This window comes from Nocardioides luteus, assembly GCF_000960475.2.
GTDB lineage: Bacteria > Actinomycetota > Actinomycetes > Propionibacteriales > Nocardioidaceae > Nocardioides > Nocardioides luteus_A.
In genome coordinates this window covers 55,479-110,168 of record NZ_JZDQ02000008.1, presented here as the reverse complement: position 1 = coordinate 110,168, position 54,690 = coordinate 55,479, and the positions used below count along the sequence as shown (strand labels likewise).

Below are 54,690 nucleotides of genomic sequence, written 5' to 3'. Positions count from 1 at the left end.
ACCCCTTGCCCATGACGACGAGGTAGGCGACGAGCGCCACCACCAGCAGCCAGATCTCCCCGCCGGGCGGTTCGGAGCTGCGTACGTCCAGCATCGTCGGGATCGCCGCCAGGGCCGCGAGCGCGACCACGGTGAGCAGGAACGCGAGGTCCTTCCACCAGCCCGCAGCCTGGTCGACGGGGTTCCACCAGCGCGTCATGCGCAGGACCCACGCGTTGAGGCAGACCCACAGCGTGCAGGTCACGTAGAGCCACAGCATCGCCTCGGCATCGTCGTCCGGCAGGACCTGATGCAGGAAGAGCGTCGCCAGGACCCCGGCGACGAGGGCGTCGAGGCGGAAGAGCAGGCGCCACCAGAACCGCGTACGGCCAGGCCGCCTCGGCAGCAGGTGCAGCATCACCAGCGCCATCATCGCCACCACGGCGACACCGCCCGGACCGACGCGAGGGCCCGACGGATACAGCGTCCACCGCGCCCAGCCGCCGTTGGCGAACCACGTGCCCAGCGCCAGGCCGGCGCCGAAGAAGAGGATGCTGAGCATCAGCCGCCAGATGCTCGGGACGAGCTGCTGGGCGAAGAAGGACAGGGACTCGTGGGACCGCGGGAAGAGCTTCTCCTGGGTCGGCGGGAACGTCGTCTCCACCCGCGGGTCCGGCTCCGCCGTCCTGATCGGGTGGGTCGCGTGGGTGTAGGCACCGCCGCCACCGGTGACGATGTGCCACAGGCCGCGCCGGGCGCCGGTCTGCGTGTCGGTCGGTGGTTCGTAGAGCTGGAAGTTGTGGGTGTCGCCCCCGATCGTCGCCACGAACCCCTGCGCCGGGTCGGCCACGACGCGGTAGACCGGGTCGGGCACCGTTCCCTGCTCGCCGGGGACGGAGCATGTGCGCACTCCCCCGTTGACCACCAGCGGCTTGCCGGTCATCAGGATCTTCGGCTTGCCCTCACCCAGCGACGTCAGCCAGTCCATCTGGGCCTGGTCGATCGAGCCGTCGATGCCGGTGTCGATGCACACCAGGCGTACGTGCTCGGTCTCGATGACGAAGTATGGCGCCGGCTGCAGCTGGGCCTCCGGTGCCGGGTCACCATCGGGCTCCGGCTCGCCCCAACGCGCCGGGGCGTTGGTGTCGTCCGGTTCGCTGGGTGTGCGCCACATGATCCGGCCGAAGCGGTCCCGGATCCGCGGCCCCAGCCCCAGCCCGTCGTCGAACGACGGCGCCAGGAGCACGCCGGGCCAGGTCGGCGGCTGCTCCGCCGCGTACAGGAACTGGTGGGCGAAGCCGTAGAGCCCGTCGTACCAGTCGTGGTTGCCCGGCACCGCGTAGACCGGGACGTTCTCGGGCAGCGCGAACTCGTCCCGCACCTCGGCCGGCGCCTGGAGGCCCTCCACCCGGTTGGACCGGTACGGCTTGTAGAACCCGTCCACGTAGTCGTTGACGTTGCCGGACGGGTAGATCACGTCGCTCAGGACGAGCACGAAGCCGGCCTGGTCCCGGTCCGAGCGCCCACGCGCGGCTCGCGCCAGGGCGGGCGCGACGACGTACTGGGACGGGTCCTGCTCGCCGGTGTCGCCGATGACCAGGAACCTCGAGACCCCGGCGGCGGGGATCGTCAGAGGCACGTCCTTCTTGGTCCAGTACGTCCGCAGGTCCTCCACCAGCCCCTGCGTGCCCTTCCCCAAGACGTCGTTGACCGAGTCGACGAGGGTCCGTGCGGTGATCCAGGAGAGGCTGTTCCACTTGGTCGGGTCGCTGTGCAGATAGGCCTTGGTGCGAGCCCAGTCCACGCTGCCGGTCCGGGCGTCGTCGCCCTGAGCCATGGACATCCCCTCCAGAGGACCGGAACTGGTCGGCTTGGACCCGTGCAACCGCATGAAACAGGTCTAGACAGCGTCCCACGCGGCGCGTCGGTAGCACATGGGACTCCCCCAGATTGGCGTATGACAACCCCTCGACGCCGGACTGATGATGAAAAGGCAAACCCTCACGACATCTCGGCCTTCCTGGCCACACGTCTGGTTGAGCGGAACGCCAACCGCAGCTTCGGTGCCACGGCAGGTCAGGTCAGGGGCATCGAAAGACGGAAGGAACAGAGGTCATGAAGCTTTGGATCGGAAGCTGTGCCATCGCGGCGGGGCTCGTGCTGGCGGGAGCCGGCGCCGCGAGCGCTGCGGAGGTGAACGGCAACGGCAGCGACATCCCCGCACCCGAGCACGCCTCCTCGGAGTGCGTGTTCTCCGGCCAGGACACCGCGGACTCCATCGAGAACAACCCGCCAGGTTTCGACGACGACGCACTAGCCGCACGAGGCAACCAGAGCCCCGCCGGCGTCGACCGCTACAACGGGGTGCAGAGCTACGGCATCTTCGTACGGGCCGGGCTCAAGGAGTTCGTGCCGTCGCCCGGCGAGGCCTGCCGGGGCAACTGACGGCTCGGCTCAGTCGGGCGGCGAGTTCCGGAACTGGAACTGGACGCGTACGTCGTCGTCCAGCCGGACCAGGATGGTCGTGCCACCGGCGCTCCAGGTGTCGGGCACGAGGAACATCCGGTCGTCGCCCTGGATCAGCAGCCTCAGCCGCCAGTAGCGGAAGCGGTAGTCGTCCTCCTCGGCATCCGGGCGTACGACCTCCTGGACCCCTGCGGTGGCCGGGATGTGCATGCGCTCCCGGGTGTCGAGGACGACGCTCGGGAGGCTGCGCAGGTTGCGGGCCTGCTCCATCGCCAGGCCCCGGCCGGTCCACTGCGCGGTCGTGGCCGTCGCCCAGATCACGCACGCGGCGACCCCCACCCAGAGCAGCACGATCCGCGGTTCGAGGTTGCCGCGGAGCCTGAGGGCGTACGCCACGAGCGCCGCGCCACCGCCGAGCAGCACCGGCGTCACCAGGGAGTAGTAGGCCCAGCCGCCGACGACGGTGAACGCCGCCAGCAGCGCCGTGCCGACCGCCAGCAGGACCAGCCCGGCGCCGAGGACGGCCGTGACCAGCCGGCGGAACCACCCGTCCGTGGCATGTCCGCGGACCCAGTGGTCGAAGGCCACCACCGCGACACCACCGAGCACCAGGATCAGCATCGGGGTCAGCAGCGGCTGCGGGCTGCGCATGACGTAGTCACGGGTGCTGAGGCCGATCACGTCGACGTCGAGGCCGAAGTAGTCGTACTGGGCGCGGGCGGCGACGTACCCGAAGTAGAAGAGGACGGCGCTGATCAACGTCACCGGCGCGACGAAGCTCGTCGCCAGGCTCACCCAGCGATCGATCCCCGTCGGCGGCGTCTCGGACATGGCTCAGCCGGTCTCTGTCGACTCGGACGGCTCGGTGTCGACCTCCGGCGCCTCCAGCGTCACCTCGGTGTCGCCGCCCTCGACGTTCTCGAGCTCGCAGGGCTCGACCGAGCAGGTCATCTCGCCGGCGAGCCGGAGCACGGCGTCCTCCCCCTGCTGCTCATCGGTCCAGGGCACCAGGGAGCGCAAGGCGACCTGGCAGGCGGTCGAGCCCGAGGTGAAGACGAACCCGTCCAGGCAGGACGCGCCCTCGCACGACGCCTCCGGCGCCGGCTCGAAGACCTCCGGCTCGACGTCGTAGTCGGTGACCCGGACCGAGACACCTTCGGGGACCGAGGGGTTGTTGCCATCGGGCCAGAGCCAGCTGACGTCGGCGCAGACCACACCGGGACTGCCGTCGAGCGGGAACGACCCACCGCCGATCGGGAGCGTCGGCACAGGCACAGCCACCGGCTCGTCGGTATCCGTCGGATCGTCGGGATCGGGGTCCACGTTGCCGGTCGCCGCCGAGCTCGCATCCGTGATCTCCACCTCCGACCCTCCCGACCCGTCGTCGGTCGAGCCGCAGGCGGCAAGGAGAAGCAGTGTGCTGGCAATGCCAGCGAGGAGTGAACGACTCATCCACATGATCAACACCTCCTGGTAACAAGGAGGTACGACTGCGGGCGGCTGATACCCGCTCGTCGAGAGGCAGCTCGGCCGTGGTCTCAGTGCACGTCGTCGACGATGGCCACAGCGCGCGTCCAGCCGCCGGAGGCGGCCTCCACCTTGACGGGGAAGCAGCTCACCTGGAACCCGGTCGAGGGGACGGACTCGAGGTTGTGCAGCTTCTCCAGGTGGCAGTAGCCGATGTCCCGCCCCACCCGGTGGCCCTCCCAGATGATCGCCGGGTCGTGCGAGTGCGCGAACCGGGCCGCGGTGTGCGCGAACGGCGCGTCCCAGCTCCAGGCGTCGGTGCCCGTGAGACGAACCCCTCGCTCGAGCAGGTAGAGCGTCGCCTCGCGGCCCATCCCGCACCCTGAGGTCACGTAGTCGTCTTCTCCGTAGCGCGCACCGGCGGAGGTGTTGACGACGACGATGTCAAGCGGCTCGAGCTCGTGACCGATGCGCTCGAGCTCGGCCTCGACGTCGGCTGCGGTTGCGACGTACCCGTCGGGGAGGTGACGGAAGTCGAGCTTGACCGCGGGCCTCAGGCACCAGTCCAGCGGGACCTGATCGATCGTCATCGCCTTCTGGTCGCCGTTCATCACCGCGGAGTAGTGGTAGGGCGCGTCGAGGTGGGTGCCGTTGTGCGTGGTCGCCCGCACCCACTCGAAGGACCACCCCTCGCCGTCCGGCAGGTCGTCCACGGTGACCCCGGGAAACATGCTGAGCAGCATGGGCACGGTGTCGGCGTGGTCGTGGTACTCGATGTCAGGCCCCAGTCCCGGCGGATCAGACGCGATCCCGGTCTGCAGGGGCACGGAGATGTCGATGAGTCGGCGCATCCGACTTCCTTTCTGTGAAGCGTGGGGGCTCAGCAACCGGAGGACAGGGGCAGGACGTCGACCCCGGGACGTACGACCTGCCGCGTCTCGCCGAGCCCTCGGCCGGCGAGGCTGACGACGTCGCCCGGCTTCAGCCATCGGTCGAAGTCCGCCATGTCCGGGGTGTCGACGTGCTCGAGGAGGCAGCCGCCCGGCACCGTGCCGGATCCGATCACGTCACCGGGGTGGAGGTCGACGCCGCGGGAGACGAAGGCGATCAGCTCGCCCAGGCTCCAGTCCGTACGGTCCAGGCTGCCGTGGGTGATCTCCTCGCCGTTCACGCTCGCGGACAGCTCCAGTGCCAGCCGTCCGTCGCGGCGGTAGGGCTCGAGCTCGTCGACGGTGACCAGTGCGGGACCGAGCGTGATCGCGCTGTCCTTGCTCTTGCCCATGCCGATGCCGAGCGCCAGATCGCGGACCTGGTGGTCGCGGGCGGTCCAGTCGTTGAACAGCGTGAAGCCGACGATGTGCGACTCGGCGTCCCGGGGATCGAGGTCGCGGCCGCCACGGCCGAGAACCATCCCCACCTCGAGCTCGAGGTCGAACATCCGGCTGCCCGGGGCGACCGGGACGTCGTCGTACGGCCCGACCACCGCGGCCGCGTTGGAGAAGTAGAACGCCGGGACCTGTGACCATGCCGAGTCCAGGTCCTCATTGCGCCCGAGCGCGCGATAGCAGCCGCGAAGGTGGTCGAGGAAGCAGAGACCGTCCCGGATGGACGGCGGCCGGGGCAGCGGCGACAGCAACCGTACGTCCGCGGTCGCGCGCACCTCCTCCGGCTTCCGTCGAGCGGCGTCACCTGCCTCGCCGAGGGTGCCGGCATCACCCTCGAGGAGGGACAGGAGCGTCACGCCAGGGGCCAGGCCGAAGATCTCCTCGCCGTCCAGGATGCCTGTCCGAGGTCCGGCTCCCGCGTCGTAGGTCACCCACCTCATGCGGTGACCCGGGCGTTCTCGACCGCCTTGCGGGCCTCGGCGTAGAAGGCCTGGGTGACGGGGTCGATCGCCGCCCAGGCACCTGGAGGCGTGCCCGGCAGGTCGCGCCCCGCCTGCCGGAGCCGCCCGAGGATCTGGTCCGAGGCGGCGTCGACCTCCGCGGCGAGACGATGCCGGTCGATGCCGGCCAGCTCGCCGTCGCGCTTGACCACCTTCCCGTCGACCAGGACGGTGCGTACGTCTGCAGCCGAGGTCTGGAAGACGAGGGTGGCGTACGGGTCGACGACCGGGTGCTGCTCGACGGCCGAGCCGCCGACGAGCAGCACATCGGCGCGCTTCCCGGGCGTGAGCGAGCCGATGCGGTCGCTCATCCCCATCGCCTCGGCCGCGTTGACCGTGCTCCAGGTGAGCGCCTCGCGCGCGGTGGTGCTGACCTTCTCGGGCATCTGGTCTGCGAAGTTGAAGCGGTCTGCGGCGTCGGCGCGGGCGACCGAGAGCCCGAAGCGCAGCTCGTGCCACAGGTCTCCGCTGTTGAGCGACACGACGTCCACGGACAGGGTCGGCCTGACCCCGTGTCGCGCACAGCGCTGGAAGACCGGGCGGCCGAACCCCATGTTCATCTCGGTCTGGACGGAGATCGACACCTTGCCGCCGCTCCGGGCGACGGCCTCCCACTCCTCGTCACCGAAGGAGCAGCAGTGCACGTGCACCATGTCCGGACCCAGCAGCCCGAGCGCGTCCATCTCGACGATGCCGTTGGCCAGGGGGCTGCCGAAGACGCACCCGGCATGGTTGACGAGCAGCGCCTCACGCTCCCGGGCAGCGGCCAGCTCCGCGACCGTGTCGGCCCAGGGCAGGCCGAACAGCTCCGAGAGCGAGACGCCGAGGGTGACCAGGCCGTCGGAGGCGAAGTAGGTGTCGGCGATGCGGTGGAAGTCCGCGATCCGGGCGGCATGGTCTCCGAACCTGCTCCCCTCGGGGGAGCTCTCGAAGAAGCCGTAGCAGAACGCGGCGCGGTTGCCGGCCTCCAGGTGGCCCTGCACGGCGGCGTCGGAGTGGTCGGGCGTGTTGTTGCAGTGCGAGAAGTCGAGCAACGTCGTGACCCCGGCGTTCAGGGCATCGAGCGCCCCGAACCTGTTGCCGAGACGTACGTCCTCGGGGGTGAACTCCGGTGAGACACCGAGCCGGATCCCGAAGTAGTAGTCGGCCAGCGTCCAGTTGGCGCAGATCCCGCGCACCAGGGACTGCCAGGTGTGGCGGTGGGTGTCGATCAGCCCCGGCATCACGATGTGGCCGGTGGCGTCGATGATCTCGGCGTCCTCGACCGGGAGCGAAGGAGCGACCGCCACGATGGCGCCGTCCTCGATCAGAACGTCGCCCGAGGGCAGGTCCCCGACCGTGGGGTCCATGGACACGACGTGGCCGTTGCGGATCAGGGTGCGATGTGTTGTCACTGTGACCTCCGACACTTCGATGTGGTTGTCGAGAAGCATGCGGGGATCGAGCCGGCCGGGCATGTGCCAAATCGGTTGCGCCAGGCGCTGGCGCCGGCCCAGCGGTCCAGGTATCAAGGAGAGAGCCGAGAACACCGCCGTTCGAGTGGACCGCCATGGACATTCAATCGCTTCGCTACGCGCTCACCCTTGCCGAAGAGCTCAACTTCAGCCGGGCCGCCGGCGTGCACTACATCGCCGCCCAGCCGTTCGGCCGCCGGATCCAGCGGCTCGAGCGAGAGCTCGGTGTCCGCCTCTTCGACCGCTCGAGCCACCACGTCTCTCTCACCCCCGCCGGAGAGCGGTTCCTGCCCCGGGCGCAGCGTGTCCTCGCCGACCTCGAGGCGTTGATGCGGCTGGCCGAGGACGACAGCCCGGAACGTTCTCTACGCGTCGGAGTGCTCGGCTTCGGGCTCGCCGACCGCTGGCCCGCGATCCGAGGTCTCCTCGGCCGCCATCACCGGGACCTCGTGCTCTCCTACGTCGAGCTCAACTGGGAGAACCAGTACGACGCCGTGCGCACCGGCGAGGTGGACGTCGCGGTGGTCCACGACGTCGGCGGTGCCGACGACCTTCTCGTCGAGCGCGTCATGGACACCCAGCGCTACGCGGTCGTCCCGGCCGAGTCCGATCTCGCGCACGCGCCCTCCCTCACCGTGCGCGACGTCGGCGACCGACCATGGGTCCTCCCGGCAGGCCAGCCCGGCCTGGCCGCTTGGGTGGGCGAAGGTGTCCAGGTCGGCGTCGAGGTACGCTCCCCCGCCGCCACCCCGGCTGCGGTCGTCACGACCGGCTTCATCGGCATGCACGGCGAGCCGGCCATCCGCTTCCTGCCGCACCCGGGCGTCCGATACGTGCCCCTCCAGGGTTCCCCCGCCGCCGTCGCCGTCGCCACCGGCGCACACGACCGACGCGACGCCGTGGTGGCCTTCCGGAGTGCGGTCCGGGCCAGCGCTGCCCTGGACGGCTTGGTCCCAGCCACCCTGGATGAAACCGCCTAGCTGCCCCAGACCTGCGCAGCGACCTCAGACGATGCCGAGCACGGAAACGTCCAGCTCGGGCAGGAGGGACATCTCCTCGGCGACCTCAGATGCGCGCTCGCGAACCGCTTCCGAAGCCATCGTCTCGGCGATGAGCTCCTGCAATCTTTCCACCTCACCGCCCTGAGGAATGTGGAAGGCGGAGCCTCCGGAGTTGGGCAGGGCGGTCCCGACACCTGCCTCCACAACGGCGGCGGCGTTCGCGCCCTGATCTGCGAAGAGGGGCACGATCACCTGCGGGATGCCCGCAGCAAGCGCGTCGAGGACAGTTCCCGATCCGCCGTGATGGAGGATCACCGCCGCCCGGGAGAGAACGTCGGCGTGGTCGGCCCAGGTCTCGATCCGTACGTTCGGGGCAGCAGCGATCTGTGCAGGGTCGAGGTCGTGGCCCACGGTGAACACGGCGCTGACCGGAAGAGCGCCCAGAACCTTGGCGACGATCTCGAACCACGGTCGCATCGGGGGCATCGTGGGCGCGACGGTGCCGAGGGTCGCATACACGGAGCGTGGACTGACGTCGCGCGCGAGGGGCTCACCGACCCGGTAGCGCACCACAGCCAAGAACGGCGAGGGGTCGAGGCTTGCGGGGAACCTGGTCAGGATCGGCGACTCGACGATCTCGCGGTGCAGCCCTGGTCTCCAGTCCTCGAGCACCGGCGCCGCCGTGCTCTCGAAGAACGCGATCTCCGCGGAGAGGCTGACACCGAGCCGCGCGTGGGGAACTCCCGCTTCGGCAGCGGCCAGTGCAGATGCGTACTCGGCGGGGTCCCGCAGCACCAGGTCGGGCCGCAGGTCATCGATCGCGGCACGAACTGCCGGGATCATCGCCCCGGAGTTGAGCCGCCCGAAGAGGTCCCGCAGCACCAGCTCCCGCGACACCTCCATCGTCGATTCGGCCACCCGCTGCCAGATCGCCGCCACCGACTCTGGGTCTGGCGCGGCCCCGGCCCGGAAGTCGAACCCGCCGGCGGCCGCCGCCAACCCGGGCGGCCCCACCACCGTGACGTCGTGCCCTTGCTCGGCGAGGCGTTTCAACCAGGGCTTCATCGGGTTGAAATGACCGGCGCCTGCGGTTGATACGCCCAGGATGCGCATGCTGTGCACTGTGCCCGGAACCGACAAGGTCCGGCAAGCTTCTTTGTCCTCCTCGCTGGAACGCAGATCCTCCATCTGGGCGATGCCGACGAACGCCCCCGCTGACACGCTGGCGAACGAGCAACGGTAGAGGGCGATCGGAGGCCGACCCATGCGGCACATCTTCTACACCGGTAACGGCACCGCGCCTCCGGGCGTCGCGCGTCCTCATGTCGGCCGCTTCTTCACGGTCGAGGACGACGGTGCTCTGCGCTACTTCCGGTACGACGGATTCGGCGAGCAGGACCCGACGGGCGCGAACGGCTTTGTCGGGAACAACTCCGGCAACCAGATCGGCCGGGGCTTCGGCCACTTCCGCCATGTCATGGGCGGCGGCAACGGCATCATCCTCGCCGTCGCGCCGAACGGGGACCTCACCTGGTTCAGATACACCGGGGCGGGCGAGCACGACCCCACCGGGACCAACGGCTTCGTGGAGAACAACCCCGGCAACGTGATCGGCAACGGCTTCCAGAACTTCCGCCACCTGTTCGTCTCACCCCGCGAGGGGCAGACCACGGCGACCACCATCTTCGCCGTCGCCGAGAACGGTGACCTGCTCTGGTTCCAGTACGAGGGCCACGGCGAGCACGACCCCACCGGCGTACGCGGCTTCCCCGGACCCAACCAGGGCAACCAGATCGGCAACGGCTTCCTCGGCTTCAGCCGCATCGTGGGTGTGGGCGACGGCGCGTTCCTGGCGATCCGGGACAACGGCGACATGCTCTGGTTCCGCTACACCGGCAACGGCGAGCTCGATCCGTCCGGAACCAACGGGTTCGTGGAGAACAACTCGGGCAACCAGATCGGCAACGGCTTCGACACGGTGCGGCACCTGTTCGGCGGCATGACCGACCGCCCCGGCCTCGAGGGACAGCCGGCGCCTGCGCGCATCTTCTACTTCGTCGATGCGAACGGTGACCTGCGCTGGCTCCGCTACGGCGGCAACGGCGAGCAGGACCCGACCGGGTCGTCGGGATTCGACGGCCCCAACCAAGGCAACCAGATCGGCAACGGCTTCTCGGCCAGCACGATGGACACGAGCAACATCCCGCGAGACCCGGTCGAGCGCCTGGGATCGGCCATCGAGTCCGCCAACCAGGAATGGAAGGCGTTGCCGGAGGAGGAACGGCAACAGCCCGAGTCGCTCCCTGCGCCGGAGCCGTTGGCAGTCCTGTGCGCGCAGTACAAGGAGTCGGCGGCCCTCATGCACGCCGAGGCCCGCAGCGCCAGCCAGGCCGGTTTCGTTCAGCTCGCGAAGGTCGCCACCGAGCTCGCCGACGAGTACGACGAGTTCGTCCGCATCGCCTGTCCCCCACCCGTGGAGTGAGCCGAGCCGACCACGGGTGTGGGCACTAGCCGGACCGGCGCAGTGCCTGCACGGCTCTCGTCTTCGCGTTGAACGCCGCCTTGAGCCCCTTGTCGACCACGGATCCGTCAGGCGGCAGCAGACCGACCTGCCGCGCAAACGCCATCTGGTCGAAGACGACGGTGTTCGTCCGTACCTTGCCATCGTCCAGCACGAAGTGGTCGCAACCGTCGAGCTCGATGGTTCTGCCGGTGGCGCCGACGCCCAGCAACGTGCCGGTGTGGCGACCTGTCAGCCGCCAGTGCGCCAGGACGTCGTCGCCGGCGTCCGCGATCGCAACGGGGTCGAGACGGAAGCCGTCGATGGCAGCGAACTTGTCCGAGAAGTACGCCGCGATCTCATCGACGCCGCGACAGGTGGCGTCCGGGAAGTACTCCACCGTGTCTTCGGTCCAGAAGGAATGCAGGCTGGCCAGGTCCTGCGCGTTGAGACGATCGAACGCCCAACGTACGAGCTCGGCGTTCGTGACGCCGTCGGGTGGCCTTTGAGCTGCCATAGAGCCACCATGGCACTGCGCCGGAGCCGTGACAATGGCTCACTCCGCCGGGGCGGGGCGGGTCTCCGACTCAGAGAGGTCCGGCCAGCGCAGCCAGCTGGGCGAGACCGGGCTTGGTGTGCTTCGCCAACCGCTCCCGCGCATCGCCCAGGGCCGCGGATGCGGGATACCCGGGTGGGACCCGGGCCGGGTTCAGCGCGACCCGGTCGGACCATTCCTTGATGTCCGGCTCGGAGGAGAACGACATGGCGGCCTGGGTGCCCAGGACGTTCATCCTCGCCCAGCTCGCCATCGTGTCGGGGAAAGGGCTCGGCGGGCAGACCCTGTTCTTCTCCGCGTCGGAGTCTCGGGTCGCCTCGACGTAGCCGATGACCGCGGCACCGAAGCAGGGGAAGCCGGCCCGGATCGGCTGGAGCGTGATCGCCTCGGGGCCCCAGACCGGGACCAGCGGCGGATACTTCAGGCCGTCCGCGGCGCAGTGGACCACGAGGGCGTCGGAAGCGACGGCGACGGTGCCGTCATCTAGGGTGAGGGAACCGCGGCCGACGTGCCGGAGGTGGCCGCGGCGTACGACGTTCTCGAGCGTACGCAGCTTCTCCAGCTCCCACGCCGCCAGCGTCGGCGCCTTGGCCATCGTCGGCATGACGGTGCGGTCGATGCGGAGCATGATGCCGGCGTCCTCGAGCCGGAGGAAGAAGTCCTCGAGGGTGGTCGACTGCTCGGCGGCCTGCATCGTGTCGGCGGCCATGCCGAGGAAGATCGCCGGATCCGGCTGGACGACGGCCCGGTTGAACATCCACGGGTCGCGCGGCCGTACCCAGCAGATCGCGTCGGGGTCGACGCCGCGCGAGAGCAGCCAGATGCAGGCGTCGGTCGCGGTCTTGCCGGAGCCGACGACGACGTACTGGCTCGGTGTCTCCTCCAGCCGCGCGAGCTCGTTGACCGGCAGCACCCGGGCGTCGTCGGCGACGTCGAACGGCGGCGGCTTCTCGGCGGGGATGCTGGGGGCCAGGTAGCGGGCGTCGACGACCCGGGCGCCCGGCATCTCGAACCGCTCCCCCGAGATGTGCGAGACGACGGTGTTGTCGCCGACGTACTCGCTGTTCGGGAAGAACTCGACCTTGCCCGACTCCACCATCCGGTCGAGGATCCGGGCGTAGTAGGCACAGATCTCCGCCTGGGTGGCCCGCTCCTGCAGCCCCTTCTCGGGTCCGCGCTCCTGAAGCTGCCCGCCGCCGAGCAGGGTCGAGGCGACGCCGTAGAAGGCGGAGGCCTGGTGCAGGCGTACGAACGGGTACGCCTCCAGCCAGTGCCCGCTCACGCCGTGGCGGCGGTCGACCAGCGCCACCCGTACGTCGGCATGCTCCGTCAGGGCGTCCGTGAACGCCATCCCCATGGCGCCGGCCCCCACCACCAGGTAGTCGACATCGACCGTGCGAGTCATGGATCCACCAAAGCACGGCGTCGGCCTTCGGGGTCAATAGGCAGGTGGAGCTATACCCGGTCTCGGGCACATCCGATGAGCGATCCGAGGTCGAGCCCGTAGGTGGGACCGCCACCCCGTCCGTACGCCTCCAGCCGCCGCGCCGCCCGCTCGATGAGCCGGGAGGCGCCGACGGCGTTGCCGCGCTCGTGGTGGGTCAGGCCGACGCAGAGCTGCGCCAGGCCCTGCCACAGCTCGCGCTCCTCCTCCGGGCACGACTTCCACCGGACCTCGAGCGCCTCGTGGGCGGCGAACGGGCGGCCGGCGTCGAGGAGCTCGCGGGCGTACGCCAGGGTCTCCTCCGGAGGGAGCGGCTCCTCGGAGATCGGCTCGACGCCGACCTCGCCATAGGGCAGCGGGCGTCCGAGCGCGTCGCGCGGTCGGGCCTGTTGCGCCCGGCCTTGCTCGTTCCGATCGCGATCGATCACGTCAGCCTCCTTTCCTCTCACCCTACGGAACCGCCGAGATAACCGATTGCGCAGGAGGCCGAGGCCCGTGACCCTCAGGCCATGGAGTTCTTCTGCTACCACCGCGACCGCCCGGGATCGACGCCGTTGCGAACCGAGATGGTGGAGCAGCACTGGACCTACATGGACGCCTTCGCGGAGACGATGATCGCCCGAGGCCCGACCTTCACCGACGACGACACTCTGACGGGCAGCGTGCACATCCTCGACCTCCCGGATGCCTCCGCTGCGCGCGCGTTCGCCTTCGACGAGCCCGGCTACCAGGCGGGCGCCTATCGCGACGTGATGTTGCGGCGGTGGAGCAACTCGCTCGGCCGGACCATGTGGGACTTCGACGGTCGCCCCGACGGCGACCGCTACCTAGTCCTCGGGTTCACGGAGCCGACGACCGACCCGATCGAGCTGCCGCGCGGCGATGCGCTGATCGCGGCCGGGCCGCTGCTCTCCGACGACGGGACCATGATCGTCGGCGCGGCGGTGCTGCTGGAGGCGGCCCCCGAACGAGCCGCGCAGCACGTCCTCTCCCCCGACACGTACGTCGGGATCGAGGTCCATCGGTGGGAGTTCGGCGGGCGGCGGACGTGAGAGCGCATCAGCCGGTAACGTGACCGGCATGACCGGCACTCCAGGAATCGACGTCGCTGTTCCGCCTTCCGGCACCGGATGCGCCGAGTGCCTCGCGAGCGACTCCGGATGGTGGTTCCACCTACGGCGGTGCGCAGAGTGCGGGCACGTGGGCTGTTGCGACAGCTCCCCGGCCCAGCACGCCAGCCACCACTTCCGCGAGACCGGCCACCGCTACATGCAGAGCTTCGAGCCGGGCGAGTCGTGGTTCTGGGACTTCGAGAACCAGGAGGCTCTCGAGGGCCCGGCGTTGGCCGAGCCGACGAGCCGTCCCGAGGAGCAGTCCGCGCCCGCACCCGCAGATCGCGTCCCGCAGGACTGGCAGTCGCACCTGCACTGACCGGGCCGGCCTCGAGGCGTAACGCACGAAGGGCCCCGACCGCAGCAGCGATCGGGGCCCTTCGTGGTGAATCAGGAGACGCGGACGTTCTCGGCCTGCGGGCCCTTGGGGCCGGCGGTGACGTCGAACTCGACCTTCTGGTTCTCGTCGAGCGACTTGTAGCCGTTGGTCTGGATGGCGGAGAAGTGGACGAACACGTCCTCGCCGCCACCGTCCTGCGCGATGAAGCCGAAGCCCTTGTCAGCGTTGAACCACTTGACGGTGCCCTGAGCCATGATGATTTCCTTTGTTCGGTGCCGGGACACTGTGTCCCGAGCCGCTGAAGACATCCATCTGTGCTGATGTCCAGCGAACCGAAAACCAGGAGTAAGAGATACAAGCCGCGACATCGTGTGCGGCCAGGACGGCTTGCAGAGCCGTCCCTTCAACATGACTCAGGCTACGTCATCATGCGCCGGTTCGTGGTTTCCACGAGGGCCCGGCGGGTCAGACCCGCGCCGGCTCCTCGACCGGCCGCTCGGCGCCGAGCAGCCGGACCGCCTCGTCGAACTCGGCCTCGATCTCCGGGTTCGCCTTGTAGGTGGCCAGGCTGACCACCACGGCGACGATCGTGTTGAGCGCGAAGCCCGGCACGATCTCGTACATCTGCGAGCTGAGCGCCTCGACGTTGCCCCACACGACGACGGTCACCGCACCGACGACCAGACCGGCCAGCGCGCCGGGCGCGGTGAGCTTCCGCCACCACAGCGCCAGCAGGATGATCGGGCCGAAGGAGGCACCGAAACCCGCCCAGGCGTAGGCGACCAGGTCGAGCACGGTGCCGGTCTTCGGCCAGGCCAGCACGGCGGCCACGACGGCGATCCCGAGCACGGCCAGCCGGCCGAACAGGACCAGCTGACGGTCGGAGGCGTCGTTCTTGAAGACCGCCTTGTAGAGGTCCTCGACCAGGGCCGAGGAGGTCACCAGGAGCTGGGAGGAGATCGTGCTCATGATCGCCGCGAGCACGGCGGCCAGCATGATCCCGGCGACCAGCGGGTGGAAGAAGATCTGGCCCAGCACGATGAAGACGGCCTCGGGGTCGTCGAGCTTCGCGTCGGGGTTCTGCTGATAGTAGGCGATGCCGACCAGCGCGGTGCCGACGGCGCCGAAGAGGCTCAGCAGCATCCAGCCGACGCCGATCCGCCGCGCGGAGGCGGCCTCCCCTGCCGTACGCAGGGCCATGAAGCGGACGATGATGTGCGGCTGGCCGAAGTAGCCCAGGCCCCAGGCCGCCGCGGAGATCACACCAAGGGTGGTCGCGCCTTCGAGCATGCTCAGCCGCGAGGGGTCGACGGCGCGGATGCTGTCGATGGTCTCGGCGGGACCGCCGGTCACGAAGACGCCGACGACGGGCACCAGCACCAGGGCGAGCAGCATGATCGTGCCCTGCACGAAGTCGGTGTAGGAGACCGCGAGGAAGCCGCCGAAGAGCGTGTACGCCACCACGACCGCAGCCACCACCAGCATGCCGGTGTGGAAGTCCGTGCCGAACGAGCTCTCGAAGAAGACGCCGCCGGCGACCATGCCCGAGGACACGTAGAAGGTGAAGAACACCAGGATGACGGCCCCGGAGGCCATCCGCAGCAGCCGCGAGGAGTCCTTGAGCCGGTTCTCCAGGAAGCTCGGGACGGTGATCGAGTCGCCCGAGACCTCGGTGTAGGTCCTCAGCCGCGGCGCCACGACCTTCCAGTTGAGCCAGGCGCCGACGGTCAGACCGACGGCGATCCAGCCCTCCATCAGCCCGGTCGCGTAGATCGCGCCAGGCAGGCCCATGAGCAACCACCCGGACATGTCCGAGGCACCCGCGCTCAACGCACTCACCATCGGGCCGAGGTCACGGCCGCCCAGCATGTAGTCGTCGAGGTTCGAGGTGCGCCGGTAGGCCCAGGCGCCGATGCCGAGCATCGCGACCATGTAGGCCACGAGCGCGAGCATTTGGTAGGTCAGGTCGGACATCAAAACTCCATGATCGGGGGAAACGCCGCCGCAGAACCTAACCCGTAGACCTCGTTTGGCTGTGATCGACGCCGCGCGGTCGCGCTGGACCGCGTCTGAGGTCGGTTGACACCGGCTCGGACGATCTCGCCGTACGCCTCCGCGGCGGCCTCAGATGCCCTACGGTCTTCCGCTGTGAGTACCACTGTCATCGTTGCGGCGATGGGTCTCCTCGCCACCCTCCTCGGCGCCTGGCTGGGCGCGTACTGGCAGCACCGGAACACCCGCAACCTGCAGCTGCTGGAGGCCAGGATCCGCGTGTACGGCGAGTGCGCGGCGAGCCTGTACGAGTTCGAGCGCGTCACCTACAGCCGCGTCAAGGCACGACTCGAGGCCCTCCCCGACGCCGAGCGCGAGCCCCTGCGACAGGAGGCCTACCGCATCAGATCGGCCGTCCGCGCCGCCATCGGTCAGCTGAGCGTCCTCAGTGCCGGCAGTGAGATCCCCAAGCGGTTCGAAGCCGTACGCCAGGCCATCGGCGATCTCAACGCCGTCGAGAGTCACGACGACCTCAAGCAACGCCACAACGAGATCTACGTCGACCTCGACCGAGTACTCGAGCAGGCCCGCACCGACCTCACCCGCTAGCTCGGCGGTTCTCCCCTGCCACCTCGCGCCCGGACCCACTCGTCGTACGCCACCGGCTCGGCGTCGTTCTCCGCCTGGCCGACGATGCTCTCGGTGAACCAGGTACGCAGCGACACCATCTCCGGGGTGGAGCGCAGGGTGAGCAGGTGGTGGGTCTCGCCGATCTCGTCGGCCAGGTTGTCCGCGGCCAGCAGCTCGGGAAGCAGGGCCGACATCTCACGGGGAAGAGTCATCTCGATGTCGACGTGCTCCAGCCCCGCCGCGGCTGCCTCCAGGGCGATTCGGCGGCCCATGTGACGCGCGAACGCCGGCCGGGTCACCAGCCGCTCGATGAGCTCACCGAGCTCGCGCGGCGGGGTCGGGCCGTCCTCGGAGTCGATGAGCTGGAGCTCACGGACCAGGTCGTCGAGGCGCTGGTCGATCTGGAGCCCGAGATACACCGGGCACCGGGGCAGCCGGACGGTCACCCAGTCCGCGGGCAGGGCGACCGGCTCCGGCATCCCCTGCTCGCCGTACGCCACGATCGGAGGTCGTACGTCGTACTCGACGCCGTCGCCGACGAGGTCTGCCCAGATGCGCCGGCCGTCGACGCGCTCCTCGATCCCCCACGACTTCGCCAGCACCGACACGATCGCCAGCCCGCGCCCGGTGGTGCCCTGGCTCGCGACGGGAGGCGGCGCGACCGCCGGGAGCGGGATCAGCGCACCGTCGTCCTCGACGCTGAGGCGTACGCCGGGCTCGAGGTCACTCATCCGGACCTGCATGTAGGGGCTGCCGCTGTGCAGGGCGGAGTTCGCCGCCATCTCGGTGATGCACAGCGCCGCGTCGTCGACGAGATGCGAGCGGCCCCACTCCAGGAGCCCGTCGGTGACGAACCTGCGCGCACCGGGGACGCTGGCGGTCTCGGCGGCGAGGCGCACCCGCAGCTCAGGTCGGCCTCTGTCGGACACAGAGATCATGGGGCCAGTCTGCCCCGCGTCTCCCCCGCCCGTCACCGAACTCGACAGGCCGATCAGTGGGAGGTGATGGAGCGTCGGGCGCGGTGCCGGCGTACGGCAGCCCGGTTGGCGCAGCGGACCGAGCAGTAGCGCTGACGTCCGTTGCGGGTGACGTCCACGACCACCGCGGTGCACGGGTCCCCCTCGACCTGCCCCGCAGCGCACCGGCTCAGGCGGTGGATGCCCCGCGTGGTCAGGTGCAGGGCCGTGCCCACGCTGATCACCGCCCGCAGCACGTCGGGCAGCGAGTCGTTGGTGTCGTCGCGGAAGTGGAGATGCCACCCTTCCTGGTCATGGTCGGTCAGCCTCGGATACGCGGTCGCCTGCGCCATCAGGTCGTTGAGCAGCCGCGCCCGATCAGCCGGCCCCGGCGCATCGACCACCCGAAGCCACTCGTCGATCACCTGCCGGGTGCGGCGATGGTCGTCCGGAGACTCGGAGAAGTCCATCGTCATCCCGAACTCCCGCGTTCGGGCCTCGATCCCGGCGCGGTCCTCGGGCCAGTCGTCGGCGAGCGAGCCGGCCAGCAGCACGGCGTACTCACCGTAAGGGTTGAGATGCATAAGACCATTACAGCAAAGTGCTGACCATGACCGACAGCGCCATCGAACAGTCCCAGCGCCACGATGCCCTCCACGAGCACGGCTGGCTCACCGAGTCCAGCCACCAGACCTCGGAGGGTCGCGTCATCTACGTCCGCTGCGCCGAGTGCGGCGTACGTCGCGTCGACCTCCAGCCCCACCCGCTCCTGCCGCCGCAGTCACTGAGCCGCGAGCAGGGATGATCAAGAGGCAGCGCATTCAGTGACGAAAACATCAGGACTGGTGATCGTTGCTACAATGAATCCTCGGTTCATGAAGAACGAGGGAGTGCTGAGCATGCCAGACGCGGTAAGGCCGTCAGAGGAACGATCGACTCGCACCGAGCGGCGCAAGGCTCGCACTCGTGCGAGCCTGGTTCGCGCCGGTCAGCAGCTGATCGCACAAGGGCGCACGAGCGTCGCGATCCTCGAGATCACCCAGCTCGCCGACGTCGGCATGGGCTCGTTCTACAACCATTTCGAGAGCAAGGAAGAGCTCTTCGACGCTGCGGTGGACGATGCGCTGGAGCGCCATGGCGCCCTCATGGACGAGCTGACCGCAGACCTCGACGATGCCGCCGAAGCCTTCGCGCAGAGTTTTCGCCTCACGGGGCGCCTCCATCGCGCCTACCCCGAGCTCAGCAAGGTGCTGATCTCCACGGGCGCCCGTCTTGTCACCTCGAAGCGGGGTCTGACTCCGCGAGCGCTGCGAGATATCGCCCGCGGAGTCGAGACGGGGCGGTTCACCATGGTCGACCCCGAGATCGCTCTCGTACTGGCAGGAGGGTCCGCACTCGCACTGGGTCAGCTGCTGCACGATCACCCGGAGCGCGACGACGCCAAGACCACCGACGAGACGACCGAAGCACTGCTTCGGACGTTCGGCCTGGCTGCCGAGGAAGCTGCCGAGATCTGCAGCCGACCGCTGCCTGAAGTCACCGTGTCCCTGGACGGCTCGGCCGCCTGAGCCCCGAGGCCCAGGCGGCCGAGAGCCGCGGTCAGGCGGGGATCTCGTCGATGCTGACCGGCTCGTGCTCGGTCACACCGTTGTAGTCGTGGCGGAACGTGCTCGAGTGTGGATAGGCGCTACGGCGAGACCGCATGACCGACCCGAGCGGCCGGTGCGCGGCCAGTGCATGCCACGGGTTGAACGAGAGGAGGTCGTCGGCGTAGCGGCGCCTCGCGTCGCTGTAGGGGTCTTGGGCCGGCAGGTGCACGGTGGCCACGACTTCGTGCGGCGACAGCTCCTCGGGCCAGAGCACCGAGGCGTCCTCGATCGGCATCCGCTCGACGTCCACGCACAGCTGGGCCCGCAGGTCGTACTCGGCGCCCAGCTCGGCGAAGAAGTCTCCGACGAGCTCGCGCAGCGCGGACTCACCGAGCTTGGGGTCGACCGGTTGCCCGGTCAGGTTCTTGACGTTGGTCGAGCGCGGTGCGACCGACAGCTTCGCCACGTGGTCGCCGTAGCGCACCGCCGCCATCGAGTGGAAGGTCTCGCCGAGGATGTGGTTGTTCCGGGCTGCGAGGGTCTCCACGGCCGGCGGGATCGGTCGATGCAGCCGGGTCAGGACGGCATCGGCGACCCGCGCCCCCGCGCCGAGGACCTTGAGCTGTTGATCGCTCTGTCGGGGCTGGCTCTCGAGGAGGTTCTGCAGCTTGGCGTACTCCCCGATCGTGCCGAACGGGAGGGTGGGGTGGTTGACCAGGAGGAAGTCCTGGGTGCTGAAGCCGTCCTCGACCGCCCGGTCCCCGGACACGCCCAGGACCTTCATGGCGAACCCCCGCTGGACCGGCACCTGATCCGAACGGAGATCCCCGGGGGCGGTCGAGAGGCGCACCACGATCGGGAACGTCGCCGGTGCCTCGAACAGGCCCTGTGCGAGGTGCGGGGGTAGGCCCGCGTGGACGCGCAGCTCGCCCACGAGCACACCGTGGCTCTTGGCATGCGCATCGCGCAGGCCGTGCCGATGCTTCGCGGCCACCTGCTTGTTGGCCTCGAGCATGGCTGCTACGACCTGTCGGGTCAGCTCCTCCTCGTCCGGGAAGGGCTGCTCGAGGTCGTCGCGGTATCGGACGTAGCCGACGGGTTCGGTCATGATCGTCTCCGGTTCAGGCCGTTGGTTCCTGGCTCAGCCAGGCGATGGCGGACAGGCTGGGCATGAAGAGGTACTCCCCGCCCAGCAGCGTGTTGAAGCTCTGGATGCCCTGGACGCGGCGCGGAGGTGTGCCCGGCACCGTGAAGTACGCCCCCTTGTCCTGGTTGGAGATGAGCGGGTCCTTCTCCTTGTCGAGGCCGGCGAAGTTGCCCGAGTTGACCCACTCGCTCTGCAGGAACTCGACGGTGTCGATCGCCCGTGCGCTGAGCGCGATGAAGTCCAGGCCGCGACTGCTCCCGTCGTCGCGCACCTCGCTGTCGGGGACGGCGTCGCCGTAGGACGTGCTGCGACGGATGAGCCGTCGGATCCTGAGGTCGCTGAGGATCTCGAGCTTCGAGTCGCGCGGGTTCATGCGCCGGATGTGCGATCCCAGCGGCGTACGCAGCCCGCGAGGGTCCTCGGCGTACTTGAAGTGGTTCTGCCGTCTCGGATCTTCGCCGAGCGCAGGGTCGTCGCGGTCCGGCGAGAGCGCGAGCGGGGCGCCGCTGCGCCAGCGCCCCACGAGCTTCGCCGCGAGCAGCTCTCGCTCCTCGGCGGTGTCGGCGTTGCCGTGCAGGAACCGGTTGAACGCCGCGACGTGGGAGTGGTACTTCCGGAAGACCACGTACGTGCCGTTGCGCCCCAGGACGCTCGGGCTCGGCATCGGCAACGGTCGGCCCGTCTCGCTGGGATAGCCGAGGACGAACTCGCCCGGCTTGATCGGCCGACCGTCGCCGGGCATCGTCTCCGCACCGCTTCCTTCGACCGCCGGCTGCGTGAAGCCGTCGCGGTAGCCGAACACGTTGAACCCGGTGGCCCCGAAGTCCTGGTGCGACAAGAGGTCGACCCCTGCCACCTGGGCCAGCTCTCGCTGGTAGCCGTCGACGGCCTCCTGCCAGGCCTCCTTGCTCTCGGCGTAGACGCTGACAGCGAGATGAGCACGGCCGGTGCCGAAGGGGAACTCCCAGTGGTGCGGAGCGTTGGGCCCGGTGTCGCGAAGCCTCTCGGCGCGGGCCGCCATCCCGGCGCGGAAGTTGGCGGGGAACGAGGCCAGACTCTCCTCGGAGACCCCCAGCGCCTCCAGCCCCGGGTAGCTGATCGCGACGACGGTCCACGCCGGGACGGGCTCGTCCCAGCGGGCCGCGGAGGTGATCCGCGGCGCGAGACGCCGCAGCAGCTCCCTGCCGGCCGCGGCATCGGTGATCTCCAGGATCGCGTGGGTGCCGAAGTACGGCTCGGGCCGCGCTCGCAGGACTGCCGCCTGGATGTCGTCCAGTTCGAGCGTCGGCTGTTTGGTCAGGCGGCGGAACAGGTCCATGGCCGCGAAGGGTCAGTTCAGCTCGGTGAGGAAGTTCTGCACCGTGCGGTCGAGGCGCTTCAGACGGTTGGCGCCCGCGACCGTGAGGGTGGGATGGGCGACGAACCAGGCCTCGGCCGGGAGCTGGTACTGGACGATGAAGTCCTTCACGTCCGGCGACTGGATCCCGGGCCAGCCCTCGACGTTGCCGAACAGGTAGTCCATGAACTCGGGGATCTTGGTCGCGAAGTCGTCGATGTAGGGATCCCACTCGCCGTCGTAGGCGGTGGCGAAGAGCAGCTTGGTGTCGTCGTCGAGGAACACGAAACGCATGTTGTGCAGCGTGCCGACCTGGCCCGCGCCCGCCAGGTTTCCCCCGACGAGGCCGAAGAACTTGCGCAGCTTCTCGGCGCCACCCGGCTTCAGCGGCATGATCGCCGTCAGCTCCGACACCTCCCCGCTCTTGGCGCCGACCCGGCCGGCAGAGGTGACCGCGTGCTCGGCCATCTCCTCCTTGTCGGCCAGCAGCTCGGCCACCCGCAGCTTCAGCGCGATCTTGGCGTCGTCGATGACGGCGTCGATCTTCTCGCGGACGGTGGTCGGCAGACCCTGGAATCGGTTCTCGAGATCGCGGTCACTCATGGTTCCCCCTTGCTTGATGGATGGCGCCCCGGAACTGAGGCGTCGCTCTGACGGTACTCCAAACTGACGAATTTGTCAGTCCTGCTGGTTTCGACAAACACTCGACTTCGCCGGCTTCCGGAAACACGCGGACCGGTTTCGACTCAAGGATGACGATTTCGTCAGCGATGTCTTGACTGAGGATATGCTCGTAAGTGACGATTGTCTCAGTTGAGATGAAGGGAGTGGATGATGGCTGGCCATCACGGCACGCACAACGACCTCCACAGTGAGCAGGGCGCCGTGCGCGGCGAGCACCCGGGCCGGGCGACCGATCCGGTGATCAAGGTGCGCGACCTCGCCTGGCTGGAGTTCCAGAAGCCCGACCTCGCGGCCTCGGAGCGCTTTGCCCACGCGTTCGGGTTCAGCACGCTGACCCGCACCGCGGACGAGCTCCTGCTCCGCGGCACCGAGGCCGGCGGCCCCTGCGTCATCGTGCGCAAGGGACCCTCGAAGTATCTGGGCGCGGCGTTCCAGGCAGCGGATGCCTCCGACGTCCTGCGGCTCGCGGGGGCGGTGGGCGCGAGCGCCGCACAGCTTCCCGAGAATCTCGGGGGCCTCGGCGTCGACCTGGTCGACCCGAGCGGTGCGCGGGTGCGCGTGGTGGCCGACCTGTACGAGCATCCGGCGCTGGCCGCTCAGCCGGCGCAGACGCTCAACGTCGGCCGGCAGACCCCGCGGGTGAACCGGACCCAGCGCCCCGCGCGCGAGCCCGCACGCGTCGAGCGGTTGGGCCACGTCGTACTCCAGACCACCACGTATCTCGAGACGCTCGACTGGTATCTGGAGCACCTCGGGCTGATCGTGAGCGACTTCAAGTACTTCGAGGGGCAGCGGGAGCGCGGCCCCACGATGAGCTTCATCCGCTGCGACCGCGGTTCGGAGCCGGCCGACCATCACACGCTGGCGATGACGCTGGGACCTCGCAACCGCTACGTGCACTCGGCCTACCAGGTCGCCGATCTCGATGCGCTCGCGGCGGGCGGGGAGCACCTGCTCGCGCTGGGCTACTTCCGGTCGTGGGGCATCGGCCGTCACATCGAGGGCAGCCAGATCTTCGACTACTGGCGCGATCCCGACGGGTTTCTCGTCGAGCACTTCACCGACGGTGATCTCTTCGACAACACCCTCGAGCCCGGCTGGTCCCCGATGACCGCCTCCGGTCTGGCCCAGTGGGGCCCGCCGGCATCCGCCGACTTCATGGGCGTCTCCCCCCGACGCGCCGACACCTTCCGCGAGCTCGGTTCGATGCTCACCTCGCTGCGCGGTGACAACGAGTTCGACCTCTCCCGCCTCCGCGGCCTCCTGAAAGTTGCCTCCTCATGACCATCTCCGTGCTCCGTACCGCCGACGCCTGGTGGGTGCAGAAGGCCGACGGCGCCACCCGCGTCGAGACCGCAGCGCTCACCACCGCCGATCTGCTGGCCGACCGGCCCGCCGTGATGGCGGCGCTGTCACAGCCGGCCACGACCCCGGTGAAAGACCTCGACCTGGTCTCGCCGGTGACGGCACCGTGCCGCGTCGTGGCGCAGATGACAAACTACGCCTCCCACGTCAAGGACGCGGGCATGAACCCGGCGAGCATCCCGCTCACCTTCTTCCGCAAGACCTCAGGATCGATCAGCGGCCCCTACGACGACGTCGTACGTCCACCGCACGTCCGGTTGCTCGACTACGAGGCCGAGATCGGCATCGTGATCGGACGCTCGATGCCGGTCGGCACCACGATCACCGAGGACACCCTCGGAGACTTCGTCGCCGGCCTCGTGATCACCAACGACGTCTCCGCGCGCGACCTGCAGCTGCCGAAGACCCAGTTCTTCGAGGCCAAGTCCTACCCGACATTCACCCCGACCGGCCCGGCGCTCCTGCTGCTGGAAGCCGACGACCTCAAGCGGTTCACCGATCTCCGGCTGCGGCTGTGGGTCAACGGCGAGCCACGCCAGGACATGACCGTCGCGGACATGATCTACAGCCCCCTCGAGGCGCTCCAGGCGCTGTCCCTCTTCCAGCGCCTCGACCCCGGTGACCTCCTGCTCACCGGCACGCCCGTCGGCACGGCGCTCAGCGCACCCCCGAAGGCCATCGAGATCATCGGCTCCTTGTTGCCGGCCGCGACCAAGTGGCGGATGTTCTTCAAGGCCCAGGGCAAGAACCCGAAGTACCTCGCGGAGGGCGATGTCATCGAGATCGCCATCGCGACCGACGACGGCGCCCTGGACCTGGGCCGGCAGCGCACCGAGGTGAGGCACGGATGAACAGCATGCTCTGGCCGACCTACGACGCGCCCGGCGACCTGACCGCGATCGAGGCGGTCCCTCTCACCGACCGCGGGCTGCCGGAATCCACCTACTCCCTCCTGAGCCGGGCGGCCTCGCTGTGGCCCGACCGGGTGGCGGTCTCCGTCCTCCCCGACGCCGCACGGTGGGAGCAGCCCGCCGAGCGGACCTTCCGGGAGCTTCTCGCGGATGTGCATCGGGTCGCCAACCTGCTGCACGGCCTCGGCGTCGACCGAGGCGATGCCGTCGCGCTGCTGTCCCCGAACTGCGACGAGCTCGTCACGGCGACGCTCGCTGCGCAGCTGGCGGGCATCGCGGCCCCGATCAACCCAGGTCTTTCGCCCGACCACATCACCCAGCTCCTGAACAGGTCCGGTGCACGCGTGCTCGTCGCCGCCGGCCCCGAGCTCGACCCGGGTGTGTGGCAGACCGCTCGCGAGATCGCATCCCGGGGTGAGGTGGACGCCCTGCTGGTGCTGCGACCCACCGCCGGCGACGGAGCGGCCGAGCCGCTTGCGGCGATCGGGGACGTACGTCTGGGCTACCTGTCCGCGATGGCGCAGGACGAACCTGCCTTCGGTTTCGCGGGAGTCGAGCCCACCGGCAGCGACCTGGCCGCCGTCTTCCACACGGGCGGAACCACCGGCACTCCGAAGCTGGCCGCGCACACGCATGCCAACGAGGTCTCGGACGCCTGGATGATCGCGGCCAACGGCCTGCTCGACGAGGCCAGCACCGTGTTCGCCGCGCTCCCGCTGTTCCACGTCAACGCCTTGGTCGTGACCGTGCTGTCGCCGTTGTTCAAGGGGCAGCGCGTCGTCTGGGCCGGACCGCAGGGTTACCGCGACGCGGATCTCTACGGGTGCTTCTGGCGGCTGGTCGAGCGCTACCGGATCGCTGCCATGAGCTCGGTGCCCACCGTCTACGCCCTCCTGGCCGGATGCCCGGTCGACGCCGACATCACCTCGCTGCGGTTCGCGCTCGTGGGTGCCTCGCCCCTGCCGCAGGCCGTACGCGAGAGCTTCGAGACCCACACGGGAGTCGCGTTGGTGGAGGGATACGGGCTCACCGAGGCCACCTGCGCCAGCGCCCGCAGCTTCCCGTACGCCCCTCGTCCGGGAGCGGTCGGACAGCGACTGCCCTACCAGCAGGTCAAGACCGTCGAGATCTCCGCGAGCGGCGAGTGGGTCGACCTGCCGCACGGCGCTGTCGGCATCCTCGCGATCAAGGGGCCGACGGTCTTCCCCGGCTACGTCACCGGTCGCAGCAGCGAGGGACGCCTCCTGCTCGACGGCCTCGGCAAGCTCCGCGACGGGTGGCTGGACACCGGCGACCTGGCCCGGATCGACGCCGACGGCTTCGTCCACCTGGCCGGTCGCGCCAAGGACCTGATCATCCGCGGCGGCCACAACATCGACCCCGCCCTCATCGAGGACGCCCTGCTGTCCCACCCGGACGTCACCGCTGCCCAGGCGGTCGGCAGGCCGGATCCGCACGCCGGCGAGGTGCCGGTCGCGTTCGTCACGGTGGCGCCCGGTGCCACGGCGACCGCGGCCGAGCTACGCGACTGGGCGCGCGCCAACGTGGCGGAGCAGGCCGCCGCACCGAAGTCCGTCACCGTCCTCGAGGCCATGCCGGTCACCGACGTGGGCAAGCCCTACAAACCCGCGCTGCGCGCTGAGGCGACCCGCGACGCGGTCGTGGCCGCCCTCGCCGGTGTCGACGAGGTCGCTGAGGTCCGCGGCCTGGTGGAGGACGGCGGTGTGGTCGCCGAGATCGAGGCCACGACCGGACTCGAGGAGGCACTCGTCAAGGACGCTCTGGGGTCCTTTCCGATCGCCTGGCGCTTGGCCTCCCGGACATGACCATGACCGACAGCCGTCTCCCGCGTGCAAACGACCAACCGTAGGAACCTTGATGAACACACTGACTGTCCTCACCGTCGCCCTGGCCGCTGTCTTTACAGCGTTGGGCGCGGCCAAGCTGCTCGCTGTGCCCGCCATGGTTCAGCGAGCCGCTCACGTCGGATTCGGCGTCGCGGCCTACCGCGGCATCGGCGCTCTCGAGATCGCCGGCGCGGCCGGGCTGCTTCTGGGCACGGTCTCGAGGTCGATTCCCATCGCGGCCGCGATCGGGCTGCTCCTCCTTCTCGGTGGAGCGGCCATCGTCCACTTCCGCGCCGGTGACGGCGCCAAGGAAGCAGCGCCGGCGCTGGTGCTCGGCGGCCTGGTCGTCGTCGCCCTCGCACTCAGGCTGGGGGGCCTGTGATGAACCCAGCAGCTTCCTCCGAGACCTGCCCGGTCGTCATCGTCGGCGCAGGCCCGACAGGCATCACCGCGGCGACACTCTTGGGGCAATACGGCATCCACTGTCTCGTGCTGGACCGCTGGGACGGGGTCTACCCCCAGCCTCGCGCTGTTCATCTGGACGACGAGATCTACCGGATCCTGGCCGAGCTCGGGTTGGCAGACGAGTTCGCTGCGATCTCGCGACCGGCGCACGGTCTGCGACTCGTAGACCGGCATCTCCGGGTTCTGGCCGAGTTCGACCGGGGAGGCGAGCAAGGACGCCACGGGCATCCACGTGCGAACATGTTCGACCAGCCGGACCTCGAGCACCTGTTGCGCACGAACCTGAAAGACCAGCCGAGCGTCACCGTGCGCGGCAATGCCGAGGTGACCGACGTGGCCCAAGACGGCCACGACCGTATCCGCCTCGACTTCACCGACCGGGTCACCGGCGCCCACGAGTCAGTCCTGGCGACGTACGTCCTCGGCTGTGACGGAGCGAACAGCGTGGTGCGGTCCTCCATCGGAGCCGGGATGGAGGACATGCACTTCGAGCAGCGTTGGCTCGTCGTGGACGTGGCGACCTCGGCTGACCTCGACCAGTGGGAAGGCGTCCACCAGGTCTGCGACGCCGCCCGTGCCGCGACCTACATGCGTATCGGTGACATCCGATACCGGTGGGAGTTCCAGCTGCTGCAGGGAGAGACCGCGGACGACTTCGCCTCGCTCCAAGCGCTGCTTCCGATGATCCGGCCATGGGTGAAAGACACCGCCATCTCCCATCTCGAGCTCGTCCGAGTCGCGGAGTACACCTTCCGCGCCCAGGTCGCGGACCGGTGGCGCGATGGGAACGTGTTCGTGTTGGGTGACGCCGCCCATCTGACCCCACCCTTCATCGGCCAGGGCATGGGCGCAGGCCTCCGAGACGCGATGAACCTGACCTGGAAGATCGCCGGCGTGCTGGCCGGAGACCTCCCCGCGAGCGTGCTGGAGACCTACGAGGCCGAACGCAAACCGCACGCTCGCGCACTGATCCGCGTCGCCAAGCTCATGGGCGTCTTGATGACCCAAGGCGGCCGGGCAGGCGACACCGCTCGCCGCCTCCTCGCCCCGCGCCTGCACCACATCCCGGGCATCCGGTCCAAGATCCTGGACAGCGAAACCCCCGCACTGGCGCGCACTGTGCTCGTCAGGAGGTCGAGCCTTCGACGCTCGCCAGCAGGGCGCCTGGCACCGAACGCGTTCATCTCCGACGGCCGCCGGCTCGACCAGACCGTCGGACACCGGTTCGCTGTCGTCTCCGCGCGGCCCCTCACTGCCGCTCAACGCTCCCTCCTGACCAGCCGGGGCGCAGTCGCGGTCGAGCCCTCCGTCGGTTCGCCACTCCACGCCTGGCTGATCCAGAACCACGTGGTCGCCGCGTTGGTGCGGCCAGATCGAACGGTCATGTTCGCAGGCCGCGACCTGACCGCGGTCTGTGCCGCTACCCCGACCTTCCGCCCCCAGCGGATCGCGGGAAGCCGAGCCCGACTCGCCAGCTCCCGACCGAAGCGGCAGGTTTGACGATTTCGTCGGCATGGCTTCCCGGCGGTCTGTAAATCGCGCCATACGATCGGCGTGAATCCAAGCTCGATCACGCGTTGAGCCCGACCGCGGGAGACCTTTCGTGTCGTCAATCCTCTATCGGGCCGGCCGAGCACTACGCCGGGACCACGTCAACCTCCACGATGCTCCCGACGCCGACCCGCCCGCCCCGCCGCACATGTTCGTGTGGCGCCCCGATCGCGAGGGCGGCGACAACAGACAAAGAAGTCTCGGCATACCCTCGCACTCCCCCGCCAATTCGCCGCCGTTCTCAGCGAGCACAACGTTCGACAGGGGCAGTGGAGCGCCGCGCCGGATCGGACTGGGTCGAGAACGACCACGTGCTCACGACCTCCAGGGGAACCGAGCTCGATGCCCACACGCGCACCGGAGCTTCCCGCGCGAACTGCGTAACGCCAGCGCTTCGGTGCCAGCACGCCGCAGCAGACCGAATGCAGAAATTGGCTGCGAAACTTTCAGCGATGGCGATGTTTGAGGAAGGACGATAATGGAAACGACGCTCCTTCCAAGCCCGGAGCATCCATCGTTTTGAGCCTAGCCAACGTCGACCCACTATTTGGGCGGGGTCAATTCACACCGATGCATCGGCCCTCCACCGAACCGACATGAAAAGATCTGTCCTTTGGATTGGCACGAGCGGCCGTTGGACGTTAACGACGTCGTGGTCACACCGACGAGTAGTCCTAATTCCTGGGCCTGTCCCCGCGTCACGCGACTGATCCCTTCGCGGATAGGCCTGACACTAAGGCTCCGCTACTCATGGACGAGAGGTTGCGATGTTCGCTGCCACTGATCCCGCCTTGCAGGGCAAGGATTCCGTCTACGGGGCGTCGATCAGGACATAGAGGCTGGCGATCTTCCCGTCGCGGACGATCAGTACGTCCCGTCCCGTGGCCAAGGCCTCCTGGCCGGTTGGGCCCAGTGCCCAGGTGTAGGTGGAGAGGTCGTGGGCGGTCTGGATCGGGCCGGTTCGGGTGATCACCGTGCCGGGAAGCTGCGCCTGGAGCCCGGAGATTGCTTCGGTCATGCCGTCGTGACCGTCGTAGGAAGCGCCGGGCTCGCCGATCAGCACGTCGGGCGAGTAGATCTCCTTGATGGCCTGTTCCCGTTCGGGGCCCGCGTACGCATTCCAGGCGTCGAGGTGGGCGACAATGAGGTTTTCGAGTGAATCGGACATCGTGCGTTTCCTTTCGTTGCTTCCGCTCTTGGTGACTCCGGGGTAGGTCCCGTCCTAGCAGTGTGTTATCTAGCGATGTTCCGCTGGCGGCCAGACGTATGACACCGGCGGTATCGAGGTCGATCGCGGATTCCTATCGTCGTCCGGTCAGGCGTTGTGGCCGAAGACGTGGCATCGCTCACAACTCGGAGGTCGTAAGGCCCGCGACCGAAACATCCTTGGCGCCACGAATAGGCGGACCGTCCTGGTCAACGTGCTCGGCGCCGAAGGACCGGTACAGCAGTGAGGGGCGGGCTCCAGATCCGCTCGCGCATCGGTGAGGGACGGTCAGCCGCGGACTGGCCGAGCCGGGGACCGCTCGTCTGCGGGCACCGCACGGAAGGAGTTGGTCCGAATCAGTAGCACCGATGTAGCGGCCAGCACCCCCGGAATCGCGAAGACCAGGAAGTTGGCACTGAGCGGCACGGCCGCATCGAGCAGAATTCCTCCGAGCAGCGGCCCAACGATCGCACCGACCCGCCCCACGCCGAGCGCCCATCCGAGCCCTGCGGTGCGGAGCACCGGGGGGTACAGCTCGGCAGCGAAGGCGTTCGCAAAGATCTGGGCAGAGAATGCCGCACCTCCACCGACCGCAATCACCGCGTACACCAGAATGAGCGGCGCGCCACCGAGGTGCCCGAGCAGCGTTATGAGGGCCGCAGCAAGCAGGTACGCGACGACCAGCACACGACGTGAGCCGAGACGGTCTGCGAGGTAGCCGCCGACACAACTGACGATCGTCGCAGCGATGAACAGGGTGAGCAAGAACGACAAGCTTGAGCCTAGGGCGTAGCCGGACTTCACCATCAGCTGGGGAAGCCACGTGAGCAGGCCGTAGATCATCAGTAGGACCATGAAAAAGGCGACCCACAGCAGGGCGGTCGGCGCGGCAAAGCCGTCGGCGAACAGTTGACGGAGCGTGGCCCGCTCCTGGCGCTGCACATCAGCTTGGAAGGTTGTTCCTGGAACGATCTGTACAGACGGGTTGGCCCGGCGAACCGCAGCCGACAGGTCGGCCGTGCGGTCCATACGCAGAAGATAGCTCGGAGACTCCGGAAGGTAGCGCACGAGTGCTGGCAACACGAGAACAAGTGGGATGGCGCCAATAAGGTAGATCGATCGCCAGCCGAAGGCCGGAATGGCGACAATCGCCACCAATGAAGCGAGGATGCCGCCGACCATGTAGCCGCTGAACATGGAGCTGACCAGTGTGTGGCGGTTCTTCGCCGGAGCGTAGTCGGCGACCAGTGCGACGGCATTCGGCATGACTCCGCCGATGCCGAGACCCGCAGCAAAGCGGAGGAGTGCGACCTCGGTCGGAGTATCGGCCCAGAACACCGCGCCGGTGAAAACCGAGTAGAGGAGGACGCTGCCGACGATGATCGGCTTTCGCCCGACCCTATCTGACAGCGCGCCTCCGAAGATGGCGCCAAGCATCATGCCGACGAGTGCCCAACTGCCGATGGCGCCCGCCTGTGCCGGGCTGATCCCGAACTCCTTGATCATGGACGGCAGCGCCGCGCCGTAGATCGTTAGGTCGTAGCCGTCGAAGAGGATGGTGAGGCCACAGAGCGTAGCCAACCCCCCGTGGAATCGGTTGAAGCGGCTCTCGCCGAGGACAGTGGTGACGTTCATGGCATCACCTTCTCCGGGTGTGACGAGGGTCACCAGCGAAAGCCACGCAGATTCCGTCATCCCGAATTGGACCTCCAATCTCGGTGCGGAACGGATTCCGGATGCCGGAACGTACTGAAGATCCGATTGCTGCCCCGCGACAGGCAGGGGAACTCTCAGCCCATGGAACTGAACGAGAAGACCTTCATCGTCACGGGGGCGGGCGGCGGCATCGGCGCTGCCACCGCTGCCCATCTGGCTGGCATGGGTGCACATGTCGCACTCGTCGACATCAGCACGTCGACCAAGGCCGTCGTCGACGGCATCGTCGAAGACGGAGGATCGGCCGAGTTGTTCATCGCAGATGTCGGCAACCCGGAACAGGTCGAGGAGATGGTCGCGGCAGTCGTGACGCACTTCGGCCGTCTCGACGGAGCCTTCAACAATGCCGGTGTCGAGCAGAGCGGCATCCCGCTGCACCAGCTCACTATCGAGCAGTGGGATCGCGCCGTACGGATCGACCTCACCGGGGTATTCAACTGCTTGAAGTACGAAGTCCAGGCGATGCTCGAGACCGGCGGCGGCTCCATCGTGAACACCGCTTCGGGGCTCGGCAAGGTGGCGATCCCGAACGCAAGCGAGTATGTCGCTGCTAAGCATGGCGTCATCGGCCTGACCCGAGCCGCAGCCGCCGACTACGGCCAGCTCGGTATCCGGGTCAACGCAGTTCTCCCCGGAATCATCAACACGCCGATGATCGAGCGTCTGGTCGACGACCCGCAGCTCTCGGCTCATTTCGCCCGGCTTCGTGAGCGTCACCTCATGAACCGCTTCGGCCAGCCGTCCGAGGTCGGCGCGGCGGTTGCGTGGCTGCTCTCGAGCGACTCAGCTTTCGTCACTGGTGAATCCCTGGCAGTTGACGGCGGCTTCCTGGCCAACTGACCAGGATCGGATCCGGCAATGGCAAAGGGTCGCCCCGACGCAACGATCGGGCCGACCCTTATGCCGTGATCCGGCAGTCATGCCGGCGATGTGCCGCACCTATTGCTACGAAGGTGCCTCGCGACGGCCGATAGAGACCGGACGACCATAGACACCCGTGCTCGCCGTTGGATGTGGCGCGCCTCCAGGCAGGAGAACCGACAGACGCGGACGGCTCCCCGTTGCCCTATTCGGAACACCCCGACCGATCCCGCGACGCGCTAGAGCCAGGGGCCGAGGCGAGGGGCCGATTGCGCTCTCCCGGTAAGCCAGGCAGCGAGGCCGGGTCCCTCGCCGAGGTTCGAGCGACGACGTACGACGTCGATGAGCAACGCGTTCACGAAGTCGTCAGGCAGGTTATCGAACGTGACACCGATCCCGAGGTCCACGGCATGAATCGCAACCTCGCGGGCACGGAGCCACGGGATCTCGGTCGCTGGGACGATCCTTCCCTGCGCGGTTACGACCTCGCGAAGCCATGACTCGTCTGTCAGGGCCGCGAGGTCTTCGGCAAGCAGCGCGGCGGAGTGCCGTACCACCAACCGGAGCGTCGCCGGCGGCAACCTGCTCCCGGACGCGATCTCATCGTTCCGCTGCTCGCTCGAGGCGTACATGGGATGGGGGTCTCCCGTCGCTGCCCAGCGAGCGAGGCGACGCAGAGCGAGCGCGTTGAAGTGCACATGTGCAACCAGGTGAGCCTTCGTCCAGCCTGGGAGCCCCGTCGGCGAGGCAAAGTCCGCGTCATCGAGATGATCGACACCGTCAAGGAAGAGCTGAGTGGCTTCCTTGACCCACGTGCGGGATCCCGTGATCATCCCCTGACGGCCACGTTCGCCAGGCGCCCGATGCCACCAACTTCCACGGTCACGACCTCGCCATCCTGGAGGTACCGCGGAGGCTTGCGCGCATGGCCGACGCCGCCGGGGGTGCCCGTCGCGATGACATCGCCGGGGCGCAGCGTGATCATCGACGACACATATCGGACGAGGTCAACCGGGTCGAACAGGAGGTCAGACGTGTCGGCCTCCTGCATCTTCTCACCTGCAACAGTGGCGCTGATAGGCAAAGCCGGCCGCACACCGCCGGGCAGTTCGTCGGGTGTTGCAACAACCGGACCTAGCGGCGTGGAACGGTCAAAGTTCTTGCCCTGGAGCCACTCACGGGTGCGGAACTGCCAGTCCCGCGCCGATACGTCGTTCATCGCGGTGAATCCCGCAATCGCAGCCACCGCCTCAGCCTCGCTGGCGCGCCTGATCTTCGCACCGATGACGACAACCAACTCGGCCTCCCAGTCGATAGCATCCGATTCAGCCGAGAGCTCGATGTCATCCTGGGGGCCGATGAGTGTGTCGGCGAACTTAGCGAACAGTGTCGGGAACTCCGGCAGAGGCCGGCCCATCTCCAGGATGTGGCTGCGATAGTTCAGGCCAACGCAAATGATCTTGCCCGGCCGCGGGATGACCACGTCGAGCTCCGTGTCCAAGGGGTACGCAGGCCCGTCCACGGCTGCACGCTCCTGCCACCCCTCCATTGCGAGCAAGGCACCCACGTCGGTCGCGTCGAGGCCGACGTAGCGTTCCTCCTCTACACGAGCAGCAACGGTGCCCTCGCTCGTCCGCAGGGTTGCAAGCCTCATGCCTGGGTCTCCTCGATGATGGCGCGGTGGCGGCCCAGGTCGAGCCGCTCGAAGATTGGGGTGTCGCTGAACCGGAAGAGGTCCATGCCGTTCTCGGACTCAAGCCGGAGCTCCTGCCAGGAGGGAACGACGAACAGGTCGCCTCGCTCTACATCCCAGAAAGCTGAGCCGACGTTGACTCGGCCCTGGCCCTCGAAGACGGTGTATACCGACGACCCCACCTCACGCGACCCCGAGCTGGCCGTGCCGGGGGCGAGACGGTGGAACTCCGCGCGGATCGTGGGTAGCACGTCCGAGCCCGTCGTAGGATTCGTGAATCGGACGGCCGCGTGCCCGGGCTCCAGAGTCGCGGGGTACCCATCCTTCTCCAGAGCTAGTTGGTCGTGGAGCGCGCGGTCGGTGTTCTCCCAGCGGTAGGCCAGCAACGGGGACGCTGGCGAGGGAGCCATGTGCGTCAGCGGGCGTAGGCCAGCGTGCCCCCATAGGCGCTCGGACTTCGACCGATGGGGCGCCTGGCGCGTCGGGACTTCGTCCGGCCCGAACTCGAAGAAGGTCGCATCGGTCTGATATTGGAATGGAATGTCGAGGCCGTCGATCCATGCCATCGGCGTCTCGCTGAGGTTGTGGTGGCCATGCCAGGCCCACCCAGCCTGGGGCAGGAAGTCTCCACGTCGCATCGAGACGGGGTCACCGTTGACGACAGTCCACACACCTTCACCCTCGATCACGAAGCGGAAGGCATGCTGGCTGTGGCGGTGGACTGGGGCATCCTCACCTGGGTTGAGGTACTGGATCGCAGCCCACAGTGTGGGCGTCGCAAACGGCCGCCCGCCAAGACCGGGGTTGGCAAGTGCGATCGCGCGGCGCTCGCCGCCGCGCCCGACGGGCACGAGGTTGCCAGCCTGCCCAGCCATGTCGCGGAGACGGTCCCACCGCCAGCGGTGGGCAGCGGCGCGCGATCGAGGGTCGGCGGGCATCAGGTCGCCGATCTCGGTCCAGAGCGGCACCAGCAGTTCAGACTCGAATTCGCGGTAAAGCTTCGCGAGCTCCGGAGTCGCGGGCGGTTGCCCCGGTCCGTCGGCCATTTGGATGCGCACCGGACCCTCCGAGCGGACGTCGGTTGTCATCGTCAGCTCTTTTCCTCGAAGTTCTGCATGAAGGTCTCCGGCGGCATCGGGCACCACACGGCTGGCGGAACCTCCCATTCGTTGGCCTGCCAGTCGTCGGTGATGCGGTCCATGTCAGCGCTGTACTCGATCCAACTGCCCCACGGATCGCGGACGTAGTGAAAGAGGTTTGACCCAAGCGTGTGCCGCCCCAGGCCGAAGCCGTCCTGGTGACCGTGCTCGTGCATGGTGCGCGCGCCGACCGCCATCTGGTCGAAGTTGGTGACCTCCCAGCTGGAATGGTGCAGACCGGGGTGAGTGCTGCGGATGAAGCCGAATACGTGGTGGTCGCCGGGTCCAGAATTCATGAACGTTGCCGCTCCGGTGATCTTGTCGGAGAGTTTCAGTCCGAGCACCTCGGAGTAGAAGCGCTCCGAACGGTCGAGGTCAGAGGTGAACATCAGCATGTGGCTGAGCCGGCGAGGGGATGCGGGCGCCCCTGCATCGAGCCATCGTGCGCGATCCACGCGCTGGATGTCGTCGCCGAAGTTGAACTGGGACTCCTCCGGAGCGGCCTTCCGCCACGGCGCGAGCGCATCCTCACGGAGGTTGACGAGGACTCCTTCGGGATCACGGAACCACAAACCGCCTTCTACCGCCGCAAGCGGGGCGTCGACCAGCGTGATCCCGGCGCCCTCAATCCTGCGCTGCCACTCAGGCAGCGAGTCCGTCTCGACGGCGAACGCCACGAACTGCAGTTGCTTGCGAGGCCCCTCGCTGAGGACTGTCTGATCGAGGTCGCGGCCCTCGCACCGGACGGTCAGCGCGTTGTCGCGCTCGGCGACCTTAAGGCCGAAGTCGGTGTAGAAGTCGTGGCCCACCTCATGGGAGGGCACCTGCAGTCCGTAGTGCAGGAGGCCTTGAACGCGCATCGTGAACTCCTCAGGGGCGCGGCATGAATGTGAATGTGCACACACTTTGCGCCCAACCGTGGCCGCGTCCCAAGTTCGACAGATCCGCATTTCATCCTGCGGAATCCATGTCACATGTTTCTCCGCGGAACCCGTTCTCGGTGCCTAAAGTGTGTGCACTTCGTCACTTCGAATCGAGAGAATGAGCGTTATGACCCCTCCGAACTGGGCACTCGTGCAGTACTCCTCCCCCGGGCTTACCGCCCCCTCTGTCGGCGTCCTGGCCGACCGGCAAGTCCGCCGTTTACCCGCATCTTTCACCAGCCGCCCGCTACTCGCGCTGCTCGACGACTGGGCAACGGTCGAGCCTGCTCTGCGTACGTTGGAGGCGACTGATCTCGAGATCGTGCCGGACGCGGAACTACACGCCCCCCTGACCTATCCACGGAAGGTGCTTTGCACGGGCGCGAACTACTACAGCCACACCGAGGAGATGGGCACCGAACGGCCGTCCCCGGATGCGGATCCCTACTTCTTCTTCAAGCCTCCGACGACGACCGTCGTCGGACCTGGCGCTGAGGTCGAGATTGCTGACCCGAAGGAGGGTTGGAACGTCGACTGGGAGGTCGAGCTCGCGGTCGTGATCGGAACGGGCGGGCACGACATCCCGCTCGATGAGGCGCTCAACCACGTCGCTGGTTACACCATCGCCAACGACCTGTCCGCCCGTGGCCTCTTCCACCGCAAGAGCGCGGTCTTTCCCGCATTCGAGTGGGACTGGGTCAGCCACAAGGCACTCGACGGATTCTTGCCCCTGGGGCCTGGTGTCGTGCCGCACTGGTTCGTCGAGGACCCACAGCAGGTCGGCCTGCGCCTGAGCGTCAACGGTGTCGTCAAGCAGGAGAGCTCGACTGCCGACATGGTCGTGAGTGTCGCGGCGCAAATTGCCGCGGCGAGCCGAATCGTGCAGCTCGAGCCGGGGGACGTGATCCTCACCGGTACGCCGGCCGGCGTCGGATTCCCTCGTCAGGAGTGGCTGACTCCGGGCGATGTCGTCCTCGCCGAGATCCACGGAATGGGCCAGCTCGAAACGCGGATGGTGCAGCGATGAACACTTGGCCGGAGCTTCGCACCGTCCCCGCCGCGATGACCGCGGTGACCTTCCGCGAGCACGGGGGACCCGATGTGCTCCAGCCGGAGGTTCTGCCGGTTCCGAGGCTCGGCGGCGACGAGGTCCTCGTCCAGGTCGCTGCCGTGGCCGTGGGCCGACTGCTCGATCTCGCGGCACGAGCAGGCACGCATCCCTATGCCAAGTTCTCGTTCCCCCACGTCCTCGGGGCAGAGCACTCCGGTGTCGTGGCGGCGGTCGGTCGCGCGGTGACTTCCGTCAAGGTCGGCGACCGAGTCGCTGGCTTCCCCGTCGTCACATGCGGGACCTGTCGCCAGTGCGTGGCCGGCCGCGACGAGCTGTGTCAGACGCTTGAGATCATCGGCACCCATCGACCGGGGGCATACGCCGAGTACGTATCCATGCCTGCCTCGAACCTCCATCTGGTTCCGGACGGCCTTGATCCGATCGAGGCGGTTGCCCTCGCCCTCGGGCCAGCAGTCGCGATGAACCAACTCCGCCGCGCAGGAATGAAGGCCGGCGACTGGGTCGTCGTCCAGGCCGCGACATCCGCCCTGGGAAGCGTTACGGCTGCCCTTGCACAGCACCTCGGCGCGCACGTCATCGTGACGTCGCGGGACGAGGACAAGCGGAAGCGGCTCAGCGGGCTCGGGTTCACGCACGTGCTGGACGGCACGCGTCCCGAGTTCCCAGACGAGGTCCGATCACTCAGCGAAGGGGGTGCACAGGTCGTCGTCGACAACATCGGTGACCCCGACCTGTGGCGCAATAGCCAGCTCGCGCTCGCGCCGGGCGGCATCGTCGTCTCCAGCGGCGCGTTCGCGGGGCACGACGTGCCGGTGGATCTCAAGCGTCTCTATTCACTGGGGCAGTCGGTCATCGGCGTCCGCACCGGCAATCGGGAGAGTTCTCGATTGGCATGGGCGGAGGTCGGGCGGGGATTCCGGGCTCCAGCCACCACGACTTTCGCGCTGAGCGAAGCGGCAGCAGCCCATCAGTTCCTCGAGAAAGACCTGAACGTGGGTCGCGTCGCGCTCGTCGTGGGGGCAGAATCGTCAGATGGGTCGTAGCGAACAGGTTTCCTCGGCGGAGAACGTGCTCCGTCTGCTGGTCGCCTTGAGCGAGCGCGACCGGATCAGAGTGGCCGAGGCCGCCGAACTCCTCGCCGTTACGCCGCCGACCGCCCACCGTCTGCTCGCTACCCTCAAACAGCATCAGTTTGCCGAGCAGGACCGTCAGCGTGCATACGTGCCCGGACCCCGGCTCACCCAAATGCGTCGCTCCGGCGGGCCGATGCCTGACATCGTCAGCACGGCACACCCGTTCCTCGCCGATCTCGCCGCCACCACGGGCGAGACCGCCCACCTGGTCGCGCTCGAAGGCAACGGGGTGCGGTTCATCGACGGCGTCGACGGCACCATCCCGCCACGGGTGCGCCGCCGGGTCGGGCTGCTGCTACCTGCGCACACGGTCTCCGGCGGCAAGGTGCTCCTAGCCCACCTCACGGATGCCCAGCTCGCCGCCCTGTATCCCTTGGGCAAGGTGAACCGTCGCGACGGCAGCACCATGGACCTCGCGGCCCTGAGGCGGGAGTTGACGGTCGTGCGACGGCAGGGCTTCGCCCTCAACCTCGGCGAGACCGAGCGGGAGGTCTACGGAGTCGGCGTTCCGGTCGTCCTTCCCTCCCGCCGGGCCGCCGGAGCCGTCGTGATCGGCTCACCCGCGGTCCGTTCATCCAGGACTGCTCTGACCGAGCATCTGCAGGCCCTTCGGTCCTGCGCTACCGGCATCGCAGGCGCGCTTGCCAATGCTCTGACGCACGCCCTGTCCTGAGCGAGCCCTCCCCGACGCTCCTCGTTCCGCAGGGCAGAAGTTGCCATGTGACCCGTGGCACCGCCACTCCAGGTGTATGCACTCTGGTTATCGGACCTACGTGCATCGCGACGGAGACGGCCGAACGAGCCTCCCTCCGCCCGACCCACGACTCAACGTATCGACGGAGGAAACCCGATGACGCTCACCGGGGAAGCGCAGACCAAGTTGCCCGACATCGTCCGGATCAACCCGACCGACGGCAAGTCGGTCCTCAGCATCGTGAAGGAGTCGGGGGCGGGCGGCGTCGACCGCGCCGTCACGGACGCCGCCGCTGCCCAGATCGGGTGGGCGGCCACAACCCTCACCGAACGAGCAGAACTCCTTCACCAGGCCGCGGACGCGGCAGAGGCGCAGGCAGATGCCATCGCTACGACGTTGGCACGCGAGCTCGGCAAGCCCATCAACGACAGCCGCGCCGAGGTCCGCGTGGCGGTGACCCTGATCCGGCAGATGGCCGAGGAGGGCGGCGCGCATCTGGCCGACGAGGAGGAGGACGACGAGCGTGGACACCTACGAGTCATGCACCAGCCATACGGCGTCGTGGCTGCGATCGTTCCCTGGAACGCCCCGCTTGTCCTCGCCGCCACGAAAGTGGGGCCGGCGCTCCTCGCAGGCAACGCGATCGTTGTGAAGCCGTCACCCGTGGCCTCCGCGGCGGTCACCACCCTGATCGAGGCGATCGGCTCCGTGTTGCCCGCCGGACTGGTCAGGGCCGTTCAGGGCGACCGTGCGACTGGAGCCGCACTGGTGGCGCATCCCGGCGTGCGCCGGATCGCATTCACCGGCGGCGAAGCGGCCGGTGCCGCCGTGATGGTGGGAGCCGCACCCCGCGCAGTGCCCGTCAGCCTGGAACTTGGTGGCAACGACGCCGCGATCGTGCTCCCGGACGCACCGTTCTCTCCTGAGCTCTTCAAGCGCGCGGTCCTGGCGAGCTTCCGCACCAGTGGCCAGGTCTGCATGGCCGCGAAACGCTGGTACGTCCACCGGTCTGTCCTAGGCACCTTCGTCGATGGATTCATCGAGGCCTCCCGGAGGCATCTCATCGTCGGCGATCCACTGCTGGAGGAGACCACGATGGGTCCCGTCGCCACCCCGAACCAGCGCGATTTCGTGCGCGGGCTCATCAAGGACGCGGCCGAGCGCGGTGCAACTGTCGTTGAACTTGGCACGATTCCAGATCCCGAGCTGGTGAATGGTCCTGGCACGTTCCTGCGGCCGGCGCTCGTCGTCGGAGCCGAGGACGACTGGCCAGTGGCGCGGCTCGAGCAGTTTGGCCCTGTTGCTCCCGTCATGGTCTTCGACGACCTCGACGAAGCGGTGCGTCGCGCCAATGCCTCGGAGCTCGGCCTCGGGTCGTCCGTGTGGACGGCAGACGAGGACCTGGCCTTCGCACTCGCAGCACGCCTGGAGGCGGGCTACACGTTCGTCAACACCCACAACCTGGACGGCGTCGCGCTTCGTGCCCCGTTCGGTGGCGTGAAGGGGAGCGGATTCGGCAGAGAGTTCGGCCCCGCAACGGTGCTGGAGTACACCGCGACCCACGCCGTCCACCTGCCCGCCCACGCTCGCGAGGCGCGGTCATGACGGCACGGGTCCGCGCAGGCGGCAAGGTGTGGCAGCTCACCGATGCGTTCACGTTCAACGAGGAAATTCGGCCCCTGCCTGAGCCCCGTCCGGGCGAGGTCGTTGTGCACCCGACAGCCGTCGGCATCTGCGGAACCGACCTCCACGCTTGGCGGGGCCGGCTGGACCGCCTGCCGATCGTCCCGACTCACGACGGGATCGGCATTGTCACCAACGTGGGCCCCAGAGCAGACCCGGCCCTGCGCGGCGCACGTGTCGTCATCGACCCCGTCGACCAGTGCGGTACTTGCGCGTCGTGCCGCGCCGGCCACCCGGGCGTTTGCCTGGTGGGCGGTTACCTCGGAATGACCGTGGACGGCCTGCTCGCCGAGCGCGTCGCCCTGCCAGCAGCACGAGTCGTCCCTGTCCCACCTAGCGTCGGCGACGACGCCGCAACCGTCCTCGAGCCGGTCGCGATCGGATTCCGCATTCGCGCCGAGATCGCCGCCCGGAGGATAACGCCGGGCACCGCCCTGCTCATCGGCGGAGGACCGCTCGGCCTCCTGATCGGCCAGCTCCTCGCCCACGATGGCTGGCTCGTGACCATCGAGGAACCGTCAGCCGAGCGCCGAGCGCGCGCACACAACCTGGGTCTCGCTGCATCAGCGCCCGGTGAACACTCCGGCTGGCGTGCAACTCTGGTGGTCGACACCTCGGCCGTCGAGCCAGGGACACGCGCCGCGTTGGCGGCGGCAGTTCCCGGAGCATTGGTCATCCTGTTGGGTCGTTCGCCAGCCGACGTTCCTGCAGGCGACATCCTGCTCCGCGAGATCGACCTCCTCGGCATTCGAGGTGGCGCCGGCCATTACGCCGACGCATTGGCCGCGGTCGCCAATGGCACCCTCGACCCCGCGTCACTCGTCGACGAGATGCACGAGATCAACGACCTCGGCGACCTCGAGAAGGCATTCAGCTCGCACGACCGCCCCATCCCCCCGCTTCGCTCGGTCCTCCACCTCCCGTGACCGCGCAAACCACCTAAGGAGACTGAGATGACAGAGAACAACGACATCCTCATTGCAGGAGCCGGCATCGGCGGCCTCACCCTTGCACTTCAGCTGCACCGCGCTGGCATCACTTGCCAGGTGCACGAGGCAGCGCCCGACCTCATCCCAATCGGTGCCGGAGTGAACCTGCTGCCCCACTCCACCGCCGTGCTCGCCGAGCTCGGCTTGCTTGACCAACTGACGGCCGTCGCTCTTGAGACGAAGGAGTCCGCCTTCTACAACCGCCACGGCCAGCTCGTGTACACCGAGCCAGCCGGCCGCCACGCGGGGCATGACACTCCCCAGCTCTCCATCCACCGTGGCGCACTCCAATCCGTCCTCCTCGAAGCAGTCCGCGAGCGGCTCGGCGCCGACGCCGTGCAACTCGGCAGCACGGTCACGACGGCAACGTCGTACGACGATCGCGTCGAGGTGACCGTCGCCCAGACCGCCGATCAGTCGGTGACGCGCACGATCTCTGTTTCCGGTGTGGTCGGGGCCGACGGAATCCACTCCGCCCTCCGCAAACAGCTCCACCCCAACGACGGCGCCCCGCTCTACTCGGGCGTGACCATGTGGCGCGGAGTCGTCCGCGCTCCGTCGTTCCTCACCGGTGGCTCGATGGTCCGAGCCGGCTGGCTGGCCAGCGGCAAGATGGTGATCTACCCGCTAACCGCGCCCGACGCGGACGGCACTCAACTGATCAACTGGGTGGCCGAAGTCGAGCGGGCGCGCCCGACCGACCGCGAGTGGAGCCGCGTCGGTCAACTCGAGGACTTCATCGACGTCTTCGCCGACTGGACGTTCGACTGGCTCGATGTGCCGGGCCTGGTGAGCTCGACCGAGACCATCTTGGAGTACCCCATGGTCGACCAGGACCCCCTTCCATACTGGGGTTCTGGCCGCATCACTCTGCTCGGCGACGCGGCGCACCCGATGGTCCCCCGTGGCTCGAACGGCGCAGGCCAGGCCATCCTGGATACCCGGGCTCTCCGGGCCGCCCTTGAGGCCGAGGCGACCATCGAGGACGCGTTCGCGGCCTATGAGGCCGAGCGTGTACCCGCCACGGCAGCGGTGGTCCTGACCAATCGCACAAACCCGCCCGACGCTATCCTCCGCGAGGTCTACGAGCGCACCGACGACAAGCCGTTCGGGAACATCGACGACGTCATCAGCCGGGACGAGATCACCTCGCTCGTGCGGGACTACCGCCATATCACCGGAATGCAACCGTCGGTCTGACGACGCCAGGACGGCTAGCTTGAGCGCCATGTCGCTCCAAACCTTGCTCGCCGGCCACCCCGTCCCGGTGGTGAGCGATCCCCGGCAAACCAGCGCGACGGTGCACGGCCACCTTCGCCGGTTGATCATGACCGGGGTCCTCCCACCGGGGACGGTGCTCAACCAGGCCGAGCTCGCCAAACTCCTTGCGGTCAGCAGGACTCCGACTCGGGAAGCGTTTCGCATGCTCCAGGAGGAGGGGCTGGTCGAGGCAGACCTCAACCAGCGCCCGCGAGTCAAGGGCTTCGATTCGGACGAACTGGACACGTTGTACGCCGCACGGATCTCGCTGGAGTGCCTCGGCATACACGCGACCGCAGGTCGACTGACCGCCGCCGAGCGCAAGGAGGCCGCCCAACTCCTACGCGCCATGAAGCAGGCGGGGGGCGCGGATCACCTCGACAGGTGGTCGACCCTCCACGACCGCTTCCACGAACTCCTCGTCATCCGCGTCGGCAGCTTCGTCGGACGCACGATCGCGTCCTATTCGGCCCAGAGCGAGCGCTACAGACGTCTGTACGGCGCCGAGCATCCGAGCGCGGTCGAAGAACGCCACGCGGAGCACGTCGCCCTGCTCGACAGCGTGATCGACGGCGACCGAGATCGGGCCACCCGCCTGATGGCGGCGCACCTCGCCGCCACGGCACGGCTCGTCCTGGCCGACCTCGACAGCGACTTCGAGCCGAACTCGATCACGTGCGCAGTGGACCTCATGAGCCGGAGCCAGCAGTCCTGACGGAAACGGTTCGGCGCCCGCCGATGACTGCCCTCATTCGACGCGGCAAAGGCGCGCGGCCGGTATTCCCGGACGCGCGCCTTTGCGTAGTTTGTTCAGGTTGCCAGCCCAGTCACCAACACCGTATGAAGGCCATCGTCATGGAATGTCGATGATGATCCGGGGTTGGCGGACACCCGGTGTGCTGCCGGCCCCGTCAGTGTGCGAGACCACGCGCGAGACACAGCAGCACATCTTGGCGGACGCGTCCTTCTGTCGCTCGCTGTAGAACACATCACGGTGGTCGATCTCGCCGTCGAGATCGCCCACGCGGACCTCGCAAAGCCCACACTCACCGCGCCGACAGTCGAACATCATGTCAACACCTGCAGTCTCGAGCGCCTCAAGCATGGAGACGCCAGGACCGACGGTGACATTGACCTCGAGCCGGGGAATCGCGACCTCGAACTCCTCGGGCTCGAACCAGCCACTGTTGCCGAAGGTCTCGTAGCGCAGGTTGGGCAGGCTGTGTCCAGCGGCCTCCCAGCTGCGTCGGACGGCATCCATCAGTCGGATCGGACCGCACATGTACAGCTCGGTCGCCCCGCCGGCCTCCTTGACCAGCGCATCGAGGTCGAGCAGCCCGTCCTCGTCGTCGAGGTGAAGGGTGGTTCGCTCCCCGTGTTCCTTCTGAAGCTCGACGCCATAGGCCATGACGTCACTGCTGCGGGCCGCGTAGACGAGGTGGTAGTCCGCCCCGACCTGACGGAGTGCCGACGCCATCGCGGCGATTGCAGTCACGCCGATGCCACCGGCCAGCAGGATGTACTTCGGCGCGCCGATGCGCAGCGGGAAGTTCTGTAGCGGTTGGGTGATCTCGATCCGGTCTCCCGGCGTGAGCGTATGCATGTAGATCGATCCGCCACGTGATGCCGGCGCACGCTGGACGCTGATCGCCAGCACCTTGCCCTCGTCGAGCGATTCGACGATCGAGTACGACCGCTTGTCCGTGGTCTCACCGATCTGGACCTTCACGTCGACGTGTGTGCCCGGATCTGCCTTCGCGGGCTGGTCTGGCTCCAGCTCGATCCGGAGGATGTCGGCGGCGACCGCGCGGGTCGCGACGACCGTCGCGAACTGCCAGACCTCATTGTTTGTGGCACCCATGTGATTCTCCTGGTCCGGTCAGAGACGGACCGGACGTCCTTCCGCCTCCAGGGCGCGCTCAAGGATCCGCCGGATCCACATGCCGCCGCCGTCGATGTTGAGGTTGTAGAACTCGTAGTCCGGATTGGACTCGATCGCCTGCTGCTGGGCCTGAAGCATCGCCGTGTCCTCCTTGAAGACATTGCTGATCCCCGCCCGGATCTGGCTCGTCAGCAACTGGCTCTGCAGGTCGTAGTTGCGCATCCATGCCCAGAAGTACTTGGTCTTTGTCGCTGAGACCGGGGTGATCGCATTCATCACGAAGCCGTTGATGCCCTGACTGCGATCCCCCTCGGGCGCTCCGGTGCCGGTCTTGGCCACACCGACGTCGATCCGGATCACAGAGGGGAAGCCGTACTCGATCAACTGCCAGCGATCGACGTTCCCGTCGTAACCGTGCTGGGCGCGCATCTGTGCCTTCATGAACGGCACGGCGGGAGTGTCGATCATCCAGCGCTGCAGTCGGACCGTGTCGCCCTCGTGCTGCACGGTGAAGTCACTCTCGCTGAGACCGCCGCCGCCGATACTGCTGGTGTGCAGGAACTCCTCATGAGTCAGGTCCATCAAGTTGTCCATGACGAGTTGGTAGTTGCAGTCCAGCTCGATGGTCTCGCCATCGCCAGCCCACGCCGGGTCATCCATCTGGTGCATGTCCGGAATCAGGTCCGGGTTCGCGGCAAGCGGATCACCCACCCAGACCCAGACGAAGCGATGCCGCTCCACCACTGGGAACGACGGCACCAGCGCGCTCGGGTTGAGAGACTCCTGTGCGGGCATGCTGACGCAACGGCCCGCCGGGTTGTAGACGATGCCGTGGTAGGGGCAGCGAATGTCGTCCCCGATCACCTCGCCCATCGAGAGTGGCGCGAGCCGGTGCCAGCAGGCATCAGCCAGGGCCACGGGCCGGTTGTCCTCGGTGCGGTAGAGCACCAGCGGCCGGTCAGCAACCCGAACAGCGGTGGGCTTGCGGGTCACTTCGCGGTCCCAAGCTGCGACATACCAGGTGTTGAGCGGAAAGTTCAGAGTCTTGTTCGTGGTCGAACTACGGCTTTCCGCCTCCGGGATCGTGCGCTCCAACATTCAAAACCTCCGTCAGACCAAGAAATTTCTTAAGTACATACACCTTGGACCGCCAACGTGGCCGACGTCACGGGCAGCCAGACAGATTCCGCTGTGCGAAACGGGCTGTCAGAACTGTTCTGGTAATTGATCATCAGTCCGCTAACGACTCGGTTCCTTCGCCAACCGCTGCGACGGTGCCCGCGTGCTCGGCCCCGAGGATGCGAGGCAGCAGCACTGTCTTGGCGTAAGGGCGGATTGCCGCCCGAGCGCTGAGGCCCAGGAGCCGGTCGATGCTCAACGCCTCTCCATCGAAACGAACATGCTGGGTCACGCTGTACGGGTCTTTAGTTCGTCCTGACTGAATCTCTACGGCTCAAGCTGGACACACATTCGAGCGTGAGTGACATCACGGGTCATCGCGGCGGTGGCGTCGGGAGCACTCAGCAGCAACCGGTGGACGCGCCCTGATCGGATTTCCAGGCCCCCAAGCATGGCGCGACGTGCATACACTCGGCCGCATGAGTGTGAATGCTACCGAGGCGCACGAGCCGAGCGAGAGCAAACGGGGCAGGCGCCTCGCACTGGACGTTCACGCCTCCGTGCGAAACATGATCCTTAGCGGGGAGTTGCCACCGGGCGCGCCCCTGCTGCAAGCGGTCCTTGCACGTTCGCTCAATGTCAGTCGCACGCCGATGCGCGAGGCCTTCCGCCTGCTTCAGGAGGAGGGTCTGATCGAGAGCCAACCTGATCAACGCGCTGTGGTGCGCTCGATCGATCCGGGCGAGATTGATGCTGTTTACGCGGCGCGCCTCACGTTGGAGTCGGTGGCCGTGAGCATCTCAGTTCGCATCGCAACCCCAGATGTCGTGCAGCGTCTCGCCGAGTCATTGGCCCAGATGCGCCAGCATGCTGGCGACGACATCGACCGTTGGCAAGAGACCCACCGAGAGTTCCACCGACTCACCACGGAGGGCGCACCCATGCTCGCGGACTCGCTGCGCGGCCTGGGCGACCGCGCGGAGCGATTCCTGAGGCTGGCCAGGCTCGGCCATGCCCAGGCCAGCCACCGCTGGGACGCCGACCACGAGACGCTGGTCGAGGCCTTCCACGCCCGGGACCACGACCTCGCGGTTTCCACCATCGCCCAACATCTGGCCCGCACGGCCTTCACCGCGATGGCCGACATCGCACCGCGCCAGGATGCAGTGGCCACCCGCTCCGCCCTCAACCTATTATCGCGCGACTGCTGAACCAGCCCTGGCGACCCTCAACAACTTCCCGCCTACCGCGTGCCGGAACTGCGGGCTACTCGTTCAGGACCAACCCGCGAATGGCGATCGGGTGCGACCGGCTTCGAAGGTGAGCTGGCCCATGTCACGCCTGGAGGCGTTCGACTTGTTGGCGCAGGGCGCTGACATCGAACGTGGAGCAGCGTGCACATGGGCGCCACGGCCCCCCAATCGCGACGCTCGTTTGAGCTATACAACTTTCCGGACCCTGAAATTTGCGCGGCGCTCGCGTGATGAACATCACGAGAGAGGAGAAGGTGTACGCACTTTCACCCCAGCTTGAGGAGCGCACATGATCGAGGCCAGCCGCACCCTATCCGTCAACGACGGCGGGCAGCTTCCCCACCTGTCTCTGGACGACATGTGGGAGGGACTGCTGGAGAAGGCACGCAACCCGATTCCGTACGTCAAGGCCATCTCCGACTGCACGATTATTGAGAAGTTCGATGGCGGCCTGGTGCGAGAGGTCGCACTTCACGGTGAGGTCGCGCGCGAGCTAGTGACCTTCTATCCCAAGCAGCTTGTCCACTTCGTCCGCATGCGCGGCATCCCCGGGACGATCGACAACGAGCTCTCGCGGAGTGACGACGGTGACCTGCTGTTGACGTTCCGCTTCAGACTGGTCGTCCCCGGCGCCGAGGCTGGCAGCGACCAGGAGAGGAAGTTCGCTGACGCCATGGTCGAGGACTATCTCGATGCGGTGCGCACGACCATCGCCGCCTGCCGAGACCGTCTCCTGGCGAGGGCCGGACAGTGAGCGGCAACGCCATGGTTAGCGACCTCGCCCAACAGGTGTTCGCTCGCGTCGACACCAAGGACGCCGCTGGCTTTGCGGCTCTCTTCGAGCCCGAGGGCCGCTGCACCTTCGGAAACTATGACGTGCTGGCCGGCCCTGAGCAGATCGAGGCTGCGGCGGCGAGCTTCCTCGCCAGCATCGCAGCCATCAGCCACTCTATTCGCCACGAGTGGGTCATCGGCGACGACACCATCGTTGAAGCACAAGTCGCCTACACAAGACTCGACGGAAAGGCTGTTACGGTGCCCGTCGTCTCCATCTGGCGAACTGGAGCGGACGGGATGATTGAGGACTATCGGGTCTTTTACGACCTGACCCCGGTGTTCGCCTGAGGGGTTGGAACGCGCCCCTCGCTACTTGCGACATAGCTCGACGCGATGTGGAGCGCGATTCACTCCCCGGGCATGCATCACCAGGTGCAAGATTGTGACGGTACTCCGAGGAGGCGCTCATGCTCGCGCGCCACAGGGGAATCGACAGCACGACGACATGGTGAGTGCGTACTCATCCCTGGTCATGGATGAGCAGCATCTCATTGATCCCGGTGATCCTGGTAGGCGAGTGGTACGCCCTCCGCATCAACGGGAGCCCCCGCCCACACGCGAAGGGCGTCCATCGCCGGCCGCAGGGCCTCGCCACGAGAGGTGAGCCGGTAGGTCACCGCGAGCGGCGGCCCTTCATCAACATCTCGGGCGACAAGCCCGGCCGCCTGCAGTTCGGCCAGCCGCTGGGTCAGAACCCGCTTCGTGAGCTGCGGAATTGCACGGACCAGTTCGTTGTACCGAGCCGGGCGCTGCAGCAACAGATCGATGATCAGCCCGGTCCACCGCTTCCCCAGAACGTCGAAGACGTGCTGGGTGTACGTGCATGCATGCAGGTCGAGGCTTGGATCCACCTCGCCAGGATACTTTACTCACTCGAGGAATGTTTTCTATACCTGGTATGTTCTTGATACAGACGAGCTCAATCCTTGAGCTCACCAAATGAAGGAGCGCAACATGTCCACACAGCACTACCCGAACTTCCGACTCACTCGTGATCGCGCTGCCGTGATCCTGGTCGACCACCAGGTCGGCCTGATCCTCGGTGTGGAGGACCACGACAAGGAAGAGCTGCGGCGCAACGTCCTTGCCCTCGCTAAGGTGGCCAAGGCCCACAACCTCCCGGTGCTCCTCAGCACCAGTGCCGACGAGGGCCCGAACGGGCCTATCCTTCCCGAGCTGCGGGCCCTGCTTCCCGACGCACCGCTGGTCCGACGCCCGGGAGAGATCGACGCGTTCGACAACGACGAGTTCGCGGCCACCGTCCGTGACCTCGGACGTGACCAGCTGATCATCGCGGGAATCAGCACCGATGTCTGCGTCGCCTTTGCCTCGCTGTCCGCGATCGACGCCGGCTACCAGGTCCACGCGGTGACTGATGCCTCTGGCACCTGGAGTGAACTGGCCGCGGAGGCTTCCATCAACCGGATGCGAAGTGCCGGGGTCACGATCAACAGCACCGTCGGCGTGGCCGCCGAGCTGCAGCGCGACTGGCGTCAGCCGGGCGGCCAGGAGACTGCGGAGCTGATGGCCACCAATGCCGTTCCGTTCTACGGGTCTCTTGTGGCCTTCACGCGGGCCGGCGAGTCGGCATCGGTCTGAGCAAACCCGAAAGAGCCCCGCGTGGCCGGTCCGGTAGACGTCGGTCGACCGGGCCGGCCACGCGGCGCCTCGACAATCCATCAATCAGGAAGCAGCACAATGCCATTCCCTGTCCTCTTTGGCGTAAACATCGACCCGACGTGGCACGATCCCCTGCTGCCGGCCCGGCTCTCCCAGCATGCAGAACAGCTTGGGTTCGACCTGATCACCGTGCAAGACCATCCCTATCAGCCAGCCTTCTTTGATACCTGGACACTGATCACCCATCTGGCTGCGCAAACCTCGACGGTCAGCTTCGTCCCGACCGTCGCTAACCTGCCACTGCGCCCGCCCGCCATGCTCGCCAAAGCGGTTGCGAGCCTCGACATCCTCTCGAGCGGACGCATTCAGCTGGGCTTGGGTGCGGGAGGCTTCTGGGAAGCAATCGTCGCTATGGGCGGGCCTCGTCGCACGCCCAAGGAAGCCGTGGATGCGCTAAGCGAGGCCATCGACGTAATCCACGCAATGTGGAGCACCGAGCGCTCGGTCCGCTACACGGGTGAGCACTATCAGCTGCAAGGAGTTCACCCAGGACCTGCGCCTACCGACCAGCCAGGCATCTGGCTGGGAGCCTACGGGCCGCGAATGCTGAAACTCCTCGGGGAGAAGGCGGATGGCTGGATGCCTTCCCACGCCTATCTGCCAGCCGACCAACTGCCCGCAGCGTTGGCTCGTATCCGCACCGCCGCAGAGGCGGCTGGGCGCAGCCCTGACGATCTGAGACTGATCTACAACATCGGCGGCATCATTGGCTCCGACCCTGCGACACCGTTCCGAGGGTCGGTTTCCCAATGGACCGACCAGCTCGTACGTCTCACCGCCGACGTCGGCATGAACGGATATGTCTTCTGGCCCGAACGCGACCACGGCGCCCAGGCCGAGATCTTCGCTCAAGAGGTCATACCGCGCGTACGTAACGAAGTGGCATAGGCGAAAAGCGAGTGGGCCGAGCTCGCTGTCGCTACTGCGCTCACCTCGTCGATCGTCCCGGCCGACCACATCGACCCGTCCAGCGATGTCTCTCGGCTTGGAGTCGGGGTTGTTCTCGTCGCCACCCAATAGGTTGACTTCGACGTAGTCGGGCGTGGTCCGGCTGTGGCCAGACCACGCGCGCGGGCCTGCCGGTGGGCAGATCCGCGCGCATGCACAGCACGCTCAGTCCAGCAGCCGGGGCAGCAGAGCTGTCGGAAGACGATCGCGTCGTCCACGTAGTGCGCCGGATCTGAGGTGACCTGCGGGCCGGCGTCGGTTGACGGTCCGTCGTAGATCCCGAGACCGAGCGACACGTCACGGGTGACGTCGGCCAAGCCATGGCCGCAGTGCGCGCAGCCGACCGTGTCGCCGTCGATGACGAGGTTGTCGTCGACGCGACGCGCTCGCGACGTGTCGACCGTGCCGCGGTCCCGGGACTCTGTCCGCGACCGCTTCCGTCGCTCGTCGCACAACTCCGCTCGCCGGGTCATGGTCGCCGCTTGGTCGATCACGCCGTCGGTGAGAACTACGCCGTAGACGGCGACAGCAGCGGTGGGGCCGACCTTGTCCTCGACGATGCCGTGGAGGACGGATTACGAGACCGGCCGGCTGGGAGGATCCGTGCAGGGTGACGGCCAGCGAGGCGCTCACTCCCCCTCGCTGGCGACCCAGGCCGCCGGAGCCGGGTTGCTCGTCGCGCGCTCCGTCTACCGACGATCTGTCGGCTGTCGATCCGATGCACCGCGTCGAAAGGCCGCCTGAGCTGCTCTAGGGCAGGTCAGGCGGCCTTTTGACGTGGTGCGTGATACTGGGTTCGAACCAGTGACCCCTTCGGTGTGAACGAAGTGCGCTACCACTGCGCCAATCACGCAATCGCTTGCCGTCGAGCGGCTCGCTGCTGTCGAAACCCTACCGCAACCCGTCCGTCGGATCACATTCGCCAATCCACGGGCACCGGAGCGGACCCTCACGCGAGGACGCCTCGACGCCTGGGGCCGACCACGGTCCGCTCATGGGCGGGAAGCTTATGACAATGCGCGCCTGAAGGTAGTCGGGCTGCTGCCACGGGCCCGCTTGAATGCCGCACTGAACCCGAACGAGTCGGCGTACCCGACCGCTTTGGCGATCTGCGCGACGCCGAGGTCCGTGCTCGTCAGCAGGTCGGAGGCCTCGTCGAGACGGTGTTCGGTGACGTACGTCAGGGGAGGACTGCCGACGACCTCGCGGAATCGGCGGGCGAACAGCGCCCGGGACACGCCAGCCTCCGCCGCCATCCGAGCCACCGTCCATCGCTCGGTCGGTCGGCGGTGGACCGCCTCGAGGGCCGGTCCGACGACAGGGTCTGCCAGTCCGCGATACCACGCCGGCGCGTCGGCGCCGCTTCGTTCGAACCAGGTACGCAGCGTGCACACCAGGGCCCAGTCGAGCATCCGATCCATGAGTGCTTGCGACCCCGGTTGAAGGTTCGCAGCGTCGCAAGCGACCGTCTCCATCCAGTCGCAGACGCCAGGCTCCTCCTCGACGATCAACACTGGCGGCAGCGTGTCGAGCACTCTGTCCGAACGAAGGCCAGCCGTCCGGTAGACCCCGACCACGAGCGTCGTCGCGTCCACATCGGGTGATGGCGTCACGTACTGGTCCTCGTCGTCGCACAGGAAGCAGGCGACCTCGTAGCGCGTCGCGGGGTCGTCGACGACGTCGGCACGGTCGGCACGATCGGCGAGCAGGAACGGAGCAGGACCGCGAACGAGTGCGGTCTCCCCCGGACTCACCCTCCGGCTGTCTCCGTCGGAGAGATGAAGCACGCCGCCACCGCGCAGCACCGTGACCATCGTCAAAGCCGCCTGGTCCGCAAAATGGATGGACCACGGTGTGCTCAGCACGGCCGAGGTCACGACGGAGCCTTCGGCACGGATGCCTGACAGAAGCGAGCTCAGCGGATCCATGCCCAAAGCGTAGACGATCTCCTATCAATCAGAGCCAGGAAACCATGGATCGTCTAAACACATCGCGCTGTACTCGTCTCATGACAACTACACGAACGCTTGTCGTCGTCTCGCATCACCGACCCGACTCACGAACCGCGCACGTCGCCGAGCTGGTCGCCGAACGTCTCCGTGCAGCCGAGCACGAGATTGATGTCCTCGACCTTCGCTCCGAGGGTTTCGACCCCAGGATGACGCTCGAGGACGAGCCTGACTGGACCGATCGGGACAAGGCGTACTCGGTGCAGGTGCAGCAGCACATGGAACGAATCCTCGCCGCCGACCTACTGGTCGTGGTCTTCCCGATCTACTGGCAGAGCACGCCGGCTCTCCTCAAGGGATGGATCGACCGCGTGTGGAACTACGGGTTCGCGTACGGCCGCAGCGATCCGCGGTTGGCGGGGAAGCGCGTCTTGTGGGTCGGGCTCGCCGGTGCTACCGCCGAGGACCCGATCGTCGCGCCCATGGCCGACCTGCTGGAGGCTCAGTTGAGTGAGGGCATCGCCTACTACTGCGGTTTCGCGAAGTCTGCCGTCGCAGTGCTTCCGGATGCCGAGGACCAGCCTCAGTCGGTCGATGAGCTGGGGAACCTCGTCGTCGGTGAAGCGCCGGCCGGCGAGGAGCTTGCCAGCCAGCACCGCGCTTTCGACCGCCGGGTGCTGGCCGCGGTCGACGAGTTCGCCGCATGAGCGTGGCTGCCTGCCGCGTCGGAGTGGCACACGCTCTTTGATCCCGCCGAACCCGCAAATCGGGACACGCCGGACGTACGCTCTCAGTCCTCGGCACAACGCCCAGACGCAACCGAAGGAGCGAAGATGCTCGCGTACGAACGGACCGGCAGCGGGGAGCCGCTGCTCCTGATCCATGGCATCGCGCACCGCAGGCAGGCGTGGGGCGGGGTGGTGGAGCGGCTGGCCGACGAGTTCGAGGTGATCACGATCGATCTGCCGGGGCACGGTGAGTCGCCGGCGTTCGATCTGGCAGGGCGTACGGTGCGGGAGGCGGTGGCCCACGAGCTGAACGAGCTGCGAGAAGAGCTCGGGATCGAGCGGCCGCACGTCGCCGGCAACAGCCTCGGCGGGCTGCTCGCGCTGGAGATGGCCGATGCCGGGCACGCGCGTTCCGTGACGGCGCTCTCCCCCGCCGGGTTCTGGATGAACGGCGTCGACTACCTCTACGTCAGGGGCCTGTTCGCCGGGATCCAGGCGGTCGCGCGGCCGTTGGCGCCGGTGGCGGGGACGCTGCTGCAGTCGCGGGTGGCGCGTACGGTCACGATGGGCTGTTTCTTCGCCCACCCCGACCGGCTCGACCCTGCCGTCGCGGCCGCCGACACGGCCAACATGGTCGCCTCTCGCGACGGGATCAGGACGTTCTTCAGCGGCGTCTACCGCTACAGCTACCCGGGGCCGACGCAGTCCTACGTCCCCACCACCGTCGCCTGGGCCTCGCGCGACCTCACGCTCCTCCCCTACCAGGCGAAGGTGGCCGCGCGGCGCCTTCCGCACGCGACCCACCGATGGCTGGCGGGCTGCGGTCACGTACCGATGAACGATGACCCCGACCTGGTGGCCGAGGTCATCCGCGAGACCGCACGACCGCAGCCGCGCGACCAGCAGGTCGCCTAGCCCCGAGCGGCGAGGATCCCGCGCGGGTCGAAGGCGACCCGGATCTCGCTGATCAGCCCGTCCTCGACGCGCATCCAGTTGGCGGTGGGGGCGGGCTCGGCGATGGTGGTGTGCAGGTCGAACCAGGTGATCACGCTCGGCCCGTCGGCGAGCCGTTCCTTCACCTCGATCTTGTCGAGCACCTGGGCCATGCCCTCGAGTCCGGCGACGCATTCGTCGGCGCCCTCGATCGTGGCGAGCGGGCCGGCGAAGCTCACCTCGTCGGCCAGCAGCGAGCGCAGGCGGGTGAAGTCACGCTCCTGCCAGGCGGTGAAGTACGCCTCGGCGAGCTC

At 67.7% G+C, this 54,690-nt stretch carries 56 protein-coding genes and 1 tRNA gene (2 of these 57 running past the window's edge); 28 read left to right on the top strand and 29 right to left on the bottom strand.

The features are described from left to right. Positions 1 to 1,816: the 5' portion of a metallophosphoesterase gene (locus UG56_RS07390; RefSeq protein ID WP_177191434.1), read on the bottom strand. It extends 1,157 nt beyond the left edge of the window; the window shows 1,816 of its 2,973 coding nt (coding positions 1-1,816); its start codon is at positions 1,814 to 1,816; the stop codon falls past the left edge of the window. Positions 1,817 to 2,094: 278 nt separating this feature from the next. Between UG56_RS07390 and UG56_RS07385 the strand changes: the two genes are divergently transcribed. Beyond that, positions 2,095 to 2,424 carry a hypothetical protein gene (locus UG56_RS07385; RefSeq protein WP_045547487.1) on the top strand — a complete coding sequence of 110 codons (330 nt, stop codon included), beginning with the start codon at positions 2,095 to 2,097 and terminating at the stop codon, positions 2,422 to 2,424. Between the two features lie 9 nt (positions 2,425 to 2,433). Here UG56_RS07385 and UG56_RS07380 read toward each other — a convergent pair whose 3' ends face one another. The 5 genes from UG56_RS07380 to UG56_RS07360 all read right to left on the bottom strand — a co-directional run bounded on the left by UG56_RS07380 (position 2,434) and on the right by UG56_RS07360 (position 7,191). After that, a complete protein-coding gene (locus UG56_RS07380; protein ID WP_045547488.1) occupies positions 2,434 to 3,276 on the bottom strand; it encodes a hypothetical protein in 843 nt (280 codons plus the stop codon). A 3-nt stretch (positions 3,277 to 3,279) separates the two neighbouring features. Beyond that, positions 3,280 to 3,807, bottom strand: a complete 528-nt coding sequence (locus UG56_RS28265; RefSeq protein ID WP_045547489.1) for a hypothetical protein — start codon at positions 3,805 to 3,807, stop codon at positions 3,280 to 3,282. 176 nt (positions 3,808 to 3,983) lie between these two features. After that, positions 3,984 to 4,763: a cyclase family protein gene (locus UG56_RS07370; protein WP_045547490.1), complete on the bottom strand. Its 780-nt coding sequence runs from the start codon at positions 4,761 to 4,763 to the stop codon at positions 3,984 to 3,986. A gap of 29 nt (positions 4,764 to 4,792) precedes the next feature. Further along, positions 4,793 to 5,737: a fumarylacetoacetate hydrolase family protein gene (locus UG56_RS07365; protein WP_045547491.1), complete on the bottom strand. Its 945-nt coding sequence runs from the start codon at positions 5,735 to 5,737 to the stop codon at positions 4,793 to 4,795. Next, a complete protein-coding gene (locus UG56_RS07360; RefSeq protein WP_052693246.1) occupies positions 5,734 to 7,191 on the bottom strand; it encodes an amidohydrolase family protein in 1,458 nt (485 codons plus the stop codon). The genes UG56_RS07365 and UG56_RS07360 overlap by 4 nt, the downstream gene beginning before the upstream one ends. Positions 7,192 to 7,346: 155 nt before the next feature. On the opposite strand from UG56_RS07360, the gene UG56_RS07355 reads away from it, so the two are divergent. Continuing rightward, positions 7,347 to 8,231 (top strand): LysR family transcriptional regulator, encoded by an 885-nt coding sequence (locus tag UG56_RS07355; protein ID WP_045547492.1) that lies wholly within the window; start codon positions 7,347 to 7,349, stop codon positions 8,229 to 8,231. A gap of 24 nt (positions 8,232 to 8,255) precedes the next feature. Here UG56_RS07355 and UG56_RS07350 read toward each other — a convergent pair whose 3' ends face one another. Beyond that, on the bottom strand, positions 8,256 to 9,365 hold the full coding sequence (locus UG56_RS07350) for a glycosyltransferase (protein WP_071326947.1): 1,110 nt from the start codon (positions 9,363 to 9,365) through the stop codon (positions 8,256 to 8,258). Between the two features lie 151 nt (positions 9,366 to 9,516). On the opposite strand from UG56_RS07350, the gene UG56_RS07345 reads away from it, so the two are divergent. Next, entirely contained in the window at positions 9,517 to 10,734 is a 1,218-nt protein-coding gene (locus UG56_RS07345) for a tachylectin-related carbohydrate-binding protein (protein WP_045547493.1), read from the top strand. Positions 10,735 to 10,759: 25 nt separating this feature from the next. On the opposite strand, the gene UG56_RS07340 is transcribed toward UG56_RS07345, so the two are convergent. From UG56_RS07340 to UG56_RS07330, 3 genes are all read right to left on the bottom strand, one after another. Beyond that, positions 10,760 to 11,269, bottom strand: coding sequence for an ester cyclase (locus UG56_RS07340; RefSeq protein ID WP_045547494.1), 510 nt, complete (start codon positions 11,267 to 11,269; stop codon positions 10,760 to 10,762). Positions 11,270 to 11,339: 70 nt separating this feature from the next. Then, positions 11,340 to 12,713, bottom strand: coding sequence for an NAD(P)-binding protein (locus tag UG56_RS07335; RefSeq protein ID WP_045547495.1), 1,374 nt, complete (start codon positions 12,711 to 12,713; stop codon positions 11,340 to 11,342). Positions 12,714 to 12,763: 50 nt separating this feature from the next. Continuing rightward, the gene (locus tag UG56_RS07330; RefSeq protein WP_045547496.1) at positions 12,764 to 13,180 is read right to left on the bottom strand and encodes a DUF309 domain-containing protein; all 417 of its coding nucleotides are present in this window, start codon (positions 13,178 to 13,180) and stop codon (positions 12,764 to 12,766) included. An 81-nt stretch (positions 13,181 to 13,261) separates the two neighbouring features. Between UG56_RS07330 and UG56_RS07325 the strand changes: the two genes are divergently transcribed. Both UG56_RS07325 and UG56_RS07320 read left to right on the top strand, forming a co-directional pair. Further along, on the top strand, positions 13,262 to 13,804 hold the full coding sequence (locus UG56_RS07325) for a YciI family protein (RefSeq protein WP_045547497.1): 543 nt from the start codon (positions 13,262 to 13,264) through the stop codon (positions 13,802 to 13,804). 28 nt (positions 13,805 to 13,832) lie between these two features. After that, entirely contained in the window at positions 13,833 to 14,183 is a 351-nt protein-coding gene (locus UG56_RS07320) for a UBP-type zinc finger domain-containing protein (RefSeq protein WP_045547498.1), read from the top strand. 71 nt (positions 14,184 to 14,254) lie between these two features. On the opposite strand, the gene UG56_RS07315 is transcribed toward UG56_RS07320, so the two are convergent. Continuing rightward, positions 14,255 to 14,458, bottom strand: coding sequence for a cold-shock protein (locus tag UG56_RS07315; RefSeq protein ID WP_045547499.1), 204 nt, complete (start codon positions 14,456 to 14,458; stop codon positions 14,255 to 14,257). A gap of 211 nt (positions 14,459 to 14,669) precedes the next feature. Beyond that, positions 14,670 to 16,178 carry a sodium/proline symporter PutP gene (gene putP, locus UG56_RS07310; RefSeq protein ID WP_045547500.1) on the bottom strand — a complete coding sequence of 503 codons (1,509 nt, stop codon included), beginning with the start codon at positions 16,176 to 16,178 and terminating at the stop codon, positions 14,670 to 14,672. Between the two features lie 174 nt (positions 16,179 to 16,352). Here putP and UG56_RS07305 point away from each other — a divergent pair, with 174 nt between their 5' ends. Beyond that, complete coding sequence (locus tag UG56_RS07305; protein ID WP_143054944.1) at positions 16,353 to 16,805, top strand: hypothetical protein; 453 nt, start codon at positions 16,353 to 16,355, stop codon at positions 16,803 to 16,805. Here UG56_RS07305 and UG56_RS07300 read toward each other — a convergent pair. Together UG56_RS07300 and UG56_RS07295 are read right to left on the bottom strand one after the other, a co-directional pair. Next, a complete protein-coding gene (locus tag UG56_RS07300; protein ID WP_143054943.1) occupies positions 16,802 to 17,764 on the bottom strand; it encodes an ATP-binding protein in 963 nt (320 codons plus the stop codon). The genes UG56_RS07305 and UG56_RS07300 overlap by 4 nt on opposite strands. 53 nt (positions 17,765 to 17,817) lie before the next feature. After that, positions 17,818 to 18,366, bottom strand: coding sequence for a CGNR zinc finger domain-containing protein (locus tag UG56_RS07295; RefSeq protein WP_045547502.1), 549 nt, complete (start codon positions 18,364 to 18,366; stop codon positions 17,818 to 17,820). A gap of 26 nt (positions 18,367 to 18,392) precedes the next feature. Here UG56_RS07295 and UG56_RS07290 point away from each other — a divergent pair, with 26 nt between their 5' ends. Together UG56_RS07290 and UG56_RS07285 are read left to right on the top strand one after the other, a co-directional pair. Beyond that, complete coding sequence (locus tag UG56_RS07290) at positions 18,393 to 18,587, top strand: hypothetical protein (protein WP_045547513.1); 195 nt, start codon at positions 18,393 to 18,395, stop codon at positions 18,585 to 18,587. A 70-nt stretch (positions 18,588 to 18,657) separates the two neighbouring features. Next, positions 18,658 to 19,350, top strand: coding sequence for a TetR/AcrR family transcriptional regulator (locus tag UG56_RS07285; RefSeq protein ID WP_256206483.1), 693 nt, complete (start codon positions 18,658 to 18,660; stop codon positions 19,348 to 19,350). A 31-nt stretch (positions 19,351 to 19,381) separates the two neighbouring features. Here the strand turns inward: UG56_RS07285 and UG56_RS07280 are convergent, their stop codons facing one another. Genes UG56_RS07280 through UG56_RS07270 form a run of 3 tightly spaced genes read right to left on the bottom strand, consistent with a single transcriptional unit; the run spans position 19,382 to position 22,457 of the window. Then, a complete protein-coding gene (locus tag UG56_RS07280) occupies positions 19,382 to 20,479 on the bottom strand; it encodes a catalase family protein (protein WP_045547503.1) in 1,098 nt (365 codons plus the stop codon). 13 nt (positions 20,480 to 20,492) lie between these two features. Continuing rightward, positions 20,493 to 21,836 carry a Dyp-type peroxidase gene (locus UG56_RS07275; protein ID WP_045547504.1) on the bottom strand — a complete coding sequence of 448 codons (1,344 nt, stop codon included), beginning with the start codon at positions 21,834 to 21,836 and terminating at the stop codon, positions 20,493 to 20,495. Positions 21,837 to 21,848: 12 nt separating this feature from the next. Next, positions 21,849 to 22,457, bottom strand: a complete 609-nt coding sequence (locus UG56_RS07270; RefSeq protein ID WP_045547505.1) for a hypothetical protein — start codon at positions 22,455 to 22,457, stop codon at positions 21,849 to 21,851. Between the two features lie 231 nt (positions 22,458 to 22,688). Here UG56_RS07270 and UG56_RS07265 point away from each other — a divergent pair, with 231 nt between their 5' ends. From UG56_RS07265 to mhpA, 5 genes are read left to right on the top strand one after another with little or no spacing between them, the layout of a single operon-like run. Continuing rightward, positions 22,689 to 23,822: a VOC family protein gene (locus UG56_RS07265; RefSeq protein WP_045547515.1), complete on the top strand. Its 1,134-nt coding sequence runs from the start codon at positions 22,689 to 22,691 to the stop codon at positions 23,820 to 23,822. Beyond that, positions 23,819 to 24,754 (top strand): fumarylacetoacetate hydrolase family protein, encoded by a 936-nt coding sequence (locus UG56_RS07260; protein ID WP_045547506.1) that lies wholly within the window; start codon positions 23,819 to 23,821, stop codon positions 24,752 to 24,754. The genes UG56_RS07265 and UG56_RS07260 overlap by 4 nt, the downstream gene beginning before the upstream one ends. Beyond that, the gene (locus UG56_RS07255) at positions 24,751 to 26,640 is read left to right on the top strand and encodes an acyl-CoA synthetase (RefSeq protein WP_071326930.1); all 1,890 of its coding nucleotides are present in this window, start codon (positions 24,751 to 24,753) and stop codon (positions 26,638 to 26,640) included. Before UG56_RS07260 ends, UG56_RS07255 begins: the two co-directional genes overlap by 4 nt. A 52-nt stretch (positions 26,641 to 26,692) precedes the next feature. Further along, positions 26,693 to 27,043 (top strand): DoxX family protein, encoded by a 351-nt coding sequence (locus UG56_RS07250; protein ID WP_045548597.1) that lies wholly within the window; start codon positions 26,693 to 26,695, stop codon positions 27,041 to 27,043. Continuing rightward, positions 27,043 to 28,626, top strand: coding sequence for a bifunctional 3-(3-hydroxy-phenyl)propionate/3-hydroxycinnamic acid hydroxylase MhpA (gene mhpA, locus UG56_RS07245; RefSeq protein ID WP_045548624.1), 1,584 nt, complete (start codon positions 27,043 to 27,045; stop codon positions 28,624 to 28,626). Before UG56_RS07250 ends, mhpA begins: the two co-directional genes overlap by 1 nt. 862 nt (positions 28,627 to 29,488) lie before the next feature. Here mhpA and UG56_RS07240 read toward each other — a convergent pair. Both UG56_RS07240 and UG56_RS07235 read right to left on the bottom strand, forming a co-directional pair. Continuing rightward, positions 29,489 to 29,845 carry a nuclear transport factor 2 family protein gene (locus tag UG56_RS07240; RefSeq protein WP_045548598.1) on the bottom strand — a complete coding sequence of 119 codons (357 nt, stop codon included), beginning with the start codon at positions 29,843 to 29,845 and terminating at the stop codon, positions 29,489 to 29,491. A 327-nt stretch (positions 29,846 to 30,172) separates the two neighbouring features. Next, positions 30,173 to 31,519 (bottom strand): MFS transporter, encoded by a 1,347-nt coding sequence (locus UG56_RS07235; protein WP_045548599.1) that lies wholly within the window; start codon positions 31,517 to 31,519, stop codon positions 30,173 to 30,175. Between the two features lie 162 nt (positions 31,520 to 31,681). Here UG56_RS07235 and UG56_RS07230 point away from each other — a divergent pair, with 162 nt between their 5' ends. Further along, entirely contained in the window at positions 31,682 to 32,440 is a 759-nt protein-coding gene (locus UG56_RS07230; protein ID WP_045548600.1) for an SDR family NAD(P)-dependent oxidoreductase, read from the top strand. 260 nt (positions 32,441 to 32,700) lie between these two features. Here the strand turns inward: UG56_RS07230 and UG56_RS07225 are convergent, their stop codons facing one another. Genes UG56_RS07225 through UG56_RS07210 form a run of 4 tightly spaced genes read right to left on the bottom strand, consistent with a single transcriptional unit; the run spans position 32,701 to position 36,153 of the window. Then, positions 32,701 to 33,294, bottom strand: coding sequence for a maleylpyruvate isomerase family mycothiol-dependent enzyme (locus UG56_RS07225; RefSeq protein WP_045548601.1), 594 nt, complete (start codon positions 33,292 to 33,294; stop codon positions 32,701 to 32,703). Further along, positions 33,291 to 34,115 carry a fumarylacetoacetate hydrolase family protein gene (locus UG56_RS07220; RefSeq protein ID WP_045548602.1) on the bottom strand — a complete coding sequence of 275 codons (825 nt, stop codon included), beginning with the start codon at positions 34,113 to 34,115 and terminating at the stop codon, positions 33,291 to 33,293. Before UG56_RS07220 ends, UG56_RS07225 begins: the two co-directional genes overlap by 4 nt. Further along, the gene (locus tag UG56_RS07215) at positions 34,112 to 35,242 is read right to left on the bottom strand and encodes a cupin domain-containing protein (protein ID WP_045548603.1); all 1,131 of its coding nucleotides are present in this window, start codon (positions 35,240 to 35,242) and stop codon (positions 34,112 to 34,114) included. Before UG56_RS07215 ends, UG56_RS07220 begins: the two co-directional genes overlap by 4 nt. A 2-nt stretch (positions 35,243 to 35,244) precedes the next feature. Beyond that, a complete protein-coding gene (locus UG56_RS07210) occupies positions 35,245 to 36,153 on the bottom strand; it encodes a VOC family protein (protein ID WP_045548604.1) in 909 nt (302 codons plus the stop codon). Between the two features lie 190 nt (positions 36,154 to 36,343). Between UG56_RS07210 and UG56_RS07205 the strand changes: the two genes are divergently transcribed. The 7 genes from UG56_RS07205 (at position 36,344) to UG56_RS07175 (ending at position 43,762) form a co-directional block, all read left to right on the top strand. Further along, positions 36,344 to 37,243: a fumarylacetoacetate hydrolase family protein gene (locus UG56_RS07205; RefSeq protein ID WP_045548605.1), complete on the top strand. Its 900-nt coding sequence runs from the start codon at positions 36,344 to 36,346 to the stop codon at positions 37,241 to 37,243. Next, positions 37,240 to 38,331, top strand: coding sequence for an alcohol dehydrogenase catalytic domain-containing protein (locus UG56_RS07200; RefSeq protein WP_045548606.1), 1,092 nt, complete (start codon positions 37,240 to 37,242; stop codon positions 38,329 to 38,331). Before UG56_RS07205 ends, UG56_RS07200 begins: the two co-directional genes overlap by 4 nt. Then, positions 38,321 to 39,094, top strand: coding sequence for an IclR family transcriptional regulator (locus UG56_RS07195; RefSeq protein WP_045548607.1), 774 nt, complete (start codon positions 38,321 to 38,323; stop codon positions 39,092 to 39,094). The genes UG56_RS07200 and UG56_RS07195 overlap by 11 nt, the downstream gene beginning before the upstream one ends. Before the next feature lie 177 nt (positions 39,095 to 39,271). Beyond that, complete coding sequence (locus tag UG56_RS07190; RefSeq protein ID WP_052693504.1) at positions 39,272 to 40,720, top strand: aldehyde dehydrogenase family protein; 1,449 nt, start codon at positions 39,272 to 39,274, stop codon at positions 40,718 to 40,720. After that, positions 40,717 to 41,724: an alcohol dehydrogenase catalytic domain-containing protein gene (locus UG56_RS07185; RefSeq protein ID WP_084100667.1), complete on the top strand. Its 1,008-nt coding sequence runs from the start codon at positions 40,717 to 40,719 to the stop codon at positions 41,722 to 41,724. The genes UG56_RS07190 and UG56_RS07185 overlap by 4 nt, the downstream gene beginning before the upstream one ends. Before the next feature lie 27 nt (positions 41,725 to 41,751). Then, a complete protein-coding gene (locus UG56_RS07180; protein WP_045548608.1) occupies positions 41,752 to 42,987 on the top strand; it encodes a flavin-dependent oxidoreductase in 1,236 nt (411 codons plus the stop codon). A 28-nt stretch (positions 42,988 to 43,015) separates the two neighbouring features. After that, positions 43,016 to 43,762 carry a GntR family transcriptional regulator gene (locus tag UG56_RS07175; RefSeq protein WP_052693508.1) on the top strand — a complete coding sequence of 249 codons (747 nt, stop codon included), beginning with the start codon at positions 43,016 to 43,018 and terminating at the stop codon, positions 43,760 to 43,762. A gap of 138 nt (positions 43,763 to 43,900) precedes the next feature. On the opposite strand, the gene UG56_RS07170 is transcribed toward UG56_RS07175, so the two are convergent. Further along, a complete protein-coding gene (locus tag UG56_RS07170; RefSeq protein WP_045548609.1) occupies positions 43,901 to 44,908 on the bottom strand; it encodes a PDR/VanB family oxidoreductase in 1,008 nt (335 codons plus the stop codon). A gap of 18 nt (positions 44,909 to 44,926) precedes the next feature. Continuing rightward, complete coding sequence (locus tag UG56_RS07165) at positions 44,927 to 46,027, bottom strand: aromatic ring-hydroxylating dioxygenase subunit alpha (RefSeq protein ID WP_045548610.1); 1,101 nt, start codon at positions 46,025 to 46,027, stop codon at positions 44,927 to 44,929. 500 nt (positions 46,028 to 46,527) lie between these two features. On the opposite strand from UG56_RS07165, the gene UG56_RS07160 reads away from it, so the two are divergent. The 3 genes from UG56_RS07160 to UG56_RS07150 all read left to right on the top strand — a co-directional run bounded on the left by UG56_RS07160 (position 46,528) and on the right by UG56_RS07150 (position 48,426). After that, a complete protein-coding gene (locus UG56_RS07160) occupies positions 46,528 to 47,259 on the top strand; it encodes a GntR family transcriptional regulator (protein ID WP_045548612.1) in 732 nt (243 codons plus the stop codon). 331 nt (positions 47,260 to 47,590) lie between these two features. Next, the gene (locus UG56_RS07155; protein ID WP_045548613.1) at positions 47,591 to 48,055 is read left to right on the top strand and encodes an SRPBCC family protein; all 465 of its coding nucleotides are present in this window, start codon (positions 47,591 to 47,593) and stop codon (positions 48,053 to 48,055) included. Next, positions 48,052 to 48,426 (top strand): nuclear transport factor 2 family protein, encoded by a 375-nt coding sequence (locus UG56_RS07150; protein WP_256206482.1) that lies wholly within the window; start codon positions 48,052 to 48,054, stop codon positions 48,424 to 48,426. The genes UG56_RS07155 and UG56_RS07150 overlap by 4 nt, the downstream gene beginning before the upstream one ends. A 200-nt stretch (positions 48,427 to 48,626) precedes the next feature. Here the strand turns inward: UG56_RS07150 and UG56_RS07145 are convergent, their stop codons facing one another. Next, positions 48,627 to 48,989: a winged helix-turn-helix transcriptional regulator gene (locus UG56_RS07145; RefSeq protein WP_045548614.1), complete on the bottom strand. Its 363-nt coding sequence runs from the start codon at positions 48,987 to 48,989 to the stop codon at positions 48,627 to 48,629. Between the two features lie 103 nt (positions 48,990 to 49,092). Between UG56_RS07145 and UG56_RS07140 the strand changes: the two genes are divergently transcribed. Further along, positions 49,093 to 49,737 carry an isochorismatase family protein gene (locus UG56_RS07140; protein ID WP_045548629.1) on the top strand — a complete coding sequence of 215 codons (645 nt, stop codon included), beginning with the start codon at positions 49,093 to 49,095 and terminating at the stop codon, positions 49,735 to 49,737. A gap of 99 nt (positions 49,738 to 49,836) precedes the next feature. Then, positions 49,837 to 50,706: an LLM class flavin-dependent oxidoreductase gene (locus UG56_RS07135; protein ID WP_045548615.1), complete on the top strand. Its 870-nt coding sequence runs from the start codon at positions 49,837 to 49,839 to the stop codon at positions 50,704 to 50,706. A gap of 838 nt (positions 50,707 to 51,544) precedes the next feature. On the opposite strand, the gene UG56_RS07130 is transcribed toward UG56_RS07135, so the two are convergent. After that, positions 51,545 to 51,619: transfer RNA gene (locus UG56_RS07130), tRNA-Val, on the bottom strand. 154 nt (positions 51,620 to 51,773) lie between these two features. Continuing rightward, positions 51,774 to 52,694 (bottom strand): AraC family transcriptional regulator, encoded by a 921-nt coding sequence (locus tag UG56_RS07125; protein WP_045548616.1) that lies wholly within the window; start codon positions 52,692 to 52,694, stop codon positions 51,774 to 51,776. A 44-nt stretch (positions 52,695 to 52,738) separates the two neighbouring features. On the opposite strand from UG56_RS07125, the gene UG56_RS07120 reads away from it, so the two are divergent. Further along, positions 52,739 to 53,422, top strand: coding sequence for an NAD(P)H oxidoreductase (locus UG56_RS07120; RefSeq protein ID WP_371264376.1), 684 nt, complete (start codon positions 52,739 to 52,741; stop codon positions 53,420 to 53,422). A 126-nt stretch (positions 53,423 to 53,548) separates the two neighbouring features. After that, entirely contained in the window at positions 53,549 to 54,358 is an 810-nt protein-coding gene (locus UG56_RS07115; protein WP_045548618.1) for an alpha/beta fold hydrolase, read from the top strand. Here the strand turns inward: UG56_RS07115 and UG56_RS07110 are convergent. Beyond that, a protein-coding gene (locus tag UG56_RS07110; RefSeq protein WP_045548619.1) for a nuclear transport factor 2 family protein crosses the window boundary here: on the bottom strand, positions 54,355 to 54,690 show its 3' portion. Its footprint extends 18 nt past the window's final position; 336 of the gene's 354 nt are visible here — the last part of the coding sequence; its start codon lies off the right edge, out of view — the gene reads right to left on this strand; it ends in the stop codon at positions 54,355 to 54,357. The genes UG56_RS07115 and UG56_RS07110 overlap by 4 nt on opposite strands.

What these genes read in the sequence shown, in the direction of transcription:
- UG56_RS07385 (WP_045547487.1), top strand. Translation starts at nt 2,095, where the DNA reads ATGAAGCTTTGGATCGGAAGCTGTGCCATCGCGGCGGGGCTCGTGCTG.
- UG56_RS07380 (WP_045547488.1), bottom strand. Translation starts at nt 3,276, where the DNA reads ATGTCCGAGACGCCGCCGACGGGGATCGATCGCTGGGTGAGCCTGGCG.
- UG56_RS07370 (WP_045547490.1), bottom strand. Translation starts at nt 4,763, where the DNA reads ATGCGCCGACTCATCGACATCTCCGTGCCCCTGCAGACCGGGATCGCG.
- UG56_RS07365 (WP_045547491.1), bottom strand. Translation starts at nt 5,737, where the DNA reads ATGAGGTGGGTGACCTACGACGCGGGAGCCGGACCTCGGACAGGCATC.
- UG56_RS07355 (WP_045547492.1), top strand. Translation starts at nt 7,347, where the DNA reads ATGGACATTCAATCGCTTCGCTACGCGCTCACCCTTGCCGAAGAGCTC.
- UG56_RS07350 (WP_071326947.1), bottom strand. Translation starts at nt 9,365, where the DNA reads ATGCGCATCCTGGGCGTATCAACCGCAGGCGCCGGTCATTTCAACCCG.
- UG56_RS07345 (WP_045547493.1), top strand. Translation starts at nt 9,517, where the DNA reads ATGCGGCACATCTTCTACACCGGTAACGGCACCGCGCCTCCGGGCGTC.
- UG56_RS07340 (WP_045547494.1), bottom strand. Translation starts at nt 11,269, where the DNA reads ATGGCAGCTCAAAGGCCACCCGACGGCGTCACGAACGCCGAGCTCGTA.
- UG56_RS07335 (WP_045547495.1), bottom strand. Translation starts at nt 12,713, where the DNA reads ATGACTCGCACGGTCGATGTCGACTACCTGGTGGTGGGGGCCGGCGCC.
- UG56_RS07325 (WP_045547497.1), top strand. Translation starts at nt 13,262, where the DNA reads ATGGAGTTCTTCTGCTACCACCGCGACCGCCCGGGATCGACGCCGTTG.
- UG56_RS07320 (WP_045547498.1), top strand. Translation starts at nt 13,833, where the DNA reads ATGACCGGCACTCCAGGAATCGACGTCGCTGTTCCGCCTTCCGGCACC.
- UG56_RS07315 (WP_045547499.1), bottom strand. Translation starts at nt 14,458, where the DNA reads ATGGCTCAGGGCACCGTCAAGTGGTTCAACGCTGACAAGGGCTTCGGC.
- putP (WP_045547500.1), bottom strand. Translation starts at nt 16,178, where the DNA reads ATGTCCGACCTGACCTACCAAATGCTCGCGCTCGTGGCCTACATGGTC.
- UG56_RS07300 (WP_143054943.1), bottom strand. Translation starts at nt 17,764, where the DNA reads ATGATCTCTGTGTCCGACAGAGGCCGACCTGAGCTGCGGGTGCGCCTC.
- UG56_RS07295 (WP_045547502.1), bottom strand. Translation starts at nt 18,366, where the DNA reads ATGCATCTCAACCCTTACGGTGAGTACGCCGTGCTGCTGGCCGGCTCG.
- UG56_RS07290 (WP_045547513.1), top strand. Translation starts at nt 18,393, where the DNA reads ATGACCGACAGCGCCATCGAACAGTCCCAGCGCCACGATGCCCTCCAC.
- UG56_RS07285 (WP_256206483.1), top strand. Translation starts at nt 18,658, where the DNA reads ATGAAGAACGAGGGAGTGCTGAGCATGCCAGACGCGGTAAGGCCGTCA.
- UG56_RS07280 (WP_045547503.1), bottom strand. Translation starts at nt 20,479, where the DNA reads ATGACCGAACCCGTCGGCTACGTCCGATACCGCGACGACCTCGAGCAG.
- UG56_RS07275 (WP_045547504.1), bottom strand. Translation starts at nt 21,836, where the DNA reads ATGGACCTGTTCCGCCGCCTGACCAAACAGCCGACGCTCGAACTGGAC.
- UG56_RS07270 (WP_045547505.1), bottom strand. Translation starts at nt 22,457, where the DNA reads ATGAGTGACCGCGATCTCGAGAACCGATTCCAGGGTCTGCCGACCACC.
- UG56_RS07265 (WP_045547515.1), top strand. Translation starts at nt 22,689, where the DNA reads ATGGCTGGCCATCACGGCACGCACAACGACCTCCACAGTGAGCAGGGC.
- UG56_RS07260 (WP_045547506.1), top strand. Translation starts at nt 23,819, where the DNA reads ATGACCATCTCCGTGCTCCGTACCGCCGACGCCTGGTGGGTGCAGAAG.
- UG56_RS07255 (WP_071326930.1), top strand. Translation starts at nt 24,751, where the DNA reads ATGAACAGCATGCTCTGGCCGACCTACGACGCGCCCGGCGACCTGACC.
- UG56_RS07250 (WP_045548597.1), top strand. Translation starts at nt 26,693, where the DNA reads ATGAACACACTGACTGTCCTCACCGTCGCCCTGGCCGCTGTCTTTACA.
- mhpA (WP_045548624.1), top strand. Translation starts at nt 27,043, where the DNA reads ATGAACCCAGCAGCTTCCTCCGAGACCTGCCCGGTCGTCATCGTCGGC.
- UG56_RS07240 (WP_045548598.1), bottom strand. Translation starts at nt 29,845, where the DNA reads ATGTCCGATTCACTCGAAAACCTCATTGTCGCCCACCTCGACGCCTGG.
- UG56_RS07235 (WP_045548599.1), bottom strand. Translation starts at nt 31,519, where the DNA reads ATGAACGTCACCACTGTCCTCGGCGAGAGCCGCTTCAACCGATTCCAC.
- UG56_RS07230 (WP_045548600.1), top strand. Translation starts at nt 31,682, where the DNA reads ATGGAACTGAACGAGAAGACCTTCATCGTCACGGGGGCGGGCGGCGGC.
- UG56_RS07225 (WP_045548601.1), bottom strand. Translation starts at nt 33,294, where the DNA reads ATGATCACGGGATCCCGCACGTGGGTCAAGGAAGCCACTCAGCTCTTC.
- UG56_RS07220 (WP_045548602.1), bottom strand. Translation starts at nt 34,115, where the DNA reads ATGAGGCTTGCAACCCTGCGGACGAGCGAGGGCACCGTTGCTGCTCGT.
- UG56_RS07215 (WP_045548603.1), bottom strand. Translation starts at nt 35,242, where the DNA reads ATGACAACCGACGTCCGCTCGGAGGGTCCGGTGCGCATCCAAATGGCC.
- UG56_RS07210 (WP_045548604.1), bottom strand. Translation starts at nt 36,153, where the DNA reads ATGCGCGTTCAAGGCCTCCTGCACTACGGACTGCAGGTGCCCTCCCAT.
- UG56_RS07205 (WP_045548605.1), top strand. Translation starts at nt 36,344, where the DNA reads ATGACCCCTCCGAACTGGGCACTCGTGCAGTACTCCTCCCCCGGGCTT.
- UG56_RS07200 (WP_045548606.1), top strand. Translation starts at nt 37,240, where the DNA reads ATGAACACTTGGCCGGAGCTTCGCACCGTCCCCGCCGCGATGACCGCG.
- UG56_RS07195 (WP_045548607.1), top strand. Translation starts at nt 38,321, where the DNA reads ATGGGTCGTAGCGAACAGGTTTCCTCGGCGGAGAACGTGCTCCGTCTG.
- UG56_RS07190 (WP_052693504.1), top strand. Translation starts at nt 39,272, where the DNA reads ATGACGCTCACCGGGGAAGCGCAGACCAAGTTGCCCGACATCGTCCGG.
- UG56_RS07185 (WP_084100667.1), top strand. Translation starts at nt 40,717, where the DNA reads ATGACGGCACGGGTCCGCGCAGGCGGCAAGGTGTGGCAGCTCACCGAT.
- UG56_RS07180 (WP_045548608.1), top strand. Translation starts at nt 41,752, where the DNA reads ATGACAGAGAACAACGACATCCTCATTGCAGGAGCCGGCATCGGCGGC.
- UG56_RS07175 (WP_052693508.1), top strand. Translation starts at nt 43,016, where the DNA reads ATGTCGCTCCAAACCTTGCTCGCCGGCCACCCCGTCCCGGTGGTGAGC.
- UG56_RS07170 (WP_045548609.1), bottom strand. Translation starts at nt 44,908, where the DNA reads ATGGGTGCCACAAACAATGAGGTCTGGCAGTTCGCGACGGTCGTCGCG.
- UG56_RS07165 (WP_045548610.1), bottom strand. Translation starts at nt 46,027, where the DNA reads ATGTTGGAGCGCACGATCCCGGAGGCGGAAAGCCGTAGTTCGACCACG.
- UG56_RS07160 (WP_045548612.1), top strand. Translation starts at nt 46,528, where the DNA reads ATGAGTGTGAATGCTACCGAGGCGCACGAGCCGAGCGAGAGCAAACGG.
- UG56_RS07155 (WP_045548613.1), top strand. Translation starts at nt 47,591, where the DNA reads ATGATCGAGGCCAGCCGCACCCTATCCGTCAACGACGGCGGGCAGCTT.
- UG56_RS07140 (WP_045548629.1), top strand. Translation starts at nt 49,093, where the DNA reads ATGTCCACACAGCACTACCCGAACTTCCGACTCACTCGTGATCGCGCT.
- UG56_RS07135 (WP_045548615.1), top strand. Translation starts at nt 49,837, where the DNA reads ATGCCATTCCCTGTCCTCTTTGGCGTAAACATCGACCCGACGTGGCAC.
- UG56_RS07125 (WP_045548616.1), bottom strand. Translation starts at nt 52,694, where the DNA reads ATGGATCCGCTGAGCTCGCTTCTGTCAGGCATCCGTGCCGAAGGCTCC.
- UG56_RS07120 (WP_371264376.1), top strand. Translation starts at nt 52,739, where the DNA reads ATGGATCGTCTAAACACATCGCGCTGTACTCGTCTCATGACAACTACA.
- UG56_RS07115 (WP_045548618.1), top strand. Translation starts at nt 53,549, where the DNA reads ATGCTCGCGTACGAACGGACCGGCAGCGGGGAGCCGCTGCTCCTGATC.